The 57,671-nt window shown below is 44.3% G+C and carries 47 protein-coding genes (2 of these 47 cut by a window edge); 16 read left to right on the top strand and 31 right to left on the bottom strand.

Annotation, left to right across the window (positions count from 1 at the left end):
- Both R7O13_RS09900 and R7O13_RS09895 read right to left on the bottom strand, forming a co-directional pair.
- Positions 1–66 carry the 5' portion of an aspartate:alanine antiporter gene (locus tag R7O13_RS09900; RefSeq protein WP_005378028.1) on the bottom strand. The gene continues 1,617 nt to the left of window position 1, outside the view, so only the first 66 of its 1,683 coding nucleotides appear in the window; the start codon lies at positions 64–66; its stop codon lies beyond the left edge, outside the window.
- Between the two features lie 175 nt (positions 67–241).
- Positions 242–508: a GrxA family glutaredoxin gene (locus R7O13_RS09895; RefSeq protein WP_005378026.1), complete on the bottom strand. Its 267-nt coding sequence runs from the start codon at positions 506–508 to the stop codon at positions 242–244.
- Between the two features lie 377 nt (positions 509–885).
- Here R7O13_RS09895 and R7O13_RS09890 point away from each other — a divergent pair, with 377 nt between their 5' ends.
- A complete protein-coding gene (locus tag R7O13_RS09890) occupies positions 886–2,130 on the top strand; it encodes an iron-containing alcohol dehydrogenase (RefSeq protein WP_170890567.1) in 1,245 nt (414 codons plus the stop codon).
- 76 nt (positions 2,131–2,206) lie between these two features.
- Here R7O13_RS09890 and R7O13_RS09885 read toward each other — a convergent pair whose 3' ends face one another.
- From R7O13_RS09885 to R7O13_RS09865, 5 genes are all read right to left on the bottom strand, one after another.
- A complete protein-coding gene (locus R7O13_RS09885; protein WP_005378021.1) occupies positions 2,207–3,061 on the bottom strand; it encodes a MurR/RpiR family transcriptional regulator in 855 nt (284 codons plus the stop codon).
- Positions 3,062–3,372: 311 nt separating this feature from the next.
- Positions 3,373–5,019, bottom strand: coding sequence for a pyridoxal-dependent aspartate 1-decarboxylase PanP (gene panP / locus R7O13_RS09880; RefSeq protein WP_213876557.1), 1,647 nt, complete (start codon positions 5,017–5,019; stop codon positions 3,373–3,375).
- A 211-nt stretch (positions 5,020–5,230) separates the two neighbouring features.
- Positions 5,231–5,743, bottom strand: coding sequence for a hypothetical protein (locus R7O13_RS09875; RefSeq protein WP_025766848.1), 513 nt, complete (start codon positions 5,741–5,743; stop codon positions 5,231–5,233).
- A gap of 208 nt (positions 5,744–5,951) precedes the next feature.
- Entirely contained in the window at positions 5,952–6,857 is a 906-nt protein-coding gene (locus tag R7O13_RS09870) for a lysine exporter LysO family protein (RefSeq protein ID WP_005378011.1), read from the bottom strand.
- A gap of 146 nt (positions 6,858–7,003) precedes the next feature.
- Entirely contained in the window at positions 7,004–7,924 is a 921-nt protein-coding gene (locus R7O13_RS09865) for an HDOD domain-containing protein (protein WP_025766846.1), read from the bottom strand.
- Positions 7,925–8,293: 369 nt separating this feature from the next.
- Between R7O13_RS09865 and R7O13_RS09860 the strand changes: the two genes are divergently transcribed.
- On the top strand, positions 8,294–8,881 hold the full coding sequence (locus R7O13_RS09860; RefSeq protein ID WP_005378007.1) for a TfoX/Sxy family DNA transformation protein: 588 nt from the start codon (positions 8,294–8,296) through the stop codon (positions 8,879–8,881).
- A gap of 192 nt (positions 8,882–9,073) precedes the next feature.
- Here R7O13_RS09860 and R7O13_RS09855 read toward each other — a convergent pair whose 3' ends face one another.
- The 3 genes from R7O13_RS09855 to R7O13_RS09845 all read right to left on the bottom strand — a co-directional run bounded on the left by R7O13_RS09855 (position 9,074) and on the right by R7O13_RS09845 (position 12,348).
- On the bottom strand, positions 9,074–9,622 hold the full coding sequence (locus tag R7O13_RS09855; RefSeq protein ID WP_005378006.1) for a hypothetical protein: 549 nt from the start codon (positions 9,620–9,622) through the stop codon (positions 9,074–9,076).
- 291 nt (positions 9,623–9,913) lie between these two features.
- The gene (locus R7O13_RS09850; RefSeq protein ID WP_017820839.1) at positions 9,914–10,411 is read right to left on the bottom strand and encodes a response regulator; all 498 of its coding nucleotides are present in this window, start codon (positions 10,409–10,411) and stop codon (positions 9,914–9,916) included.
- Positions 10,408–12,348 (bottom strand): ATP-binding protein, encoded by a 1,941-nt coding sequence (locus tag R7O13_RS09845; RefSeq protein ID WP_318303729.1) that lies wholly within the window; start codon positions 12,346–12,348, stop codon positions 10,408–10,410. Before R7O13_RS09845 ends, R7O13_RS09850 begins: the two co-directional genes overlap by 4 nt.
- Before the next feature lie 186 nt (positions 12,349–12,534).
- Between R7O13_RS09845 and R7O13_RS09840 the strand changes: the two genes are divergently transcribed.
- The 3 genes from R7O13_RS09840 (at position 12,535) to R7O13_RS09830 (ending at position 16,457) form a co-directional block, all read left to right on the top strand.
- Positions 12,535–13,803: a DUF945 family protein gene (locus R7O13_RS09840; RefSeq protein WP_318303727.1), complete on the top strand. Its 1,269-nt coding sequence runs from the start codon at positions 12,535–12,537 to the stop codon at positions 13,801–13,803.
- Positions 13,804–13,940: 137 nt separating this feature from the next.
- Entirely contained in the window at positions 13,941–15,035 is a 1,095-nt protein-coding gene (gene serC, locus R7O13_RS09835) for a 3-phosphoserine/phosphohydroxythreonine transaminase (protein ID WP_005378000.1), read from the top strand.
- A gap of 90 nt (positions 15,036–15,125) precedes the next feature.
- Positions 15,126–16,457 carry a D-serine ammonia-lyase gene (locus R7O13_RS09830; RefSeq protein ID WP_318303724.1) on the top strand — a complete coding sequence of 444 codons (1,332 nt, stop codon included), beginning with the start codon at positions 15,126–15,128 and terminating at the stop codon, positions 16,455–16,457.
- A gap of 97 nt (positions 16,458–16,554) precedes the next feature.
- Here the strand turns inward: R7O13_RS09830 and cydC are convergent, their stop codons facing one another.
- From cydC to trxB, 3 genes are all read right to left on the bottom strand, one after another.
- The gene (gene cydC / locus R7O13_RS09825) at positions 16,555–18,276 is read right to left on the bottom strand and encodes a heme ABC transporter ATP-binding protein/permease CydC (protein WP_318303722.1); all 1,722 of its coding nucleotides are present in this window, start codon (positions 18,274–18,276) and stop codon (positions 16,555–16,557) included.
- Complete coding sequence (gene cydD / locus R7O13_RS09820) at positions 18,269–20,056, bottom strand: heme ABC transporter permease/ATP-binding protein CydD (RefSeq protein WP_318303720.1); 1,788 nt, start codon at positions 20,054–20,056, stop codon at positions 18,269–18,271. The genes cydC and cydD overlap by 8 nt, the downstream gene beginning before the upstream one ends.
- 103 nt (positions 20,057–20,159) lie before the next feature.
- A complete protein-coding gene (gene trxB, locus R7O13_RS09815) occupies positions 20,160–21,119 on the bottom strand; it encodes a thioredoxin-disulfide reductase (protein ID WP_005377991.1) in 960 nt (319 codons plus the stop codon).
- Positions 21,120–21,478: 359 nt separating this feature from the next.
- Between trxB and R7O13_RS09810 the strand changes: the two genes are divergently transcribed.
- Both R7O13_RS09810 and R7O13_RS09805 read left to right on the top strand, forming a co-directional pair.
- Positions 21,479–22,135 carry a 2OG-Fe dioxygenase family protein gene (locus R7O13_RS09810; RefSeq protein ID WP_005377989.1) on the top strand — a complete coding sequence of 219 codons (657 nt, stop codon included), beginning with the start codon at positions 21,479–21,481 and terminating at the stop codon, positions 22,133–22,135.
- Positions 22,119–23,354 carry a cysteine desulfurase-like protein gene (locus tag R7O13_RS09805; protein WP_005377986.1) on the top strand — a complete coding sequence of 412 codons (1,236 nt, stop codon included), beginning with the start codon at positions 22,119–22,121 and terminating at the stop codon, positions 23,352–23,354. Before R7O13_RS09810 ends, R7O13_RS09805 begins: the two co-directional genes overlap by 17 nt.
- A gap of 90 nt (positions 23,355–23,444) precedes the next feature.
- Here the strand turns inward: R7O13_RS09805 and R7O13_RS09800 are convergent, their stop codons facing one another.
- Entirely contained in the window at positions 23,445–24,269 is an 825-nt protein-coding gene (locus tag R7O13_RS09800) for a DUF2797 domain-containing protein (protein WP_005377984.1), read from the bottom strand.
- A 336-nt stretch (positions 24,270–24,605) separates the two neighbouring features.
- Here R7O13_RS09800 and R7O13_RS09795 point away from each other — a divergent pair, with 336 nt between their 5' ends.
- On the top strand, positions 24,606–25,943 hold the full coding sequence (locus R7O13_RS09795) for a GGDEF domain-containing protein (protein ID WP_318303719.1): 1,338 nt from the start codon (positions 24,606–24,608) through the stop codon (positions 25,941–25,943).
- Between the two features lie 143 nt (positions 25,944–26,086).
- Here the strand turns inward: R7O13_RS09795 and R7O13_RS09790 are convergent, their stop codons facing one another.
- The 3 genes from R7O13_RS09790 to R7O13_RS09780 all read right to left on the bottom strand — a co-directional run bounded on the left by R7O13_RS09790 (position 26,087) and on the right by R7O13_RS09780 (position 30,254).
- On the bottom strand, positions 26,087–27,457 hold the full coding sequence (locus tag R7O13_RS09790) for an SLC13 family permease (RefSeq protein ID WP_130546003.1): 1,371 nt from the start codon (positions 27,455–27,457) through the stop codon (positions 26,087–26,089).
- Positions 27,458–27,676: 219 nt separating this feature from the next.
- Complete coding sequence (locus tag R7O13_RS09785) at positions 27,677–28,411, bottom strand: vancomycin high temperature exclusion protein (RefSeq protein WP_137281882.1); 735 nt, start codon at positions 28,409–28,411, stop codon at positions 27,677–27,679.
- Between the two features lie 154 nt (positions 28,412–28,565).
- The gene (locus R7O13_RS09780) at positions 28,566–30,254 is read right to left on the bottom strand and encodes an NAD-dependent malic enzyme (RefSeq protein ID WP_318303717.1); all 1,689 of its coding nucleotides are present in this window, start codon (positions 30,252–30,254) and stop codon (positions 28,566–28,568) included.
- A gap of 213 nt (positions 30,255–30,467) precedes the next feature.
- On the opposite strand from R7O13_RS09780, the gene R7O13_RS09775 reads away from it, so the two are divergent.
- From R7O13_RS09775 to R7O13_RS09765, 3 genes are all read left to right on the top strand, one after another.
- Positions 30,468–32,822: a helicase-related protein gene (locus R7O13_RS09775; RefSeq protein WP_318303861.1), complete on the top strand. Its 2,355-nt coding sequence runs from the start codon at positions 30,468–30,470 to the stop codon at positions 32,820–32,822.
- Positions 32,823–33,110: 288 nt separating this feature from the next.
- Positions 33,111–33,488 (top strand): hypothetical protein, encoded by a 378-nt coding sequence (locus R7O13_RS09770; RefSeq protein WP_005377965.1) that lies wholly within the window; start codon positions 33,111–33,113, stop codon positions 33,486–33,488.
- A gap of 328 nt (positions 33,489–33,816) precedes the next feature.
- Entirely contained in the window at positions 33,817–35,490 is a 1,674-nt protein-coding gene (locus R7O13_RS09765; RefSeq protein ID WP_170890572.1) for an alkaline phosphatase D family protein, read from the top strand.
- 78 nt (positions 35,491–35,568) lie between these two features.
- On the opposite strand, the gene R7O13_RS09760 is transcribed toward R7O13_RS09765, so the two are convergent.
- From R7O13_RS09760 to R7O13_RS09730, 7 genes are all read right to left on the bottom strand, one after another.
- Positions 35,569–36,672: a phosphoribosylaminoimidazolesuccinocarboxamide synthase gene (locus R7O13_RS09760; protein ID WP_318303715.1), complete on the bottom strand. Its 1,104-nt coding sequence runs from the start codon at positions 36,670–36,672 to the stop codon at positions 35,569–35,571.
- Positions 36,673–36,876: 204 nt separating this feature from the next.
- Positions 36,877–37,269 (bottom strand): SulA-like leucine-rich domain-containing protein, encoded by a 393-nt coding sequence (locus R7O13_RS09755; RefSeq protein ID WP_130546007.1) that lies wholly within the window; start codon positions 37,267–37,269, stop codon positions 36,877–36,879.
- Between the two features lie 411 nt (positions 37,270–37,680).
- Positions 37,681–37,863, bottom strand: a complete 183-nt coding sequence (locus R7O13_RS09750; RefSeq protein WP_005377960.1) for a hypothetical protein — start codon at positions 37,861–37,863, stop codon at positions 37,681–37,683.
- 177 nt (positions 37,864–38,040) lie between these two features.
- Positions 38,041–39,015, bottom strand: coding sequence for a J domain-containing protein (locus R7O13_RS09745; protein WP_154204668.1), 975 nt, complete (start codon positions 39,013–39,015; stop codon positions 38,041–38,043).
- A gap of 76 nt (positions 39,016–39,091) precedes the next feature.
- Positions 39,092–39,751, bottom strand: a complete 660-nt coding sequence (locus R7O13_RS09740) for an OmpA family protein (RefSeq protein WP_005377956.1) — start codon at positions 39,749–39,751, stop codon at positions 39,092–39,094.
- 217 nt (positions 39,752–39,968) lie between these two features.
- Positions 39,969–40,664 (bottom strand): DUF2786 domain-containing protein, encoded by a 696-nt coding sequence (locus tag R7O13_RS09735; RefSeq protein WP_005377954.1) that lies wholly within the window; start codon positions 40,662–40,664, stop codon positions 39,969–39,971.
- A gap of 208 nt (positions 40,665–40,872) precedes the next feature.
- Positions 40,873–41,553: a DUF3334 family protein gene (locus tag R7O13_RS09730; RefSeq protein ID WP_005388843.1), complete on the bottom strand. Its 681-nt coding sequence runs from the start codon at positions 41,551–41,553 to the stop codon at positions 40,873–40,875.
- A gap of 263 nt (positions 41,554–41,816) precedes the next feature.
- On the opposite strand from R7O13_RS09730, the gene R7O13_RS09725 reads away from it, so the two are divergent.
- A complete protein-coding gene (locus tag R7O13_RS09725; RefSeq protein ID WP_318303713.1) occupies positions 41,817–44,852 on the top strand; it encodes an FAD-binding and (Fe-S)-binding domain-containing protein in 3,036 nt (1,011 codons plus the stop codon).
- Between the two features lie 73 nt (positions 44,853–44,925).
- On the top strand, positions 44,926–45,387 hold the full coding sequence (locus R7O13_RS09720; RefSeq protein WP_318303712.1) for an isoprenylcysteine carboxylmethyltransferase family protein: 462 nt from the start codon (positions 44,926–44,928) through the stop codon (positions 45,385–45,387).
- A 110-nt stretch (positions 45,388–45,497) separates the two neighbouring features.
- Here the strand turns inward: R7O13_RS09720 and R7O13_RS09715 are convergent, their stop codons facing one another.
- The 6 genes from R7O13_RS09715 to hutC all read right to left on the bottom strand — a co-directional run bounded on the left by R7O13_RS09715 (position 45,498) and on the right by hutC (position 52,976).
- Positions 45,498–46,223, bottom strand: coding sequence for a DUF3581 domain-containing protein (locus tag R7O13_RS09715; RefSeq protein ID WP_017821813.1), 726 nt, complete (start codon positions 46,221–46,223; stop codon positions 45,498–45,500).
- A gap of 335 nt (positions 46,224–46,558) precedes the next feature.
- A complete protein-coding gene (gene hutH, locus R7O13_RS09710; RefSeq protein ID WP_017821814.1) occupies positions 46,559–48,094 on the bottom strand; it encodes a histidine ammonia-lyase in 1,536 nt (511 codons plus the stop codon).
- 11 nt (positions 48,095–48,105) lie between these two features.
- Positions 48,106–49,803: a urocanate hydratase gene (gene hutU, locus R7O13_RS09705; protein WP_318303711.1), complete on the bottom strand. Its 1,698-nt coding sequence runs from the start codon at positions 49,801–49,803 to the stop codon at positions 48,106–48,108.
- A gap of 73 nt (positions 49,804–49,876) precedes the next feature.
- A complete protein-coding gene (hutG, locus tag R7O13_RS09700; protein WP_170897140.1) occupies positions 49,877–50,887 on the bottom strand; it encodes a formimidoylglutamase in 1,011 nt (336 codons plus the stop codon).
- Position 50,888: 1 nt separating this feature from the next.
- Positions 50,889–52,139 carry an imidazolonepropionase gene (gene hutI, locus R7O13_RS09695; protein ID WP_017634852.1) on the bottom strand — a complete coding sequence of 417 codons (1,251 nt, stop codon included), beginning with the start codon at positions 52,137–52,139 and terminating at the stop codon, positions 50,889–50,891.
- A gap of 129 nt (positions 52,140–52,268) precedes the next feature.
- Complete coding sequence (gene hutC, locus R7O13_RS09690) at positions 52,269–52,976, bottom strand: histidine utilization repressor (RefSeq protein ID WP_005385493.1); 708 nt, start codon at positions 52,974–52,976, stop codon at positions 52,269–52,271.
- A gap of 248 nt (positions 52,977–53,224) precedes the next feature.
- Between hutC and R7O13_RS09685 the strand changes: the two genes are divergently transcribed.
- Positions 53,225–53,968 carry a sporulation protein gene (locus tag R7O13_RS09685; protein WP_005385491.1) on the top strand — a complete coding sequence of 248 codons (744 nt, stop codon included), beginning with the start codon at positions 53,225–53,227 and terminating at the stop codon, positions 53,966–53,968.
- Positions 53,969–53,974: 6 nt separating this feature from the next.
- On the opposite strand, the gene R7O13_RS09680 is transcribed toward R7O13_RS09685, so the two are convergent.
- The gene (locus tag R7O13_RS09680; protein ID WP_005377942.1) at positions 53,975–54,952 is read right to left on the bottom strand and encodes a DUF3187 family protein; all 978 of its coding nucleotides are present in this window, start codon (positions 54,950–54,952) and stop codon (positions 53,975–53,977) included.
- Between the two features lie 403 nt (positions 54,953–55,355).
- Here R7O13_RS09680 and thrS point away from each other — a divergent pair, with 403 nt between their 5' ends.
- Together thrS and infC are read left to right on the top strand one after the other, a co-directional pair.
- Entirely contained in the window at positions 55,356–57,284 is a 1,929-nt protein-coding gene (gene thrS / locus R7O13_RS09675) for a threonine--tRNA ligase (protein ID WP_005395892.1), read from the top strand.
- A gap of 3 nt (positions 57,285–57,287) precedes the next feature.
- A protein-coding gene (gene infC, locus R7O13_RS09670; protein ID WP_080276913.1) for a translation initiation factor IF-3 crosses the window boundary here: on the top strand, positions 57,288–57,671 show its 5' portion. 168 nt of this gene lie beyond the right edge of the window; 384 of the gene's 552 nt are visible here — the first part of the coding sequence; the start codon lies at positions 57,288–57,290; the stop codon falls past the right edge of the window.

Below are 57,671 nucleotides of genomic sequence, written 5' to 3'. Positions count from 1 at the left end.
GGCTAATACGACGAAGATTAGAAGGATAGGGTTTTGCTCGAGAAGGTATACGACGTCTATGTTCACTGTGTGGCTCGGTAGAGTGTGTGCCAAAAAAGATTAAGAACTGTGAATTGTAACTAAATATAGCAAAAAGATAAGTGAATTTTTTTAGGTTTTACCATTAGTTGACTTAACGTAATAACCAGCTGAAAAATAATAAAAAAGCCGCATGAAGCGGCTTTTTTAAAAACAGTCTTTATTACTCGTCAAATAGACCTAGGTGCTCTTTCGCGTATGCTTCGAACTCGTCGCAGCCACCGATGTGCTCTTGGTCGATAAAGATCTGAGGAACGGTTTCAACTGGTTTACCAACTGTTTTCTCAAGATCTGCTTTAGAAATACCTTCAGCGTGAATATCAACGTAACGGTAGTTGAAGTCATCACGTTTTGCTTTTAGCGTTTCTGCGTGCTCTTTTGCACGAACACAGAAAGGACATGCAGGGCGACCAAAGATAACAACGAACATAATCTTATTTCTCCTAAATCTATTCTTTTTTGAAAGCGTACAAAACATAGCGGCTGAGTGCGCTTTCTTTTGTTGGAGTAACTATGCCCGATCCAGATACGGAAATAAAGCGGCAATTACCTCTTGGTTCTATAGGTGAAATCTATCGAATAAAAACTAAACGCGTGTTCTTATTTTACGGCTCTGAAGTATGTGAAGTGACGCATAAAAAGCATACATTCTAAAGGGTTAATGATGGCAAGGTGGAATTGGTCAATTTTTTTTGTTTAAAAAAATAGCAATCTATTTTGGCTATACGCAAATAACTTCAACTCTAACATAAGTGTTAAATCAGAGGGCGAGAGGTTATTTGGGTATATTCTTTTGGGAGGGTGTGTATGTTTCAGTTTATGACTGCAACAAGGATTATATTTGGTGAAGGTGCACTTCAATCTTCATTATCCGTTATTAACCAATTTGGCTACAGTGTTTTGCTGGTCACTGGGCAGGATACCCAACGAGCCGCCCCCATTATCCAATATCTTAAAGCTCAAAATATGCGTTACCAGCACGTAGCTATCGTTGGTGAACCATACATCACGATGGTAGAAGAGACCGCAGTGCTCGGTAGAAAATTCCAACCTGATATGGTGGTTGCGATAGGTGGTGGCAGCGTCATCGATATGGGCAAAGCCTTAGCTGCCATTATTCCCAATCAAGGCAATGTTTACGATTACGTAGAAGTGGTAGGAAGAAGCGTCCCTTTAAAAGCAAAGCCTCTTCATTTTATTGCGATTCCTACGACAGCAAGCACCGGTTCAGAAGTGACCAGAAATGCTGTGCTGAAATCTGGACAAGATAAAGTGAAAGTGAGTCTTCGAAGCCCTGATATGCTCGCAGACGTTGCCATTGTAGACCCGACACTTACTTACGGGACCGACCAATACACATCTGGACGTGGCGCAATGGATGCGTTCACTCATTTAATGGAAGCGTATGTGTGTGGTGAGCCAAACCCTCTTACTGATATGGTCTGCGAAGAGGGGCTACGCCGTTTAAGCCGTTCAGTGATTGCCGCTTGTAAGCAAGATAATCATAAGGCGCGCTCTGATTTATCGTTCGCTGCATTGCTTGGTGGTATGGCGATTACTAATGCCAAATTAGGTGCCGCTCATGGGTTAGCATCGGCGTTAGGAGGCAAGTTAGACGCCCCCCATAGCGTTATTACGGCTCGCTTAGCTCCGCACGTGATGCAGGAGAACATTAACGCCGCTAAACTCGCGGGTAGGAATGATGTGATAAGTCGTTATCGCAAGCTGGCCCAATTAGTCACCGAGCGAGTAAACGCTAACGAACACGATGGAATTCTTTGGGTCAATATGGTGCTAGATAAGTTAGCGTTACCGCTACTGGCTCAATTTGGAGTATGCGAAACCTCTTTTGAGCAAGTGGCGAACGATGCGCTTAAATCAATGGCAATCAAAGGGAATCCTTTACCCCTGAATCAGGAACGTTTGATTTACATATTGCAGCAAGTCTGTGATTGTAGCGGAGAGTGCGCAGCTGAGAGTGCACAACATGTCAGTTCTGTTGAAGTACTGGAATCAAGAACGGACTTATCGAGTGTCAACGACTTAGGGTGATTGCTCCCTTAGCAGCATTAAAACAAAAGGGGAGCCTTGAGCTCCCCTAGATAAAGTATTGACTAAGCTTTAGTGCTTAGTACTGGCTTAGTTTGTCATAGCGACTGTCTTTCAACGCATCTTTTACGCGTTTTAGGTTCTCACGGAAACCTGTACCACGGCGAAGAGTGAAGCCAGTTGCTAGCACATCAATCACTGTCATTTGTACAACTCGGCTTGCCATTGGCATGTAAACGTCGGTATCTTCTGGAATATCGAGCGTGATGGCCAGCGAGCTTGCCTTTTCTAGAGGAGAATCCTTCGCTGTAATCGCAATAACCGTTGCGCCATTTTCACGAGCAAGGTTCGCTATTTCTACCTGACTCTTTGTTCGACCGGTATGAGAAATAAGAACCACAACATCATTATCACTGCAGTTGATACAACTCATGCGCTGCATAACAATATCTTCAAAACAAGTAATTGGAATATTAAAGCGAATAAACTTGTTTTGTGCGTCTCGGGCAACAGAAGATGATGCACCAAGGCCAAAGAATGAAATGCGCTTCGCTTGCGTTAGCAAATCGACCGCACGGTTCACTTGCATTGGATCTAGGCTATTTTTCGCGACATCTAAACACGCCATCGTCGATTCGAAAATCTTATGGGTGTACGCGTCTGGGCCATCGTCTTCTTCCACATTACGGTTAACGTAAGGGGTGCCGTTGGCTAGGCTCTGTGCCAAGTGAAGCTTAAAATCTGGAAAGCCCTTGGTGTCCAGACGACGACAGAAGCGGTTTACAGTGGGCTCACTAACGTCGGCCATTTTAGCCAGCGTTGCAATGCTTGAATGAATTGCAGTTTGTGGAGACGCCATAATTACTTCCGCAACTTTGCGCTCTGACTTACTGAAATTCTCCAGGTTTTTTTGAATTTTTTCTAATGTATTCATAGTGTTCACGAGGGTATAGAGAACAACTCGCTGGCTCTGCTAACGAAAGGAAACACGAAGATTCCGGAGTAGAGTGGGGCGTTAACGAAAACAACCAGCGCCATAGAATCAGTATAAACCTGATCTTCAATCAGTCTAAACCAATAACGGGTACTATTTAGTGAGAATTTGACAGGCCTCAAACAAAATGTTGTAAAAACTACAGAATTGGATGTGTAAACGAAGTTTTGTTGCGCTAGTCGCACGATAATGATGTTTGAGTTACATCAAAACGAAAAAAAATTTCAAATTGATGTAACTCGATCTGGCCGTTAAGACGATTGAATATCAACAACCAGCTGTTGAATTCTTTTCATCAAATTTGGTGCTTGCTTGGCGATTTCGCGTTGTTCATCAAGCACTGAGCTCAAAATTTCTTTTGTGGTCAGTGGATTTGCCAAAACCACTCGAAACACTATCGTATTCATGCGTTGCCATTGGTCTGGGTTCAGTCTTGTACGTGAAACGAACGATTTGCCCGTTTCGCGCTGACGCTTTTGAATAAACTGTGTTAACTCATTGATCAGCTCATTCAGTTGTTCTTTTTGTGAGCCTTCTGCTTGTGCTAATGCTTCACGGATGAATGGCGGCAAATAACGGTATGTGAGCAGACAAAGCTCTGGTTCAGAAACTAACTCGAAATCATCTTGCTGTTTGATTAAATCCGCAAAGTATCGAGCTTTTTCAATGCTTTGGTCAATCAGAAGCTCGTAACCTGGGCGACTTATGATGTGCATTGCGGCGTAGACCAACATCGCCATGCCCGAACGTGAGCCTTCTAGTGTATGGCTGCCTAGGTCTTTTGAACCTTTGCGCAATATATATTGAGCGTGATGCTCTATGGATTTCATTGCGTCAGGGTCTTTGAACAGAACCATACCAGCGCCCATCGGGATGTAGAGCTGCTTGTGCGCATCAATAGTTACTGAGTCTGCCATTTCCACACCTTTAAGAAGGTGACGGTGATGGTTAGACATAAGTGTTGCGCCACCCCATGCGGCATCCACATGGAAGTGACAGCTGTGAGCTTGGCAGACTTCAGCGATTTCAGGCAATGGATCAACATTACCTGTCTCTGTTGTGCCAGCCACACCAATAACAGCAATAGGCTTGATGTTTTGTTTTTCGAGCTCAACAATTTTCGCTTTCAGGTCGTCGATAACAATGCGGTTGTTGGTATCGGTTTTAACCGCAACCAAACCCTCCTGGCCTAGCCCTAATACATCGGCTGCTTTCTTAAGGGAGTAGTGACCACGCTCAGACACTAGCACCGCTAAGCCATCATAGCCATAGTGCTTCATGGCTTTAAAAAGGCCTTCCTTTTCCACGCCTTTAAATGAGCCATTGGCTCTTAACGCTTTGTTACGTGCTACCCAAAGCGCAGTGATATTGGCAATGGTGCCGCCGGAACAAAATGCGCCTAATGAGTGGTTTGCACTGTGCATCCACTGATTGTAAAACGTATCATTCTGACCATATATCAAGCGATGCAGCATACCCAAAACTTGACGCTCAAGTGGCGTAAAGGCTTTGGAAGTCTCTATTTTTACCAGGTTTTGGTTTAAGGCGATCATGATCTTTGACAGTGGCATCAAGAAATAAGGCAGTGCCGATGTCATATGACCAATGAAGCTTGGTGAAGATGTGTGAACTGAGTGCGACACCAAAGTGTCGAGTAAGTGCTCTGTATGATCTGACACGAACTCTGGCTGCTCAGGAATCTGAGCAGAAGAAAAGTCTTTTTCGATTTCGCGTAAAGGCTTTTCTTCTGCCACGATGTGTTCACGAAGAAATTGATTTAGATTTCGCGAGAGGCTCTCGTCAATTTTAGTTAACGTTGAGTCCGGACCTTCTGGGACAGTGAAGATCTTTAGCAAGCTCTCAAAGCTAACATCAGCGGTTTTTTGTTCCTTAACCATAGCAAAGAATCTTTGTAGTTATTTTGGTAATGCGAGCGGCACAATCTAAACTAAAACGGGCGCAAAGTCCCGTTTTAATTGTTGAAACCCAAGTTGTAGAAATGAAAATTTTAGGTGAAGGTTACGATATTCACATTAAAAAATTCTAGATTGAGTACGTTAAAACATTCTAGTGTTTTCGAATGCTAATCAACGACTAATGCGAGCAATCTTAGTCACATTTCTGCTTTTCAATCTTTTCTATTGACTGATTGTACTTATTAAGTGCGGTATCAATTTGTTGGGGATGACTAAGCAGATCAGCGAATGCTGAACGAAGTTCGTAGTTTTTTGGGTGGTTAGTTGATTGACGGTCGCTAAATGTCTGTTTTGCAACTTCACCTAACTTATCGCTTCGGGTCGCTAACTGCTTAACGTCATGTTGCTCTAGTTTTAACCATGCTTCGATTGGCTGTTCCGTCGCAACGCGGCTAGGGTCGTTCTCTAGAAAGTAGTGAACCGCTTCGCGGTTTAATTCAAAGTGATGTTTACGTCCATCCAAGAACCATTGACTAACTTCTTTCAGATCTGGATATTGGGTAACCGTCAAATCAACAAGATCTTGATACCACTGTAGTGAGGCATCGACGTAGCCATCGTATTTGCTAGCAAGACATTGTTGATCTGCGGCAATCGTAAAAGTTGAGCTTGTAGCGAGGAGCGCTGCAACGACAAAGCGTTTCATTCTTCTTCCTTCTGGTTGTTATCCCTTTATTAACGCAATGCACATCAGTTGATGTTTATCCCTTCTTTCTATTTGGTCGTGACAAATCGTTGGGCTGAATGACGAAAAGAAAGAGGGGTCTTGCCAAAAAATATTGACCACTTTGACGTTAACTGGGTATTTAAATTTTTGCCGTATTGTAATGGATGTTAAAGCGAAAACCTGAGATCTAGCTAGCAAGTGATACAAAGAAAAGCATCATAACTGGTACCAATAAACTCAAAATAAAGCCGCTAACGATAGCAACAGGAACACAACGCACACCACCGGTGGTTTGAATAACGGGTAGGGTGAAGTCCATTGCTGTTGCACCGGCATAACCAATTGCGGTGCACGGATAGCTACGAATAAAGAGAGGAATGGCAACCAGTGCGACTAGCTCTCTCATCAATTCAATCAAGAACGACGCGCCACCAAATACCGGACCAAAAGCGTCACCCATTAAAATACCTGCGAGTGAATACCAGCCAAAACCTGAAGCCATTGCGAGTGCTTGATAAAGAGGAAGATCCAAAAGCACCGCTGCAAGAACGCCACCAAGCATACATGTTGCGATGACAACAGCCGCAATGGCCATTCCTTGTTTATTTAATAGGATTTGACGCAGAGTAAGTCCACTATTGCGCAGCTGAATACCAATAAAAAATAGAAGTAGAAAGAGTATCCATTCGCTTGCTGTATCTACCCAACTTAAATCAATGGGTAACAGCAGGCCAACCACTAACCCTCCGCCAACGACCACGATAAGCTTAACTGACTCTAAAGCCATCGAAGATAACGGTAGCTTCTTTTGATTCTGATTGGTCTGGAGTGGAATAATTTTATCAATAATAGGCAGAGCCAACAGGTTGCAGGCACTTAGACACAAAAAAAACGTACTCGCATAGAGGAGAATACTTTGTAAGTTGCTGCTTAAATTATCGAGCGCCGCCAAACTAAGACCCATCAACGACAAAATGACGTAAATAAGGTAGGACGTTGACTGATTGATCTTCTCCAATAACGAAGATCGAGATATAGGAATTAGATACCCCACCACAAGCGGAGCGAAAATAAATAGCATCCCTGAAAACATAAAGCTCAATGATTCCTTTTTGAGATAACATCAACACGCATAAATCAAATTATCTATCGGTTGAAATTAAAGACATTTCACCACACACAGCTCAGCCTTGAGCGAATCGTTTTATCACGGATAAGGTATTATCAGAAAGCGATAAATTACAAACCGCTAGCATTGAGTACAGCTCGGATTTGATCATTGAAGTCAGTATCACTCATGTTACTAAGTTCATACAAGACTTCTGCACCAGTTAAGTTGAATTCAACTTCATGTTCGTCAATGCGTTCATCGTGATTGCGGAACATCAATAAATGATGCGCAATTCTAGCGATGTCGAGATAACTCACTTCTGGTCGCGTTAATTCGTATTTTTCGTTTGAGGATACTTCTCTGAAGTCGTTGTCAAACCCCCAACGCTCAAGTACCAGTTTACTTGTGGCAGAACAACGTGTTTGGAAGATCTGCAATGCAATATCTGGGTCTAAGTAATTGCCCCTATCTAAGTACAAGTGGTACTCATTAATTAGGCAAAATAACCCAATATCGGCTAATAGACCGACCAATAACGCCTTTTCTTGCTCTAGATGGCCGTAAGTGCCTGGCTCGTGGCTACGAAACGATTGAACCAACATCACCATGACGGCACCGAGCTCACGCGATATCGCGGCACTCTTCACCAAGATAGCATTGCATTCTTTAGTGAGATTAACTGAGTGTTTAAGTTGCTCAATCGCTTGTGCGGTAACAATATCACGTACACGAAGTATTCCGAGACGAGATACCGCGGTAGTTAAGTCGTTGCAGGTGATATTTCTGCGATTGAAAATCACAGAGTTAGCGACTCGTAAAACGACCGCTGCTAATCCGGGATCTTCCAATAAACAGTTAGCAACATCGGCAATCGTGGTGTGTTCTTCGACACATAACTGCTGAATTTTAAGCACGACATCAGGAATAGGAGGTAACGAAATCTTACCCGTGGAGATGGACTGTTCTACCAGCTGAGCAAACTCGGATTCCAGTGCGTTTATAAGCTTATCTTTATTATTTGGCAGCCAAAAAAATGATAAATGTTCCATTGTGACGCTGTACTTGAGATCTTTCGTACAGTGTACCCTTACAGCGTATTCTTTATCAATTAAATGCGTATTATGTGCCCGTAATTGCCAGCGAGATCATAATGATGGCGCGTTTTAGGCATGCTATGCGTCAAAAAAATATCACCACACGAACAATAAGTGTGAAACTAATCACGTATGCAGAATTTATACTTTTTTATATGTGACCTATGTCCTAACTTATTTTTCAACGTTAAGTATGATTAAGCAAGTTGGTGAGCACAACTCACAAAAATATCGCCAACAAATCGACATTTATAATTCGCTATAAGCTGCTGTTTATCTGGTGACATCGCTAATCGGGGTAATTTATTCAGATTAAAGAGGTCAATGGACATGACAGACCAAGCTTTTTTTAAATATGTACGCACCTTCAGTGAGTACCAAAAACGTTCTATGTTCGGTGGTATTGGTTTATTCACCGATGATGCTATGTTTGCGCTTGTCAGCAATGATTGCTGCTACTTACGTGGTGGTAATGGGCTAGATGAAGTGTTTACTCAACTGAGCTGTGAGAAGTATAAGCACGTCAAAAAACAGACGACGGCAACCGTAAATTATTATGATGTAACCGATTTATTCGAATCCGGATATGTAGGGCTTGATGAACTGGTACAGAAATCAATTGAATACTCAATTAAGGAACGGAAATATCAAAAGTCCTCTGCCAGTAGACGCTTAAGAGACTTACCCAACATGCAACTAACCCTTGAACGTATGGTCAAGAAAGCCGGTGTTGATGACGTAGAAACCTTTTTAGAACTTGGACCTGTAAAAGTCTTCAACAAAGTTAAAACGGCTTACGGTAATGATGTTGATGTAAAGCTACTGTGGAAATTTGCTGGTGCAACTGATGGCGTACATTGGAAACTGATCCAAGAGCCGCGTAAAAAACAGTTATTGGCACTGTGTGACTAAGCGAAGCTGATCGCACAATGATTGACTCGTTTCGATGGAGTTAGCGGGTCGTAAAGGCAAGTGTGAAAAGCGGAAAAAGGACGTTGAAGTTTTTTACCACTTCATTGAGTTAGTCATTAAATTAGACAAAAAACCGAGGCAGAGACCTCGGTTTTTGTTTTTTTAATTTGCTCTTTTCTTACAGCACAAATCTTAAAACTTAAAACGCGTAGTGAACATTACCTGATCACCGTAAAAATCGTTGATACGTGCTTCAGCACCCAAAGAGAAAAGCTCTGTTGAGTGGAATCGAGCGTAGGCAGAGCCAGTCCAATCGTCATCGTTATCGATAGAAACGTAGCCGACTTTGCCGCCTACTTCTAATTGAGGGCCCAACCATTGGCGAACACCTAAGTTAAGCTCCATACCAACATCTGTGCTGCTCTCATTCGAAGGTTGCACAACGCGCATTAGCATTTCACCAGTAAGATCTGCCCAGTTGTTTAGCGGAGAATGGAAGCCAAAGCCTGCAGCTGAGTCAAAATCACTTTCAAACTCAGAGTCAATACGAGCAATAACATGCGCGTTCGGGTGAATTGATTTGCTGAATCCAGCACCAAATGTCACAGGACTTGCGCCAATACGTGCTTCGAAATAGTCGTAGCTAAAGTTGCTCATAGTTGCTGGCGCATTGCGATCGTTTGCAGCTAGGGCATGGCTTGATGCCACTAGTAAGGCAGCGGCTAATAGTGTTTTACGCATAACTAACGATAAACCTTGTTCATTATTTCCATGGATTCAAGCAACCACTTGAACCGTAATCTGATTTGTCCGACATCATAATAAAAAGGAAGGTCCACGACCAACAAAAATGTGTCGATGTTTTGTCAATTAACTTAATAGTTCCTTGGTTTAAGCAAAAACTACGCCATATACGTAGTGTCCGAGAATTTCACTCGGACAAGTAACGATGTTTTTCTAACCTCGTTCTACTATGCGAGGTAAGGTGGTTCAATGACCATCGTTGAGTTCAAGTTAGAATTAAACACTTTATTACTCGCCAAAGCTTGCTCTTCTATCTGCCATGGCGTTGAGGATTGCCTCAGAATCAAGGATTTGAGTCCAGGATAGCAGGTTATCATCATTCTCAATAACAAACGCGGTAAGCTGAGACACGATTGCTTTTCTCAATGCTTCACCTTTCCAAGGTTTGGCAATGTAATAATCGAGACTCGCGTTATTTACGGCTTCTACGGTGTCTTCCAAACCAGCTTGTCCTGTGAGTAAAACTTTGCGCGCTGCTTTTGTGTCACCATTTTGACTGAGTTCGATTAAGAAGCTGATCCCAGTTTGTTCCGGCATAATGTGGTCACATAAAATGAGCGCAAGCTGAACTTCTTCTTCCGCCATCTCCTCAATCACTTGCCGAGCTTCAGTCACCGATTCCGCTCCTTCGACGACAAAGTTCTCCTCGAAGGGAGCAAGATCTTGGAGCACGCTATCCAAGACTTCTCGTTCGTCATCGACACATAAAATTAGATACTTGGTCATGTTTCATCTCCTTCTTCGATGACTGGTAACCAGACGGTCATTCGTGTGAACTGGCCGATCTCTGATTCGACGTCAATCCACCCTCTGTGTGCTGTTACGATTTGCTGGCAGATGGACAGCCCGATGCCTAAGCCAAAGTTACCTTCTTTTTTTGTGGTGAAGTTTAGCTCGAAAATGGCGTCTCTTTGCGACTCAGGAATGCCACATCCATTATCTTCAAATGAGATAACGGCATAATTTGTGTGTTCTTTTTCTACAAGGCGTGTTTGTATGTTTAACACCCCTTTTTCTGGAAATGCGTCAATGGCGTTAGAGACCAAATTCGTCCACACCTGTTGGAGTGCGATCGGTTGACAAAGGATGGAAGGCAAGTTTGCATAGTCGGTTGAAACTTGGTGCATTTTTAATTTGTTCTCGAAAATCACCAAAGTGTCTTCAATACCCTCATGAATATCGGCATAGTGCAGGGTCTCATCATCTGACCGAGCATATCCTTTCAGGCTTTTTACCATATCAGCAATTCGTGCTGCACAGACATTAATTGAGCGAAGTGTAGAACCTGCTTTGTGGTATTGCTCTAGTGTATTGAGAGCATGATAAGACGCTTGCTGCTTTCTCGTTAGTTGGGTAAGTAGCTCTTGATCGGACTCTAATCCAAGGCTCACCACTTTTTTTGCCAATGCTCGGTCTGGAAGAGTATGGCTAAGCGCTTTTACGCGTGATCTGAGCTCGGCGGTTGAAGCGGGTTTTGAGGTTTGCGCTTTGTTCAGTAATTCAATGCCTTTGGTTTGTATATCGGAACTGGGCGCATCGTTAAGTAATCGTTCTAGTGTATGCGTTAAATTCTCTACGCCCCTTAATATCGCGGCTACTGGATTGTTTAGTTCGTGGGCCACTCCCGCAACCAATTGACCAAGCATCGCCATTTTTTCTCTTTCAATGAGCTGCTGGTGGGCTGATTCTAAAGATTCGAGCGTTTTTTGAAGTTGCAGTTTGGTGTTGATGCTTCTTTGCAATCGGCGGTTGAAGTGGCGTAAGAGCAAGTTTGTAAAAAGAGGCAGTAAGTTTGAGTCGTTTTGCATCACTTTATTGAATACGTTGCGATCGAGTTTGATAACTTCTGTTTTGGTTAGTGTTAGAGCTGTCGAGAAAGAACATTCCCCAGTAACAAACGACATGCCTCCGACAATATTCCCTTTGTTATGGCGTACAACCTCTCGCTGCATGCCTTGCTCATCGCGCTTGTACAGAGCCACTTCACCTTCGGTGATAAACCACAAAAAGCAATTTGGCTCGCCTTCCACGGTTAATAAGTGTTCAGGTGAGTATGTACGGCACGCTCTTGTTTCGTCATTATCTTTGAAAAATTGCTGGAGAGCGGAGATCACTTGCTCGGCTAACTCAGCATCAGACATCGAGTGGTAGTCGTGTAAGAATCCGGCTTGATAATGGCTCATCTGGTTATTGATGTGCGCTCGCAACAAGCTGTGATGATCCAATATCTGACTGTAACTTAGCAGGTCTTCTTTGCCATTTCGCAAGATAAATTGGGTCAGCTCTTTTTGCACTGTGTTAAATAAGACGTGATCTGGCAAAGGTTTAGTGAGGCAGTGGTCGAGCCTGCCCTCATTAACGGCAGTGAGAATTGCCTCTATATCAGACGAGCAGCTAATAAGAATTTTTCTTGCTTGCTCGGTATGTGGCATCCGGTCTAAACCAATAAGAAAATCCACGCCGTTAAAATGAGCGTGATGGCTCGCTATAACTAAAGCAACAGTCTGTTCTCTTTCTTCTAGATACTCTAAAGCGCTTTGAGCCTCTTCTATCGATTCGACAGAAAAAATATCAAACTTACTTGAGAAGGCAGACAGCTCCAATCGAAACTGTTCAGCACTGATTGGGTTGTTGTCGAGACACAACACAGCATAACGATTCACAGATGTTTTAGCTCCGGTTAAAACTTCGCCACGCAAACTTTAACAATAAAAGGAGATGATGAGTGGGAGCCAAGTATGATTCCTGATTAATGGACTAGAATAAGCATCAATAGTCTGATTTGTCTCAATGTTTTCTCCGCAGGTGGTTTGGGGTAGACTGACCGAAAATATCTAATAAGTGACGTTATGCAAAATCTTAAAAAAATCGGCGCCATTGGTGGTGCTATCTCATTAGCGCTGTGTTGGCCATTGGCTGTCGGACAAATTGGTCAGTCCATCATTGAAGATGGTATTACCAATATGAATGATGAAATGATTAAAGGCGAAGTGGTCGAGTATCAGCGTGGCTATTTGTCTTCAGTCGTGCTGACTCGTTATTCAGTTGTTGATCCTGAGCTTAAAACGCAGTTAGAGCGTGATGGTATGCCAACGACGTTTGACGTAACCAGTGATGTTAGCCACGGTCTAACAAGCCTAACAGCAGATTCAAAATTGGTGGACAATGACTTTTTGCCTCTCACGATGCATAGCCAGACTCAACTAAATGGCAATACAGCATTTATCCTCGACCTAGACAGTTGGCATTATCGTAACGAAGCGCAAGGTGTTTCTGTTTCTACAAGCCCTGCAAAAGTAACAGGTGATGTGACGGTATTGGGTGATCTCAATTACCAAGTTTCCGTTCCTTCTGTTCAAGTGGATTTTGAAAACGGTGAAGAGCTTCATCTGAATGCATTGACAGGGCAAGGTAAAGGAAAGCAAGCAAAAGGCTATTGGCTGGGTGAGCAATCTTTTTCTCTAGAGAAGCTGGATGTGGTTGATGCGAACTTGACGCCTGTCTTTTTGATTGAAAATGCGAGCTACCGTGGTAACACTACGATGAGTGAGTCTGGTGATAAGCTGAACAGTCAATTAAACCTAGATGCTAAGAAACTACGTTTAACTGATGGGACGGATGTCGATAACTTTAAGTTGGATTTCTCAATTGCAGATGTGGATAGCCAGTCTTTTGATCAAATTATGTCTATCTATCAAAGCTCTCCTATGCTAGATGAACAGGAAATTGCGAATTTATTGCCGCATGTCGATACGCTGTTTAGCAAAGGTTTTGATTTATCCGTGAACGAGCTTTCACTCGCGTTCGGTGACGGCAAGTTCCACAATGAGTGGCAACTATCCATCCCTGAAGGTACTGAGCATGTTTCTCAAGATCCAATGAAGTTGGTGACGGCCACTACTGGTGAACTTAGCACTTACTTCTCTGATGAATTAGTAACGCATTACCCATTTATTCAAGAAGGGATTGATGAGCTCCTTATTATGGAGTTGATCGAAAAAGTAGAGGGCGGTTATCAATTAAAAGCAGAAATTGGTGAAGGCAAATTGAAGTTCGAAAATGGGCATGAGTTCCCATTGGTGGCTCTACTTATGCCTGCTTTGATGCAACAACAGTAATTCGTGTTGTTGCGAATTTGTTCCAATTCAACGCTTAGTCTTTAAAAAGAGGTCGTAAGACCTCTTTTCTTGTTTTTATCACTGCGAAAACGTGATATTAATTTCGTAATATTTACATAGCAGGAGCAATGAGCATCATGGAACAAAATACGGACAACGTATTTAACTTCAGTGCAGGGCCAGCAGGTCTGCCTAAAGCAGTTATGCAGCAAGCACAACAGGAACTAATCGATTGGCAAGGCCTTGGTACTTCGGTCATGGAAATCAGCCACCGAAGCAAAGAGTTCATCAAAGTTGCAGAAGAAGCCGAGCAGGATTTACGTGATCTTCTGAATATTCCGGACAACTATAAAGTACTGTTCTGCCAAGGTGGTGCTCGTGCTCAGTTTGCTGCTGTTCCTCTAAACTTACTTGGTGATGCCGATACGGCAACTTACATCGATGGTGGTTATTGGGCTGAAAGCGCGGTAGCTGAAGCGAAAAAATACTGCGAACCAGACGTGTTTGATGCAAAAACAGAAATCAACGGGAAAGTCGCGGTTCTACCTGCAAGTGAATGGAAAATTGCTCCAGAAGCGGCTTACGTTCACTTCTGTCCAAATGAGACCATTGATGGTATTGAGATTAACGATCTTCCTATCACCGACAAACCGATTGTTGCTGACATGTCTTCGACAATTCTTTCTCGTGAAATTGATGTGTCGAAATACGGTGTGATTTACGCGGGCGCTCAGAAAAATATTGGTCCTTCCGGCATTGCTATTGCTATCGTGCGCGATGATTTATTAGGTATGGCGAAGCAGGTACTACCAAGTATTTTGGATTACACTGTTTTGGCAGAAAAAGAATCAATGTTCAACACGCCACCAACCTTTGCATGGTACCTGTCTGGTCTTGTTTTCAAATGGCTGAAGGCACAGGGCGGAGTAAAAGCGATTGAGCAAGTGAACCGCGCTAAAGCCGCGCTACTGTATGATTACATCGATCAGTCTGATTTCTACCGTAATGGCGTGCACTCAGCAAACCGTTCTTTGATGAACGTGCCATTTCAACTTGCTAAGCCTGAACTGGATGCAACCTTCCTTGAGCTAGCAGACTCTAAAGGGCTGAAAGCGCTAAAAGGTCACCGAGCAGTTGGTGGTATGCGAGCATCCATTTATAACGCAATGCCGCTTGAAGGCGTTCAAGCATTAGTAGACTTCATGCAAGAGTTTGAGAAAAACTACGCGTAAGCTCAAACTGATAACTGATATTTGTTCTCCAAAGCGTCGCTATTGCGGCGCTTTTGTTTATCTCAACTCACATCATTCCAGGAAGGTAAAATGACCAAGGCAAATATTGAAGCGCTGACTAAGCAGTTCCCACTCTTGGCAGCACTTATTGATCTTGAAGAGGTTTGTTGGTTTAACCCCCATATCACTTCCTTGGAGGAAGGCTTACCTCATGTCGGGTTAGATGAAAAAGATATTCAAGCGGCGAGTGAACGGCTAGCACGATTTGCGCCTTATTTGATGAAAGCGTTTCCCGAAACGGAAACGTCGCGTGGCGTTATTGAGTCCGCAGTGGTGGATATTCCCAATATGAAAGTGCGTTTGGAGCAGCAATACGACACACCAATATTGGGCCATTTAATGCTCAAAAAAGACAGTCATTTGCCAATTTCTGGTTCGATCAAAGCGAGAGGTGGTATTTATGAAGTGCTCACTCATGCAGAAAAGTTGGCGTTTGAAGCCGGCTTGCTCTGTGAAAGCGATGATTACAGCAAATTGTTCAGCAATGAGTTTCGGCAGTTTTTTAAGCAGTACAGTATTGCAGTTGGCTCAACCGGCAATCTTGGTATGTCCATCGGCATCATGAGTGCGAAGCTGGGTTTTTCAGTTTCAGTCCACATGTCTGCGGATGCGCGGGAATGGAAGAAAAATAAGCTCCGGTCACATGGTGTTAATGTCGTAGAGCACCAGGAAGATTATGGTATTGCTGTCGCGCAAGGTCGTAAAGAGGCAGAAAAAGATCCCAACTGTTTCTTTATCGATGATGAAAACTCACGGACGCTGTTTCTAGGTTACTCTGTTGCGGGTGAGCGTCTTAAGCAGCAATTTGATGACTTGGGAATCGTGGTTGATGAGCATCATCCATTGTTTGTTTATCTTCCTTGTGGTGTTGGCGGTGGACCTGGTGGGGTGGCATTTGGCTTGAAGGTAGCATTTGGCGAGCATGTCCACTGTATTTTCGCAGAGCCAACGCACTCACCGTGCATGCTGTTGGGCGTACATACAGGCTTGCATGACGATATTTCGGTACAAGATTTGGGTATCGATAACATCACCGCCGCTGATGGTTTGGCAGTCGGGCGTGCCTCTGGATTTGTCGGAAGAGCGATGGAAAGGCTACTTGATGGTTTTTACACCATTGATGACGCTCGTATGTATCACCACTTGGGTGAGTTAAGTGAACTGGAAGGTATTAATCTAGGGCCTTCTGCATTAGCCGGTATGATTGGTGCTGTGCACGTCTCGAATAACCATGCTTATCAGTCTCGAATGAAATTTGACGAAGAAAAACTCAAAAACGCAACACATCTTGTTTGGGCAACAGGTGGGGGCATGGTTCCGGAAGATGAAATGGCGGCTTATCTCAAAAAATCTGGTCGGTAAATCAGCACTGTATACGTGCTTAATTAGGTAACTAATAATACAGAAATAACAAAAGGGCTCATCGTTTGATGAGCCCTTTTCGTCACTGAAAATCGAATCATAGAGATTGTAATAGCTGGTAGTAACGACCTTTTTGAGCGAGTAGCGTTGGATGGTCGCCTTGTTCGATGATCTCACCTTGTTCCATCAAACAGATGCTATCCATGCTTTCTAGCTCTATCAGTCGGTGTGTAATGAATACTACTGTCTTATTAGCAAAGTGTTCATTGAAAAGCGCCATCACTGTTTGTTCCGTACGCTTATCGAGGCCTTCAGTCGGCTCATCTAAGAGTAGGATTGGGGCATCACGTAGCAATGCTCGAGCAATACCGATTCGGCGTTTCTCACCACCAGATAACTGACGGCCGCCGTCGCCTAACCAAGCGTCTAACCCCGGCTCTTCCAGAAGTCCGCCAAGCTCGACTTTTTGTAAAATAGTAGACAGTTGCTCATCACTTGCATCCGGAGCGGCCATGAGTAAGTTGTCACGTAGTGTCCCGTTTAGTACATCTACGCGTTGACTGACCACAGTCATTGCTGCTCGCAGGCCCGACTCGCTCCAATCTTGCAGTTTTGTACCACCGATTCGAACTTCACCTTGGTTAACATCCCAGTAGCGGCAAAGAAGCTGAATCAGTGTTGATTTACCTGAACCTGTTTGACCTACAATTGCAGTTTTAGTGCCCAACGGTAGTGAGAGTGACAAGTCTTTCAGTACCTTTTGCTGACCGTCAGGGTAAGTAAAATCTATGTTGTCGAATTCAATGTCTAACGTTGTGTCTTTATGTTTCGACTGCTCAGGGAAGACAACGTCAGGTTCAGCCAAAATTACTTCATTTAAACGACGAGCAGAGGTCAACGTTTGACCGAGATACTGGAATGCGCCCGCGATAGGCATCAGAATCTCAAAGCTCGCCATGGTTGCAAACGCAAACAGCGCAATCCAAGGATCAGGAGCACGACCACCTACGCCGTCTGCAGCAAACCAAAGCATCACAACCAGTGTAATGCCGTTCACCAGCATAAGCAGGCCTGAAGCCATGCCCGTTAAATTCGCGTTCACAAATTGGTTAGACAGCAGCTGCTTCTGCTTCTCTAGAATGAGATTACGATAACGTTCTTCTGCTCCAAAGATACTCAGTTCGCTGTAGCCTTGAAGCCAGTCCAGTGTCGCCACTCGCAATTGCGCTTTATGATGAGTGAGATTCTCGCCATTGTTTTTACCCAGTTTATAGAACAGCACTGGCCATACAAACAACATGACGGTAAGAATCGAGCCAAGCAGCAGGGCGAGATGCCAATCAAAGAAAGCCAGGACAGCCGTTAAACTCAATATGCCAAAAATACCAATCACGACAGGGCTGATAAGTCGAAGGTAAACGTGATCCATCGCATCTACGTCCGCTACTAGGCGGTTGAGCAGATCGGCATCACGCATCGTAGAAACACGACCCGGAATCAGTGGTGCAAGTTTCTTAAAGAAGAAGATACGTAGATCGGTAAGCAGCTTGAACGTTGCATTGTGGCTAACGACACGTTCTCCCCATCGACCTGCGGTTCGAGCCATTGCAGCGCCGCGTACCCCGGCACCTGGTAACATGTAGTTGAAGGTCTCACGAGCAACCGTCAAGCCTGCCACCGCTGCGGCTGAAATAAACCAACCTGATAGCGTTAATAAGCCAATAGACGCCGCTAAGGTCAGAAATGCCAGTAGCATACCTAGCGAAAGACCAAACCAGTGTTTCTTATAGAGTTTTAGATAAGGGAGTAAATCACGCATCTAAGTTCCCCTTGTCTGTTTCACGTTGTGCGAGGTTCGCTTCCAACATGTCTTTAAATAAGCCATCTTCTGTCGACAGTGTGGCGTAATCACCACGTTGAACAATCTGGCCGTCCTGCATAACAAGAATTTGCGATACGTTTTGTAAAGGTGCAAGTTGGTGAGTAATCATCAAATTTGTTGTGGCATGCGCATACTTGTTAATGCCTTCCATCACGAGTTTTTCACTGCGAGCATCTAAGCTTGCGGTTGGTTCATCTAATAACCAAAAACGACCATTTTGTAGCATGGCGCGAGCCAGTGCTAAACGCTGCGCTTGGCCGACAGATAAACCACCAGAACGATCAGATATCGGATAATCCAACCCATGCATTTCAACAAATTCAGCAGCGTGAGAGTCATTCAACACAGAATGTACGTCTGCATCCTGAATATTGTGCTTACCTAGTGTGATGTTATCTCGAATGCTACCGTGTAATAGCATCGGGTTTTGACCAATCCAGCTTACTGCCTCTCGCCATGTGGCTAGATCCAGTTGCGACAATTCACAACCATTAATCTTCAAGCTACCTTGATAAGGCATGAAACCGAGGATGGTGTTTACCAAGCTTGTTTTACCTGCGCCACTTGGTCCAACTAAAGCCGTACTTTTGTTGGCTTCAAGAGAGAAGGATAGGGGACCTGCGAGCTGCTTACCTTCCGGACTAAAAATGGTTAACTGGTTCGCTTCAATATGGATAGGGCTGTTTTTATCTAACGCTTGGGTACCATCTTTGATTTGATCGACTTCCAAATCCAGAAACTCGACAATGCTTTCTGCTGCCCCAACCGCTTGCTGTTTCGCATGATAGAACGTGCCCAAATCACGTAATGGCTGATAAAACTCTGGAGCAAGAATCAGAATGAACAAACCAGCAAAGAGCGTAACACCTGCGCCGTAGTAGCCGAAGTCCAGCTCCCCGATATAACTAAAGCCAAAGTAGACAGCGGTAATTGCGATAGAAATGGAAGTGAAAAACTCTAACACCGCAGAAGACAGAAACGCGATTTTCAGAACGTCCATGGTACGAGTACGAAAGACTTCTGAAGCACCCTTTAGCGTCTCAGTTTCAGATTTTGTTCTATCGAATAAGCGAATGGTTGTCATTGCTTGCAAGCGGTCATAAAAGTGACCCGACAAACGCTGCATCGCTTTAAAGTTTTTACGGTTTGCTTCTGCGGCTTTCATCCCAACCAGTGCCATGAAAATAGGCACTAGTGGTGCAGTGACCAGGAAGATCAAGCCTGCTGCCCAGTTTACTGGGAATACGACAACCAAAATGATGAAAGGCACTAGTACCGATAATGACATTTGAGGCAAGTAGCGTGAGAAGAAATCTTGCATATCTTCTACCTGCTCTAAGATGAGCGTTGCCCAAGTGCCAGCAGGTTTGCCTTTGATGTAAGCTGGCCCAAGTTTATGAACTTTATCTAAAATGAGTTGGCGAATATAAACTCGAATTTGCTCCCCGCAACGGTAACCGGCAAGCTCTCGACCCCAGGTACAAGCAGCTCGACCGATAACCGTGCCACCGAGCCCAACAAAATGCCAAATGAGCTCGGCTTTGTCGACTTGGTCAATGATTAACTGGTGCAGAATGGAGGCGAGCAGGGCTGCTTGAGCCAATAAAAACACGCTTGAAAGTACGCCTAGGCCTATCGCAATCATAAGCCAGCGCTTGGCTAACTTACTTTGTTGCTTCAGCCACTTATTCAAGCTGCTTTGCTTTTTCTTATCCATCGTGAAGGCTTAATGATAATTGTTTTAATGAGGCGGTAGTATACAAAAGAAAACCCAGCGGGAATACCGCTGGGCTTTAAGGATATGACACAAATGTGAAAAGTTATTTGTCACCAAGTGAGTCTAAGAAACGTTCAGCATCTAATGCAGCCATACAACCTGTACCTGCAGAGGTGATCGCTTGACGGTAGTTGTGGTCCATTACGTCGCCAGCTGCAAATACACCTTCGATACTAGTTTGTGTTGCGTTGCCTTCAAGACCTGATTGAACGATGATGTAGCCATCTTTCATGTCTACTTGGCCTTCAAAGATTTGTGTGTTTGGCTGGTGACCAATTGCGATGAATGCACCCATTACATCGATATCTTCTGTCGCACCGCTGTTCACGTCTTTAATGCGGACGCCCGTTACGCCCATATCGTCACCCAGTACTTCATCGAGAGTGCGATCGGTATGAAGAACGATATTACCGCTTTCAACTTTATCCATCAGACGTTTCACAAGGATCTTCTCTGCGCGGAATGAATCGCGGCGGTGGATCAGGTGAACTTCTGACGCAATGTTAGATAGGTATAGCGCTTCTTCAACAGCCGTGTTACCACCGCCCACAACTGCAACTTTCTGATTACGGTAGAAGAAACCGTCACAGGTTGCACAAGCAGAAACGCCGCGACCTTTAAATGCTTCTTCAGACTCAAGGCCAAGGTATTTTGCTGATGCGCCGGTAGATATGATTAAGGCATCACAAGTGTACTCACCTGAGTCGCCTTTTAAACGAAATGGGCGTTGTGATAGCTCTACTTCATTGATGTGATCAAATACGATTTCAGTTTCAAAACGCTCGGCGTGTTCTTTCATGCGATCCATCAATGCTGGACCTGTCAGTCCCTCAGCATCGCCTGGCCAGTTTTCAACTTCAGTTGTGGTGGTTAGCTGACCACCTTGTTGCATTCCCGTCACAAGCACAGGGTTTAAGTTTGCACGCGCTGCGTAGACGGCAGCTGTGTATCCTGCAGGACCAGAACCAAGAATTAATAATTTACAGTGTTTTACGTCGCTCATTATGGCTCCAAAAAGGGCGTAACATTTCCCTCGATTGTATGGAAATTCTTAGTGCTTTAAAAGCATAAACAACGATTGTGATCGAATAATTGGTTATAGATTAGAACCCACTAAATATTGATTGAGAACGTTGACTTCTAGCATAAAATTCTATTCGTAGTAGAGAAGTCTAGTTTCAAATATTGTCAAAGCGTAAAACTGAAACATGGCTCTGTTTTTGTGGTTTGGTTTGGTTTGTTATGTTGTTTTCGTCGTTTTGTTGAAGCTATCAACGTTAAAAGCTGGTAATTGCAGAATATTTGCGTAACCTAGTGTGTAAATTAAATGTTAATTAATGTGCCTCATTAAAGGAGCAAATGATGTTACATTCACGTGAGAATACTCTACATTTAACACAGCTCAGCATGGCAGCAATTGAGCAGCTTTCCCCATCGTTTGAAGAACTGCCTCGTACCGAACATGCAGATGGTCAGTATCGACTACGACGTTATTCTGTGGTTGGCTTTGATAACGGCAAAGTCATCGACTTAAATAAAAATAGCTTTGTTCAATCCTCTGATATCAACCGATTTCAAGGTGATGTAGTAAGACAATTCGAGCCAATTGAGAAGGATATTCTTACCAGCGATGGATTTCGAGAAATGTGTGAATTGTTTGTCAATGCGAATCATCTGCCAAACGGTCAAGAAATAGAAATTCACCAAATCCGTATCAGGGCACTGGAAGAAGAAACCCAAGTAGCACCTGAAGGTGTGCACCAAGACGGTTTTGATCATATTGCAATGGTTGGTGTGGGACGCCATAACATCATCGGTGGCGACATCATGCTGTACAGCAGCCATAACCAAGCCCCATTTTTCCGTAAAGTGCTAGAAACCGGAGAGGTCGCAATCTTGGCTGATAGCAAGCTGTGGCATAACGCGTGCCCAATCCGCTCTGTTATTGATGACGAAGCGGGCCATATGGATGTATTTGTACTTACTGCTACGGATAAGCGTAATGAACTTCAATCTTAATCAGATCAGAGAGCAATTTCCGGCGTTGGCTCAATACCACAACGACAAGCCCGTGACGTTTTTTGATGGTCCAGGTGGCTCACAAGTGCCTCAACCAGTACTAGACAGCATGGTTGGGTATTTAGGTCGTTTCAACGCTAACTTAGGCGGGCATTATTTTTCTAGCCAAGTGACCGTTGACGTAATGCAAAATGCGCGTGAGTCGGCTCAGGCTCTACTTAATGCCCCTTCATCTGGCAATATTGTCTTCGGTGCCAATATGACCTCACTAACCTTTCAGCTTAGTCGCGCGATTAGTCGAGATTGGCAAGCAGGAGATGAGATCATTGTCTCCGCTTTGGATCACTATTCAAATGTATCCAGCTGGCAGCAAGCGGCAGAAGATAAAGGCGTTACGGTTCATCAAGTTCGTATCAACGAAGAAGATTGTACGCTTGATATGGAGCATTTAAGCCGCCTTCTTTCTGATAAAACGCGCCTTGTCGCTGTGACTTATGCATCGAACACGACGGGTTCTATTGTGGATGTACAGCAAGTAGTCAGCATGGCGCACAATGTTGGGGCACAAGTTTATGTGGATGCCGTCCATTATGCGCCTCATCATTTGGTTGATGTTCAAGCGTTAGGTTGTGACTTTTTAGCTTGCTCAGCTTACAAGTTTTTCGGACCGCACGTTGGTATCGCTTACATAGCCGATCAGTGGCTCCACAGTATTCGCCCTTACAAAGTCGAGCCTGCCACTAATATAGGCCCTGGTCGATTTGAAACAGGAACGCAAAGTTTTGAAGGTCTTGCTGGTGTCGTTTCTGCGGTTGAGTACCTGGCTCAATTTGGTGAAGTCGGTTTACCTCTTCGCCAACGATTGGAGCAAAGCTACCAACTGTATGAACAACATGAGCAGCGCTTGAGTGAGCGTTTCTTACAGCGTTTGAATGCATTAGATGGTGTCAATCTATTCGGTATCGCAAAGGAAGATAGCCAACTCCGCACGCCAACTTTTGCGCTAACGTTTGACCGATATTCTCCAGAGTTCATCGCGAAAACACTGGGTGAACATAACATTTGTGTATGGAATGGTCACTTTTATGCGTTGGGCTTAGTTCGTCAACTTGGTTTAGAAGAATCGGGTGGTGTAGTGCGAATTGGTTGTATGCATTACAACACAATAGAAGAAGTCGATATGTTATTCGATGTGCTAGAAAGCATCCTTGACGCATAACTAACGATTTCTTCCTAATAGAAAAACAAAAGCTCGAGTCAAACTCGAGCTTTTTTCGTTTTTATTTGAATCAACGCGTTCTACAAGCGATTACTCACTAACTTCAACTTCATAGGAAGTGAATTTTCTTACATTAATAACGCCGGTATCAAAGATGAGGTATTGACCTTTAATGCCTTGCAAAGTGCCAGTAACAACCGGGTTTTTATCGAAGTTATGCGAAGTGATCTTCGTTGGGTGCTGTTGTACCGGGTAGCTAAGGTCGGTAATGCTTTCGTTCAGTACTTCAATGGCATCTTCGCCGAATTGCTGTTTTATCTCGGCAATTTTCTCTTCGACTAAAGGCAATAGCTCAGCAAAACGGTCCTGCAATGCCATAGGTTCACCGTCACCCTTAAGCAGTGTGCGCCAATTGGTCTTGTCTGCGATATGTTTCGCCAGTTCAACTTCAATTAAACCGGAGATATGGCGAGTTTTTACTTTAAAAATTGGCAAGCCCTGAGTCGCGCCTTGGTCAATCCAACGAGTCGGGATTTGAGTATGACGAGTGATACCAACTTTTAAGCTGGATGTGTTGGACAGGTAGACAAAGTGATCCACCATGCAATTCTCTTCACCCCATTGTGGTTCGCGACAAGTCCCTTGATCGTAGTGGCAGGTCTCTGGCTTCATGATACACATGTCGCAGCTTGCTAGCTTTTTCATGCATACAAAACAGTGGCCTTGCGAATAACTCTTTTTCGTTTTCTTTCCACATGAGCAACAAAAAATATTGCCAGTGTGAGTCAGTGTGAGCGTTTTACCCAGAAACGGAGTTAAGTCGATCTCTTCCTCACCGACAGGAAGACGGTAGTTGACGGCACCGTCCAGAGAAGCACGCATTTTGTTTAGCGTGCCAGTTGCAATTAATGACATGACATTACTCATTATTGTGTTTTTGCACAGTATATACTGAAGTGGAGAAGAGATGCAGGGTTGACAGGAGCTTTAAAGTAAATGTCTTGCACTAAATTATTATGCATCGTGTTTTATTTTCTAAAAATTATGGCTGTGAAATGCTTCGCAAATAGAAGTTGAGCTGCACTTTTTAGAAATTTTAAAACGTGATAACGGTTCAAAATCCGTTACTATGTGTCGAAACTAAGAATTGAATGAGAAAGTGATTTTATTTCTTGATAAATCACCTTGATTTCATTTTTTGAAATTATTGAACCTCACGTATTGCATATAATCTCAGCAGGTCACTTGCCCATGAAGTGGATCCATAACTTTATCTTTGCTCTTTCTATTTGCACTATCAGTTTGGTTGCCCTTTATAGTGTGCTTGGCGATACGCGAAAGCTGACCATTACACCTGAGCATTTCAATATCTATGCAACTAAAGATGCCAGTGAAGGAGGTGTGAGTGAGGCTGATATCACATACGATCGGCAAAGCCTAGTTCTTAGCTGTGAACTAAAGCAGAGCTCGTATGCTTGGCCTTACTGCGGAATCTCGGTTTATACCGATTCAGCAACGCCAACACAGGGTATTGACCTTTCCAACTACCATACGATTCGATTGAAGGTGCGATATGAAGAGGCAGGAATAGCGGCTAACCCTAGCCACGACCTACGTTTGTATCTTCGCAATTATAATTCTGAGTATTCCAAGCCGGACGACGAGTACACCATTAAATATAATGGCATGCAGTTTTCTCCGTCGGGTTCGAGCGATATTGTCGAAATTCCGATTAAAAATCTTCAGGTGATGACCTGGTGGTTAGCAGATAACGGAGTCGCGATTGAGCACTCTGCACCTGAATTTTCAAACATCACACGTATTGATATTGCAACTGGGTCTGGTGCGGCACTTGGTAAACATAGAATTGTGATTGATAAAATTGAGTTTGAAGGCGCTTACCTTGCGCAAGAAACATTGTTGTATGCATTATTACTCTCTTGGATGGCGCTTGGACTGGCTTTTTCACTGCATGAGTTACGAAAAAATAGAGTGGCTTATGAAAAAGCGCAAAAGCGTCACCGTCATTTGGAAAAGGTGAATGATACTTTGCGAGCTCAAAACTATGAGTTTGCAGAGCTAGCGCATCGAGATGCTTTGACGGGCGCGATGAACCGATATGCTGTGCAACACTGGCTGGAACAACAATCTCGTCAGGTTCGCTGGGGGCATAACACCTTCAGTATTCTCTATTTGGACTTGGATAAGTTTAAAAAGGTGAACGACAAATTTGGGCACCAAATGGGGGATGACATATTGCGCGAATTTGTCATGGTGGTAGCGACTTCTATTTACTCAGACGATCGACTCGTTCGTTGGGGCGGCGAAGAGTTTGTCGTATTTTGCCCTGATACCAATATTGAACAAGCGCTAGAGAAGGCAGAAATGATTCGCAAAAATGTGGAGGATCATTTGTGGGTGCACGGTGAATCATTAACTTGCAGTATTGGCGTTGCCCAAATGCAGAATGAACGCGTCTCAGAAACCATGGCGAGAGCTGACGAAGTGTTGTATCAGGCGAAGCGCAATGGTCGCAACCGAGTGGAAGCTCATTATGGTTTACTTGCTTGCGAAAAGAAGCAAGCCTGATAGTCGTTCACTAAAAGGAAAGAAAAAAGGTGGCCAACTGGCCACCAAGAGGGAAACTGCTGAACACCACTTAGGGGGGGAAGTTTGGGTTATCGATACGATTACCGTGAGCAGCAGTGTAGTGCTAATCGAACTTGCTATTTTTACCAGAACAACCAAGCGAAAAGCGTTAGTGCAGCAATACAGGCAATGTTTAATACGAAACCAATTCGCATCATTTCTTTTTGCTTGATATGACCCGTACCGAACACAATCGCGTTTGGAGGTGTTGCAACTGGTAACATAAATGCACAAGATGCAGCGACGGCAATCAGTGCAGAGAGAATAACCGGAGACATGCCTAAGGCTTCTGCAATGGTCGCAAATACAGGGACAAGTAGCGCAGCACTGGCGGTGTTACTCGCAAACTCAGTCAAGAAGACAACAAAAGCAACCACTGCAAGAATCGTTAAGAGAATACCGGCTTGCTCAAGGAAGCCTGACAAGCTATGAGCCAAAAATACGCTTGTTCCGGTTGTTTTTAGGACGTTACTCAGACAGATACCACCACCAAATAGGATTAACACACCCCAGTCGGTTGTTTTCTCAATATCTTTCCACTCGACGGCGCGAGAAGCACCAAGTAGAAGGATGGCGCCAATAGCTACAAGAGTATCGAACTTCGCGAAGCCACCCAGCATAGCGTTAATAGGCTTACTGAATATCCACAACGTCACGGTCAGTAAGAAAATCGCCAACGTAATCATTTTGCCGTTTGTCCATTCGACTGGTTGATGGTCAAGGTCAAACTTGTGGCTAAGGTCAGGCTTAGTCATCGTGTACAATACGAGGATAGCGATTGGCATTAATACTAGGGAAATAGGTACACCAAACTTCATCCATTCAGTGAAGCTTAGGCCAACTTCAGCGGCTGCAATTGCGTTTGGTGGGCTACCAACCAGTGTTGCAATACCACCAATTGAAGCACTGTAAGCGATACCGAGTAGAACAAACAAAAAGGTGTTGTGGTTTTTCTTGGCGTCTAGCTTTGTCATCACACCCAGCACAAGCGGTAACATCATCGCGGCGGTGGCGGTGTTTGAAATCCACATTGACAGGCCAGCACTCACACCAAATAGCATGAATACAGCGACAGACATTTTGCCTCTCGCCAGCAATAGTACTTTATCTGCAATAGCTTGATCTAACTTTTGTTTATGCAGAGCCGCAGCTAGTGCAAAACCACCCAAAAATAGAAAAATGATGGAGTTGGAAAAGTTATTCAGTGCGGCTTGAGTGTTGAACACACCCAAAAATACCGCAAGTAGTGGTATGAGCAGCGCGGTAATGCTGACGTGAATCGCTTCGGTTAGCCACAAAATAGCAACAAAAACTAAGATGCTCAGGCCGGTTACTACTTGTGGTTCAAAGGGTAAGGTATTAAACAAGATAATGAACAATAGGATATTCGCGTTCAAAATCATGCTGTTGCGAGTGAAGAACCAATTCTTCAATGTCACAGCGAGTGCGGTCATGGGTAGTGCTCCTTTTGCATTGCCTTTTGTCGGTTTTTTTATGGCAAAGTAACTGACTTGTAGTTATTTATTGATGAAATGTTACTTTGAATGCGAAAAAGAGTTTTGCCTGAATCGTAGAGCAAATTAGAAAGTGTGATGTTGAGAATTGGAAATGGGTAGAAAACTACCCATTTGTTTTATAGAAATGTTACTAGGCTTGTGAGCCACGTTATTCCTCTATTCGACGGGGACTTGAAGAGGCTCGTTAGCTGCTTTATTTGGCTCTTTTACTGCAACGATAGGTTCTTGAGGGCCAAGAAACTTAGGCTGCGTATTGATAATGTACAGGTCTAAAAACGCTTTCACACGGGCTAGCAGTTCTCGAACACGCATCGATGTTTTTTGCTTGTTGGCCGTCGGCCCTGCTACCGCGAGACACTGCGCATCAATGCTGTAAGCATCAGCGATGAACAGTGCGCGTTCACAGTGAAAGCGCTGAGTCACAATCAGAAATCGCTCCGAAGCAAAAATTTTTTTCGCTCGTACAATCGAATCTAAGGTACGAAAGCCAGCATAATCAAGGTGAATCACTTCTTCAGGCACGCCTGCTTTAAGTAAGTCGCGTTTCATTGTCCACGGTTCGTTGTATGAACGGTGGGCGTTATCACCACTCAATAAAAACTGTTTTACTTTGCCTTGGTTGTAAAGCTCAATCGCCGCATTAATGCGATGAGTGTAGTAAGTGTTGAGGATCTTTCCGATGTATTTACTGGTACCAAGAACTACGGCAACCTCATGTTGAGGGATTTGCTCGTATTCAGTGAAAATGCTCTGTTTGGCTTGTAAAACCACCCATCGGTCGATGGCAATAACAGAAACAAGCAGACTAAGTGCAGAGATCGACAAAATCAAAGCAAATCGCTTCCAGGAAAATTTCAGCTTCCACTTTGATCTTATGCGAGAAAACAACAAAACGTTTTATATCCTTAACTAAAAATGTAGTTCTCATCATATCTGATAGAAACAAAAAGAGAGAAGCCCATTTATGCCAAAATCTGGTTAGGATGATAAAAAAATAAAAGCCCCTACATGGTAGGGGCTAATTATTAAACGAATTGTCTCAAGCTTAGAACGCAGTGCGTTTGTAGCGGCGGTAAACAGGTTGCCAGAACGACTGTTCAATCGCCACGTTCAATGCTTCATCAGTAATTTCTAATGCGACACCTTGTTCAATTGCCTTTTTACCAACGGCAAATGCGATTTTTTTCGATACTAAGTGGATCTCTTCCAGTGGTGGAAGTAGTGCCCCACGACCGTTGATTGCTAGAGGAGAACATGTTGCGAGCGCGCGGCTTGATTCCATTAGCATCTCGTCAGTGACACGTTTTGCATTGACAGCAAGTACACCAAGGCCAATGCCTGGGAAGATGTAGCTGTTGTTACATTGTGCAATAGGGTAAGTGCGACCTTCATGAACCACTGGCTCAAATGGGCTACCTGTTGCAACCAGTGCTTCACCATTTGTCCAACGAATGATGTCGTTCGGTGTCGCTTCCACGCGGCTTGTTGGGTTCGACAGTGGGAAGACAATCGGACGCTTACAGTGTTTATGCATTTCTTCGATGACTTCTTGGCTAAATAGGCCAGGCGCACCAGAAACACCAATTAATACCGTTGGCTTGGCGTTACGCATAACATCGAGTAGTGAGAAGCCATTTCCTTCATTTTCCCACTCTCTCGTATTGGTATGCTTTTGCACCAAGCGTTGTTGGAAATCAAGAAGGTTAGGCATGCCTTCTTGTAACAGACCCCAACGGTCAACCATGTAAACTTGTGAGCGAGCTTGCTCGTCAGAAATTCCTTCCGATACCATTTGTGCGATGATCGCTTCTGCGATACCACAACCAGCAGACCCTGCGCCTAGGAAGGTAATACGTTGTTTAGAAAGCTGAGTTCCTGCTGCTTTACAAGCTGCAAGTAGAGAGCCAACAGTAACAGCAGCAGTACCCTGAATATCATCATTGAAGCAACACACGCGGTCTTTGTAACGCTCAAGAAGAGGCATCGCATTTTTCTGAGCAAAGTCTTCGAACTGGATCAAAGCATCAGGCCAACGGCGCTGTACCGCTTGGATAAACTCTTCTACAAATGCATCGTATTCTGCACCCGTAATACGAGGATGACGCCAACCCATGTACATCGGATCAGCTAAGCGTTGCGGGTTATTGGTACCCACATCAAGCACGATTGGTAGCGTGTAAGCAGGGCTGATACCACCACACGCGGTATATAGTGACAGTTTACCGATAGGAATACCCATGCCGCCGATACCTTGGTCACCCAAGCCAAGGATACGTTCGCCATCTGTCACAACAATCACTTTAACGTTGTGGTTTGCTGCGTTGTTCAGCAAGTCGTCAATACGGTCACGGTTTGGGTATGAAATGAACAGACCACGACCACGACGGTAAATGTTAGAGAAGTTTTCACATGCTGCGCCAACAGTCGGCGTGTAGATGATAGGCATCATCTCAGAAATGTGATTTTGCACTAGGCGGTAATACAATGTTTCGTTGGTGTCTTGGATATTACGCAGATAAATGTGTTTATCCATATCGCTTTCGAAACTTTTGTATTGCTGGTAGGCACGTTCCACCTGCTCTTGGATAGTTTCGGTCGACTCTGGAAGCAGACCTTCTAAGTTGAATGAACTACGTTCTTCAGCAGAGAATGCACTGCCTTTGTTCAAAAGAGGGGTTGCTAAAAGAGCCGGACCCGCATATGGAATATATAGTGGGCGTTTATCGTTGTTCATTGGGTGCCTTATGTAGGGTTGAAGGATGCGCACCAAATTTTAACGGGTTCACTATTTAGTTGTAAACATGCGTTGATGCACATCAATGTAATGTCGCAAAAAAATTCAGATACCGACGAAAATATCGGCAATATTGGTTGTTTAGAGATACCTAAAGCAGGATTTTTTTACTTGGGTATAATGTTTTGCATCATCAAATCAAATCCAATTTCTATGTTTCAACTACCTATCGACAGCCTGCAAGCTGAGTTTGACCATCATGTAAGCCTTAACCATCTTGTGGTGGAAGCCGAAACCGGGTCGGGTAAATCTACCCGCTTGCCCATGTGGGCGGCAAAACACGGACGCGTTCTGGTTATTGAACCACGTCGAATTGCTTGTACCTCGCTGGCTGAATTTCTTGCGGAGCAATCTGGAGAGCCAATAGGTCGCAAAGTCGGTTACGCGATCAAGCTTCATGCCTACTTTGATGAAAAAACCGAAGTTGTATTTGTGACTCCGGGGGTTGCACTGCGTTGGTTTTCGGAAAACAAGCTAGCAGACTTTGATGTCGTGATAGTGGACGAATTTCACGAGCGACGCTGGGATATTGATCTATTAACCGCCATTTTGAAGCAAGAAAATCAACATCGATTGATCGTCACTTCTGCTACCTTAGAAGGCGAAAAGCTTGCTCGTTACCTGAATGCTAAGCGTCTGCGTTCGGAGGGACGTTGCTTTCCAGTCACGGTGACACATCGTTCCACAGACAGCCGCTATTTACCGAACAAGAAGGGATGTGAACAGGAGGTTGTCGGATCGGTAAAAGAAGCACTGGAAGATGAAGATGGCGATATTCTTGTTTTTCTCCCAGGACGTAAAGAGATCGCCCAATGCGCGCAGATGCTACAAAGCAGCAGTGTTGTCATGGTGGTTAAACTTCATGCCTCGGTCAGTGATGAAGAACGACATCGTGCGCTGACGGTACAAAAGCAACGGAAAGTCGTATTGGCAACCAACGTCGCGGAAACCTCTCTGACCATTCCTAATATCCGTGTGGTAATCGATACTGGTTTAGAGCGCAGAACTGTACAACGAAATGGACGTACAGCACTGACATTAACCAACATTTCTAAGGCCAGTGCCGCGCAGCGAATGGGGCGAGCAGGTCGCGTTACCGAAGGGGCTTGTATTCGTCTATATGGTGAGCACGCGCCTTTAGAGTTGGTGACACCTCCAGAATTACACAGAGAAGAGCTCGTCGAACCCATGCTGGCAGCGGCTTGTTGTGGGTACCGTCTCTCAACACTCGATTTTCTCGACTCAATTCCCCCAAAGTCGCTAGAGGCATCTCATTCGACGTTGTTATCCATGGAAGCGATTGATGAGGATGGCAATGTCACGCAGCACGGGAGAAAAGTATATCCACTACCTATTGATGCACTGTTTGCCGATCTCGTTACCAGAATTCAAGCGAAGCCAGAGAAGGAAGCAATGATTGATTTGGCTGCCGCCTTATCTGTGCCTGCGCAGCTCTATCAGCGACAAAGTGGTGAAGTTGCTGAGCTTCTATCTCAAGAGGAGCCATACGGATGTGATGCCTCTTTACTGATCCGTTTGGTTCGAGGGGAGCAACTCTCAGGCATTATCATTGACGCTAGCGCGCTCGAAGAGGCACAAGGTTTAGCGAAACAAATGCGAGAAGTGTTTGAATTGCCGGAGCTTGACGTTGCCTCTCGATATAAACGTGAAGCGCTCTTTTTCTCCATCGCCTCATTGCACCCTGAGCTTGTGTTTGTCCGACGAGCTCGTCGAAGGGATGCTCTAGGAAATGGCGTAGTCGAGATGCTGGTTGGGCGTAACAGCCGCTTTCCTGATAAAGAAGAAGCGGCCATCGTGCTAGATAGCCATAGCGTGCCAGGACGAGGTGTTAAGCAAACACTAAACCTCGCATCGGTTATGATGCCTATCCCGCTGACGTTATTACGCGAACTTGAGCTAGGGGAGTGGCAACAAGGTGAGACGAATTATGAAGAAGAGACGCCAAGGGCAACAATGCATTTGGTCTACGCCGGGCGAACAGTCTGTTCTGAACACCAAGCGTTACAAGGTGATGTTGCTGTTCAGTCTATTGTCGAAATGATAGAAGACGAGACACTGTTACCAGGTTTTGCTTCTCAAAGAAAACAACAAATCCAACACTGGAAACTCTACAACGCATTGGGCCTTAATGTCGAAGGAGAAGAGGTTAACGACTTGGCCTCCTTGACATTTTCTAGCTGGTTAAAGGATCAGTTGGAAACATTAGGCGTTGAAAATGTCGATGATATGGCGTTATTTGAACCGGAAGATTTAACATTTAACGGTGTTCCAGAATGGGAATACGACGATTTCACGGAGCAGTACCCTTTAGAACTTTCGCTGCCAGAACTCCAACTGGATGTTGAGTATTACGCGTCTCGCAAGCTGGTACAGGTCGTTTATCGAGAGGGAAACCGTAAGGGGGACCCGAAGCGTTGGGAGCTGCCACGTTGGGCTGGTTGGAAGATACAGTATAAAAAGGCCAGTCGAGTGATTGATGTAAAGTAGGTCGGCGGATGACGTTGTGACAAGAATTGATATTTTCTTGGTGAATCTATAATGATTTCATATTGATAGCGTTACTTGCGTGTTGTTTTTAGTTTCTTAATTGAAATATTAATCAATTGAATGCTTATATATGGCGAAGCTGTACATCAGTTGTTACAAAGCTGGTTTTAATATTTCCTTTTGTATGTAAATTAGGGCATAAAAGACGAATGTTTTATATCCCATTGCTATATCAAAACAGTTGAACGATATTTGGTATATCTCATTTTCGAGTGTCGGGGGCATAGAATGGATCAACAAGGAAAGACGTGCATTGAATTCGACTACACTAGCTTTTTAGGAGCGACAGGTAGTAAAAAATGGACCTTTTTAGAGGCATTTGCCACCATAGCGCCTATTTTCGGTTTGATGTGGAAACAGAACATTGCGGAATTGAGCAAGCCTGAAGATCGGTTGTGGGATGCCGCATTAAAATCGATGTCTTCTCGTAAAAGTGATGAATCCAATTTGGTCCGCTTAACTCAGCTAGCTAAACATGAAGGGATCAATGAATTGCGAGTCGTTATGCCATATTCGCTCGATGTTCAGCAAATCGAGTATATAGAATCTCGCAGTCAGTTGAAGGTGGATACGTCAGAACAAGATGTCCTTAACATCAAGTTTTAGGCTGAGCATTTCCACTTCATCGATGTACCACTTAACAATAGTGCAATGAAAAGCGACCTCAAAGTAGGTCGCTTTTTTATTTTGAGGTTTTTGTCACAGGTCTTGGAAGTGTGATGAATATAGAGTATTTGCACTTAAATTAACAAAAATGTAACGTTTGGAAATGCAATTGTCATAACTAGCTTCTAACTTTGTGTTTTTAGGACAAATTACCGACTAAGTGGTTGGTCTGTAAGTTCGAATTAACGTCCCTTATTGGCACACAAGGATGATTGAGTCACCACGTCATTTGGGCATAAAAACAAACACAATAAGAAAGGAAGTCAATATGTCTTTGTCTCGTCGAGACTTTATGAAAGCTGCCTCTTCAACGGCGATTGTTACCGGGCTGGTGGGCTGTGGTAGCGATGCTAGTGAATCTGTTGCGGTTACCTTTGAGCACGGAGTGGCGAGTGGAGATCCTACTCAAACACAAGTAATCATTTGGACTCGTGTTACAACCTCAGCGAGCTACGCAGATGTAAGCTGGCAAGTTTCATCTAACGAAAATTTTACTGATATCGTGCAAAGTGGCACTTTTGCCACAGACACGAGCCGAGATTTCACGGTAAAAGTCGATGTTCAAAACCTCAACGCAAATTCTCGCTACTACTATCGATTCATGGTTGGAGATGTCACTAGCGAAGTCGGGCAAACTCAAACATTACCAGAGGGTGGTGTAGAAAAGGCATCCATGGCCGTTGTTTCTTGCGCAAACTATCCTGCTGGTTATTTCCATGTGTATCGAGAGATCTTAAATCAACATGAGCAAGAACCGTTTGATGTGGTACTTCATCTCGGTGATTACATTTATGAGTATGGGGCTGGTGGCTACGCTAGTGAAGATGCTGAGGCACTAGGGCGAGAGCCAAGCAAAGGCACTGAATGCATTACCTTAGATGATTACCGAAAACGGTATGCGCAATATCGCCAAGATGCTGATCTGCAAGCGTTACATGCGAGCCTACCAATGATTGCAGTCTGGGATGACCATGAGCTTGCAAATGATAGTTGGAAAAATGGTGCGGAAAACCATCAAGAAGAGGAAGGCCGCTTTAATGATCGTCGTGCAGCTGCGGCTGCCGCGTGGACAGAATGGTTGCCCGTTCGTGAAAACACTTTCTCAAACATGCTGATTTACCGTCAGTTTTCGTTTGGAAGTTTAGTCAATTTGATGATGCTCGACACGCGACTTGTGGGGCGTGATAAACCGTTGGATTATTTCTCGCTCAGCTCACCAACGATGGAAGCTATTGGCGGTTTAGTTGCCCAGTCGCGCAGTCAAGACCGAGAGCTGTTAGGCGGTGACCAACTCGCTTGGCTGATGGATGCGTTCAGTACGCACGACGCAACTTGGAATGTGCTAGGGCAACAAGTGTTAATGTCTCGTATGGAGTTGCCAAGTTCGGTTATGACCGCGATGTTTCAATTGTTTACTGCCACTGAAGAACAAAAAACAGAGGCGTTATTAGCGGTAAACTCTGCGATTACGGGTTATCTCTCTGACCCAAGTTTAGATACCATTGCTTTGCCATATAACCTAGATGCATGGGATGGTTACTACGTTGAGCGAGAGAAAGTTTATCAACTGGCCAAAGCCAGCAGTGGTAACTTTGTCTGCTTGGCAGGAGATACGCACAACGCATGGGCAAGTGAGCTTAAAGACATATCTAAGCATCCTATCGGGGTAGAGTTTGCGACTAGCTCTGTGAGTTCCCCTGGGTTAGAGGCCTACCTCGCGTTAGACCCTGTTGCGATCGCTCAAATGGAATACACGCTGCCGCACTTAGTGTCAGAATTACAGTGGGCAGACATCAAACAGCGTGGCTTTATGCGCGTTACTTTTACGCCCGACAAGGCAGAGTCGACCTGGTATTTCGTATCAACGATTAAAGACAAAACATATCAGGTGACGACCAAGTCAGCCTCTACAACAGATGGCACTACGTTAAATATCGGCTAAACTGAGCCTAATACGAAAAAAGTCCGCAAGCTAGTGCGGACTTTTTATTGGAAAGCATTTAGCAATCTAGCGACAGTGCTAGTCAATCAATCCGTATTCTTTGCTCAGAACCTCGATGATTTCCGCTTTCGGATTCTCACTCAAATGAATCGGCTTGCCTGTAATCTTCTCGGCAATACCAATGTAGGTGCTCGAAATCGCCATCAAAGATTCGACGGGTAAAGCATTATCACGAGCGAGTGCTTCACGCTCTGGCATACGTTCTTTATTTAGCAAGATATCTGGGTCAGGGAAGTGGTTAAGTAGGAACTGGCGGAAACCTTCTTTTGAGTTCTCTACGATGTGACCTGCTTGGTACTCTTTAGCATCCCATATACGAGATGAGTCTGGTGTACCCACTTCATCCATGTAAATCAGCTTTTCATTGCCAGCAGCATCATGAACATAACCAAATTCGAATTTGGTATCGACAAAGATTTGGTCAATTGCTTCTAATGCTTGGCTGATAACGTTAAAGCCGTCTTTCAGCAGTTTTTCGTAGAGTGCGATATCGTCAGCGCGTGAGAAGTTAAATGCTTCGTAGTTGTCTACGATGTTTTGACGAGTAATATTCACGTCATCCGCTTCTGGCACACCGGGAATGCCTTTTAGAATACCTTTTGTGGATGGGGTCATTAGCAACTCTGGCAGTGCTTTGTCTTTTCCTAACCCTTCAGGAAGTTGGATTCCACAAAACTCCCGCTCGCCATTTGCGTAAGCGCGCCACATCGAACCCGTGATGTATTTGCGGCAGATGGCTTCGATTTTTACCGGTTTGGCTTTTTGTACAATCCAAACAAATGGGTGAGGAATGTCTAGAATATGGCTATCTGCTAAGCCATTTTCTTTGAACAGTTTGAACCAGTGATTAGAAATCGCATTAAGCGCAGCCCCTTTACCCGGAACACCATTAAGACCATCTTCAGCATGCCAAATACAATCGAATGCAGAGATTCGGTCGCTAATCACCATGATAGCCAAAGGCGCATCTGGAGCGACATTGTATCCTTTTTCTTTGATCAGTCGGGCGCTGTCTTCTTCAGTTAACCAGTAAACTGAACGAACTTTTCCACTATGAACGGGTTTATGGGTGCGAATTGGCAGGTCGTCATTGACGGCAAGTACTTGATTAGCAAGGCTCATTGCGACATTCCTATCATCTTAATCAAACGTCAGAAAGAGAAGATATTCAGCAAAATGTGGGCGCTGAATAAATCGAATGTGGGCATCATACCAGAACTATTTTAACTCGCCAGAGAAAAAGCAAACGTTTGCCTGTTTTCTTTAATACAAAAAAATGCCCCCTTAAAAAGGAGGCGAGATGCAGGATGGATAACGTCGATCTTGTTAGTGGTACTTATTAACTCTGCCTTCGACGAAAAAGACTTCACACTGATAACGTTGAGCAATATCGCGAAGCATTGATTGATTCATTAGGGCAATCTTGTTCGATGCGACGACAGCGCTAGCGTTACCAGACTGAATAGCTTTAATCACGATTTCCACTTCAGAAAGCTGTTGAGACGGCTTCATCTGAATGATGTTTTTACAGCAAATATTAGAAGCAGTGAGTTGTTCAAAGTCTGGACGAGGGCAGTCTGCTGTAAACAAAATCCATTGTTTCTGCTGCGATAAAACAGCCAGCTTAGATAGAAGCTGATCCGAAACGGCCATGGGCTTAGTTGCTTGTGCCAATACGTTGTAACGAGAGTATGTATGAGATTGACTTTGTAACTGCATCTTACTGTTCCTTTATACATGCTGTATGTGTATACAGTAGTTTGTTTTGGTGACCTGATCAACCAGTTTCTCAAAAGTTATTTGCGGTTTTTTGAGAAGGAAATAAAAGGATTTGATTCTAAGTAATTGAATTTATGTGGTTGTTTTTCATTTTTGATATGTCTAACATCAATTTAAAAATGTGAGGTGAGTAGAAAACTGGACGAGATACATACAGGGGTTTACTACTGTATATACAGGTGTTGTTTCATGGACAGTGGTTTGTATACAGTAAGAGAGGGCTGATAACCGATGCGACGTGCTATGTAGGATAGGAGGGAATACGAGATAGAAATTGGAAATAGGCTTGGCCGATCAAAAAAGCGCCTTAAAAGGCGCCTTTGAAAATCAGTTCCATTGATTCCGTCTTGCTTAGCTCGCTCGTTGCAAGCGTTCGCGCATTTGCAATTCGCCTTGATTAAATAGGCGCACGTCGATTTTTGCCATGTCGTAACAAGCTTTACATGAGTAATGGTGCTTGCCATCTAAATAATCGTGACGAGTTACAAGACTAGGTTTTTTACACCAATCACAGGTGCCTTCTTCAGTGAACATTGATTTTCTCCCCACCTAGATTAATTTGAGTCGTTAGGTGTTATTTTGCGCCGGGCATTATGGCATAAAAGCGAGACTTAAGTTAAATGTCTGTTAATTTCTTTGAGAGGGAGATCGATTGCGGTGTTTGATTATATGGGAATAAAAGCATGGCAGCCAAAGTATCCTGACCTATTTTTACTGTTTTGTAACATTTTGTGAAACGAGCTTAAAGGCATGATTGAGTCGCTTCATTTCTTCTTCACTGCCCCTTGTGTCAGGATGATAAAGCTTTGATAACTGTCTATAGCGTAGCTTGATTGCCTGTAAATCAGGGATGGTTTGTGGTGTGTAGCCAAACATAGCACACGCGACGCTTAGCTTGTGGTTTTCTGTCTGAGTTTTGGATTTCTTAAATTCTCTGAATACTTTCTCTAACTGACGCTTCAGTTGCTTGTTCGTAAACTCTAGCTCTTTTATTTTTTCCGCCATTCGTTGATTTTGGCTTTCCTCTTTGACTTCACACGCTTTTCTATTCTGCTTAAGTTTCTTGATTACGAGAAAACTTAAGCCGCTGATGATGAGTATCGCCGCTAGCCAAATCAGCCATAGAAACGGCGAGTGTTCTACTTTGGGGGTTGCAACTGTGCTTTTCTCTTCTTGTGTTTGCTCCGCCTTTTTATCGAGCGACTTTATTTGCGAGACTTGTTTAGCTCGCAGTTGGTTGAAGCGCAGCTCTAGCAGTTGATTATAAGCTTGTTCTGCTGCTGGATTATGCTGAGAAGCCATTTGATACAAGGCTTCAGTCAATTGAGCAGTTGTGACCTTATCTGGATTGCGCTGAATAAAATCGGCGAGAAGAAAGCCACGATCGGTTGGGTCATTGAGTGCGATAGAGGTTAGCCAATATAACGCTTGTGTTTCATTTTTTTCGCCATTTATCCCTTTAGCAAAGTCGTTCGCGAGCTGTTTTTGTGCAGGGAGGTAGCCTTGGTTGGCGGATTGCTCTAGCCAGTAGCGCGTTTCTGGTGAGGCTTCAGCTTCGTTTGATGCCAATAATTGTTGTGCGTACTCGTATTGTTCGATGGGGTCATTTGGAGCTTGAGAGGCAAGTGAGTAGCCAGAAAAGCTGAGGCTAAATAAGCAGAGTAGGGCAGACGTTTTGACAGACATTAATATGTCAGGCCTAACGATAATGGTTAGGCCTGCTCCGGTAATTTTTTATTATTACCGTTATGGTGCAACCAAATTACTTCAGTGGCAAGATCTGGATTTCAACACGACGGTTGCACGCACGACCTTCAGAAGTTTGGTTTGAGCAAATTGGGTTACGTTCGCCGTAGCCGCGTGCAATTGCACGACCAGGTGCAACGTTTTGAGATACTAGGAATTGACGTACGGACTCTGCACGGCGCTCTGACAACGTTTGGTTGTATGACTCACTGCCTGTGCTATCCGTGTAACCATCAATAACGAGACTGGTATCTGGGTACTCAACTAGGATGCGAGCAACACCGCGTAGAGTATTATGGATACTAGCATCAAGTTGGTAAGAGCTTGAAGAGAAGCCGATACCGTTTTCCATACGCAGTAAAAGCTGATTTTCACCAACACGCTGAACTTGTACGCCAGAGTTTAGCAACGCGCGACGTAATTCCGCTTCTTGTTGGTCAAAGTAGTAACCAACGCCAGCGCCAGTCGCTCCGCCTGCGGCTGCACCAATGAGTGCATGCTGACGACGTTCTTTAGCATCATCACCCGTTGCTAGGCCGATTGCTGCGCCAGCGATCGCACCAATAAGCGCGCCTTGCGTGGTTGAGTTAGTTTCGTATTCACCCGTTGTTGCATTTTGGCGTTGAGTGGCTTGACAGCCAGTAAGAGCTAGCACTAGAGCTAGTGCAATAGGCATCTTTTTCAAGGGAAAATCTCCGTATAAAACTGAGGCGAAACCATGCCTCATAATGGGATGCGAATTATGAATAAACAAGCATTAATATTTGTTATGAGAAAGTAAGATTGATAAGAGTTTCTGTAAGAAAATTCCTATCAATACTGCCAAAGCTCTCAAAGTAAGCCCTATAGACATCGAAGTCATGGGTGCTTATGTGAATCCTTTACTATTCTGGCTATTTCGATGAATCGCCCAACATTTTGCGTGCTTGTTCGCCGCCCACTCCACGGTTAACTGAAACCTTTCTACCTTTCTTTAAGCCCACTTCGTAGTCTTCAGTTAGGTTTTTCATCGCTTCTTTCAATTGCTTCTTGAACGTTTCGCGGTCAATGTTTTGGAATTCTTTATCAATATAGTCATTAATTTTATTGGCCGACTCTTCATCTGGAGAAATAATTGGCAATTTTTCAATCGCGCCTTCCACCCAGCCAGATACAAATGAGTTCACACGGCGAGTCACTTCCTGAGAAGAGGTGCCGGTGCCAGCAAAGCTGTTTCGGAATTGTCCGGTACTTTCGTTCATCTCGCGATAAACAATATCGAAAGCAAATGCAGCAAAAATAGCGCGATCTGCTTCACCGATAAATTCGACACGTTTGAGCCCTTTGTGATTCAACAATACTGCTTCGACACCGAATTTTGTGTTAATGCCGCGAATCACTCGCAATATGGTAGAACTGATGTTCGCTGGTAGCAAATGAGAAGATTGTGTTTTTCCCATTCTGATGAACTCAATATCGTCTTTATCGAGACCATATTTAAGCATGAGGCGATGTGCCATTTTGATAGCATTGGCAGCCTCATTAACATTAGCGGAATTGCCCAGTTCTAAGCACTTGGCGATTTTTTTCAGAGCTTTTTGTTTATCCATCGACAACCAGTAACGAAAGCAGAAAATTTATGAAGTCAGACATATTACCTTTTTTGACATAAAAACGAAATACAAGGTGGGACTGAAGATAATTTCAGCACATAAAAAGAAGCCTCGCATTAAGCGAGGCTGGCGTTTTAGTTCGTCGTAATCAGTATGAAGTCGTACTTGTGTCTAAGAAGCCATTCTTCATTAAGATTCGTTAGAATTACAACCCGAGCTGGTTGAGCAAGTCATCGGCATCATCGTTTGATCCCGACGATTTAGATTCTTTCTCAGCCAACTGTTTACGTGTTGCCTCTAAAATGTCGTCTGGGTTTTCGTCTTCAGCAACTTCAAACTCTTCCAGTTGGATGAACTCAGTTTTATCCATTGCTAGTTCGAGATAGAAAATATTGTTGTTTTCGGTGGAGAACGTCACTCTGCGAGCTTGAGGGCGGTCAAGGTTGGTATCAACTTGTAAGATAACTTGCTTATTCAGCGCCAGCATTTTTGGTTGGTTTTGTGTGATGTTCGTTTGCAGGTCTTTACGAATTTTATTAGTGAAGTCTCCGACCAGTTGATTCATGAGTTCACCCAGAACATCGCCTACCTCGTCAGAAGTATGAGATATTGCCAGTTCTTCTTCTGGCATGCCCATATTACGCATGTAGTTGGTGTAGATCTCCAGTGCGGCTTTTGCCGTAAAATTAATCACAACTAGCCCGGTAAATCCGCCATCAAACAGAACAAAACAGCCAAAATCTGGTTTGAGGCTAGTCTTGTGGATTTTTTGCACCATTGCTGAATAATTTACTTGAGAAGATGTCGCCGAAGTAAGTACGCCAGAAACAGACTGGCAAAGTTTGAGAAGGATATCTTCAGTGGTCACAATTTTATTTTTTTTCATTCTGAAAACTCATCTAGAAACGCGATTCGTTCCCCAATGTAAGGCATCAAGCGTGAAAAAATAAAGCATAAGTTTAATTATTGTATCGAGATTCTGATTTGCTCGTCTTTTTAAATGTTGTAAAGTGACGAAATTCAAAGAATATTACTTCACTAACTCTTTTGTGGTGTTTTTTTTCGCTTAGCGCCAATTTGTATGAGAAGTGAGCAAATAATTACACAACCCGCAGCTGATCGGATCAGCGTCGTAGGGGCAGGAAGCAAATGTTACCAAGATTACACTCGCAAACTGATGTCGATCCTCTTGTTCTTAGTTTTCTGAAAGAGCTTGAGCACGCCGGATTCACTGGTGATATCGAAAGCCAATATTCAAGCCGACTAGCGGTTGCCACTGACAACAGTGTTTACCAGCAACTTCCTCAGTCTGTCGTTCATCCCAAAACGACAGAAGATGTTTCTCTCCTCGGGAAACTGAGCAATAAAGAAAAGTACGAACGAATTACCTTTTCACCTCGTGGTGGTGGCACAGGGACCAATGGTCAGTCGCTAACCAAAGGTATTGTGGTGGATATGTCTCGCCACATGAACAAAGTGCTTGAGATTAATGAGAAAGAAGGCTGGGTTCGTGTACAAACTGGTGTAGTGAAAGACCAGTTAAATGACGCTGTTCGCCCTTATGGCTACTTCTTCTCTCCAGACTTATCTACCAGTAACCGTGCAACGATTGGCGGCATGGTCAACACCGATGCTTCTGGTCAAGGTTCTCTGAAATACGGAAAAACATCCGATCATGTTTTGTCGCTACAAGCGGTGTTTGCTGATGGCTCAGTTTTAGAATCAGACCTGTCCAACGGCTACCCAAAAGAAGACGAGTTTGCTGCCAAGGCGCTACGTGTAACGGAATCCGTATGTCGTGAAAAACGCCAGCAGATCGTAGATAAGTTTCCTCCTCTTAACCGCTTTTTAACGGGCTACGATTTAAAAAATGCCTTGAATGAAGACGGTGACCGTTTCGATATCACACGAGTACTGTGCGGCGCTGAAGGTTCATTGGCATTTATTACCGAAGCAAAGCTTAACCTGACGCCAATTCCGAAAGCGCGCACTTTGGTTAACGTTAAATACAACAGCTTTGACTCTGCGCTGCGTAATGCACCGTTGATGGTCGAAGCGAAAGCGCTATCTGTAGAAACCGTTGACTCGAAAGTGCTTAATCTCGCGAAGCAAGATATCGTTTGGCACACCGTGGGCGATTTACTTACCGATGTTCCAAATAAAGAGATGCTTGGCATCAATATGGTGGAATACGCAGGTCAGGACGAAGAGGAAGTTGCTGCTCAGGTTGCAGCATTGACCGCCAAGCTCGATACCATGTTGGAAACAGAAGAAGCGGGCATTATCGGCTACCAAGTTTGTAACGATGTAGCTAGCATTGGGCGTATTTACAACATGCGTAAAAAAGCGGTGGGTTTGTTAGGCGCAGCAAAAGGTCGTGCTAAACCGGTCGCATTCGCTGAAGATACCTGTGTGCCACCAGAAAACCTGGCGGACTTCATTGTAGAGTTTCGAGAACTGTTAGACAGCAAGTCTCTGAATTACGGCATGTTTGGTCACGTCGATGCTGGGGTGCTTCACGTACGTCCTGCGTTGGATTTGTGTGACCCGCACCAAGAAGCATTGATGCACGAAGTTTCTGATGAAGTGGTCAAGCTGGTGGCGAAATACGGCGGTTTGATGTGGGGTGAACACGGCAAAGGTTTCCGTTCAGAATATGGCCCTGAGTTTTTCGGCGACGAGTTGTTTACTGAACTGAGACGTGTGAAAGCGGCATTCGATCCACACAACAAAATGAACCCGGGCAAAATCTGTACACCGCTGGATAGTGATGCAGAGCTTGTCAAAGTTACCGATACCAAACGTGGTTACTATGACCGTCAGATTGACGTTCAAGTACGTGACAGCTTTAAACAAGCGATGGAATGTAACGGTAACGGTTTGTGTTTTAACTATGATACCAGCTCGCCAATGTGTCCATCGATGAAAGTAACAGCCGATCGTCGTCATTCACCGAAAGGTCGTGCGGGTTTGGTTCGCGAGTGGTTGCGTCAGCTTACTGAGCAAGGCATTGATATTCTTGACTTAGAAAAGCAAACACTAGAAAACAAAACATCAATCAAAACCATGATTGACCGCGTACGTCATGCTATCAATCGTCGTCACGAGTATGACTTCTCTCACGAAGTGTATGAAGCGATGAATGGTTGTTTGGCGTGTAAAGCGTGTGCGAGTCAGTGTCCGATTAAAGTCGATGTTCCGAGCTTTCGCTCACGCTTTTTAAACATCTATCACTCTCGTTATCAACGTCCTGCAAAAGACTATCTGGTTGCGAACATTGAGACTATGCTGCCGATGATGGCAAAAGCGCCAGGTGTCGTAAATGGTGTTTTGAAGCAGTCGTGGGTGAAAAGTTTAACGGCATCTACGGTCGGGTATGTCGATGCGCCGTTGTTATCAGTACCCACCTTGAAACAACGAGTAGAGTCGCTGACAACGCCTTATGATCTGCAAGCGCTCAGTGGTTTGTCTTCGTCTGAAAAGAGCAAGCATGTTTTAATTGTTCAAGACCCATTCACTAGCTACTACGACGCTGATGTCGTTGAAGACTTCGTTAAGTTATTGAAAAAGCTGGGTATGCATCCGGTACTTCTGCCGTTTAAGCCGAATGGTAAAGCACAACACATTAAAGGTTTTTTACGTCAGTTTAAGGACACAGCAGCCGACACAGCGAAGTTCTTGGCGATGGTAGCGGATTTGGATATCCCATTAGTTGGCGTCGATCCTGCTTTGGTGCTGTGTTATCGAGATGAATACGCTGAAGTGCTTGGCAGTAAGCGAGGTAATTTCGATGTACTAACAGCCCACGAATGGCTTTACCCAAGACTAGAAGCGTTTGAAAGCGGAGAGCATAAGGCGCAGGAACCTTGGTATCTGTTTGCGCACTGTACTGAAAAAACCAAAATGCCAAATGCGGAAAAAGAGTGGGGCGCTATTTTTGCTCACTTTGGTGCAGTTTTGAATACGGTACCTGTTGGTTGTTGTGGTATGGCGGGTACGTTTGGTCATGAGGTTGATAAGTTGTCGATGTCGAAAGACATTTACAATTTAAGCTGGAAGCCAAGCTTAGATAAGTTGGATAGCGAGAGATGTTTGATTACAGGCTATTCTTGCCGCAGCCAAGTGAAACGCTTTGAAGGAACGAAGCCCAAGCATCCCGTTCAGGCATTGTTAACTTTGTTGTAATCGGACTAAATCAAGCCCAGTTTTACTGGGCTTTTTAGAAACCGTACTTAGACCCTTTCAAAGGATATGAATCTTGAGAAAACTTGAACTCAAAGTCCCACCTGTTGCGGTGTTTTTGTTAGTCATACTTTTGATGTACGGACTTAAAGTTTTGACGCCGAGCATGAACATTCGAGTACCCTTTGTTGAATTTGTAGTAGGTGTATTAACTTTGTTGTCTGGTTACATGGGCATTGCTGGTGTGTATGAATTTCGCAAAGTAAAAACCACAGTGAACCCAGTAAAACCTGAAGCGGCATCTTCTGTTGTAATAACTGGTGTGTTTGCCTTTTCACGCAACCCTATGTACACGGCATTATTGCTTCTAATCATAGCAACTGGTTTGTGGTGGCAGCACTTGAGTGTGGTGCTTTGTGGCGTGATATTTGTCAGTTATATGAATCGGTTTCAAATCAAGCCTGAGGAACGCGTTTTAGAGCGATTGTTTGGTGAAGAGTATGTGGATTATAAAAACCATGTTCGTCGTTGGCTCTAAGCATTGCGTTTAGTTTTGTTTGGATGAGACATAAAAAGAAAGCCCAACGGTCGACGTTGGGCTTTCTTTTAGTAAACACGTTTTTTGTGCGCTTCTGATAGGGCAGTCGACTAGGCTGCCTTAACGAACTTTGCTAGGAATGCATCCTTACGTTCATTAAAGCGGCGTACAAGGTCGTCAACCGCTTCTTGGTCATATGGCTTCAAGCCACTTGCAACCATGCGCTTAATACCTTTACCAACGACTTCACCGTCTTCTTTGAACGCAAAGTTTAAGGTGACTACACCTCGTTTTCCTTCTACGTCGAATGTTGCGCCAGTGAAATCAACCTCTGGATGCGTAAGGTCTAAGCGTGAAAATTCGACTTCCATGCTTTCATAAATAACTAATGGACGCTGGCAGTTGATCATCATTTGCTTCTCTTCCATAAGAGGAACCATGATGTGAGGGAAGTTCATACCAGAAAATTGCACGTAATTTGTCACTACATGCTCAATAAATGCCGGATCGTGGTTAGTTTCACCTTCACGGGACATGTGTAAGTATTCTTTACCTGCCTCGTCAACAACAGCGCTTTCTTTGTCACACTTATTTTCAATATGAAGTGCTACACCATCGTTTACCATGCCAGAGAAGTTAAAACGCATCTTTTGGCTAACGCCTTCTTTACTAAGAAGCACAGCGAAAAGTAAATCTCCAGGGACACAAAAGCGTTTGTTGTCTTCATCATGAATTGGGTTGTAGTCACCTGCGACACGTTTTGCAAAGTGGCTTGCTTGTTCGCGAGTGAACTGAAACTGGTGATTAGTGTTTGAAAAATAAGGTGTTAGAAACATAATTTTTACGTAGTAACCAAAACTGTGTGGGATTATATGCGAATATCTGCGTAGCAATGGTCCATCCAGTGAAAACTTCACCGTATCCTAACAATAAGACACTATTTCGGCGGATAAACCGTTAAAAACGCATACTTTAGCAACGCTTTTATTTGTGAAAACAATAAACAACGACCTTTTCGCTCGCCTATCTTTTAAAGTATAGCCATCAAAGTAGACAGGCGTTCATAAATAGTGCCATCAACATGTTTAATCGTATGTAAAAAGGCTCCACGCTGAACGTAGAGCCTTCAAGTCATTATCTGTTTATTCGATGAAATGCCAGTTATGCTTGGTTATTGAACACTTGGTAACAAGCTCTCTGGCATGAGCGTGTTGTGAATAGCCAGCTTAAGCAGAGTATTTGCCTGTTCAATGTCTGGAGCAAAGTAGCGATCTTTATCGTAGAACGATACTTTTTCACGCAACATTTGTTTCGCAATCTCAATACGCTCAGAGGACTTGTTTGGCGCTCTAAAGTCTAGGCCTTGTGCTGCTGAGAGGTATTCGACAGCCAGAATACCGCGAGTGTTTTCGCCCATTTCTTTCAATCTGCGAGCCGCGAATGTTGCCATTGACACGTGATCTTCTTGGTTTGCAGATGTTGGCAAGCTGTCTACTGACGCTGGGTGAGCGAGTGTTTTGTTTTCACTTGCTAACGCAGCAGAGGTAACCTGTGCAATCATGAAACCAGAGTTCACACCACCATTGTCGACTAAGAACGGTGGCAGTTTTGATAGCGCGCTATCGATAAGTAATGCCATACGACGTTCAGACAAGCTGCCGATCTCGGCAATCGCAAGTGCTAGGTTGTCGGCTGCCATTGCAACCGGCTCCGCGTGGAAGTTACCGCCAGAGATGATGTCACCATCTTCAGCAAACACCAACGGATTATCTGATACGGAGTTCGCTTCTACTTGTAATACTTCCGCCGCATTGCGGATTTGCTGTAAACACGCACCCATCACTTGAGGCTGACAGCGCAAAGAATACGGGTCTTGTACTTTTTCACAATTAGTGTGCGAATCACCTATTTCACTCGATGTGTCTAACAAATGACGGTATGCGAGTGCTGCGTCCATTTGGCTGCGATGACCACGTACACGGTGAATGCGCGGATCGAATGGACGTCGGCTGCCGAGAGCGGCTTCAACAGACATTGCACCACAAACGGTTGCTGACGCGAAAAGGTCTTCCGCGATAAACAGGCCTTCCAATGCGAACGCTGTGGATGCCTGAGTCCCATTTAGTAGCGCTAAGCCTTCTTTTGGCGCCAGAGTGATAGGCTCTAGACCTGCGATTTTTAATGCTTCTTGCCCGGAAATGATTTTACCGTTGTGGCGAGCTTGTCCTTCTCCCAGTAATACAGTGCTCATATGGGCTAGAGGAGCTAAGTCACCTGATGCGCCAACAGAGCCCTTTTTAGGTACGCAAGGGTAAACTTGTGCGTTGACTAGGTCGGTCAGCATATTAATGACTTTTAGGCGAATCCCAGAAAAGCCACGAGACAGACTATTGATTTTTAATACCATCATCAGACGAACCGTTTCATCTGACATAAACTCACCGATACCTGCCGCATGAGAAAGAACGATACTGCGTTGCAGTGTTTCTAAATCTTCTGGTGCTATTCGTGTGTTAGCCAATAGCCCAAAACCAGTGTTAATTCCGTAAACCGTTCTATCTTCCGCGATGACTCGGTCTACGACCTGTGTGCTTTCTTCAATGGCCGGAATGGCTTCAGGATCCAAAGTAAGGTTGACTGGTGAACGGCTCACTTGGCGTAGTTCGTTTAAGCTAATATGACCTGGCTTTAGCGTTAAATTTAACATCTCTTTCATCCTTACTTGAGCTTCTTCAGTTCTTCGTTGAGCATTGGCAAATCTAGCCCTTGCTCTGCTGCACATTGTTTAGCGATATCGTATCCCGCATCAGCATGACGCATCACGCCTGTTGCTGGGTCGTTATGCAGCACGCGGGCAATACGTTCTGAGGCATCTTCACTGCCGTCACAGCAGATAACCATACCTGAGTGTTGCGAGAAGCCCATACCTACGCCACCACCGTGGTGTAATGAAACCCAAGTTGCGCCGCCCGCCGTGTTGAGTAGCGCGTTTAATAATGGCCAGTCTGATACGGCGTCAGAACCGTCCATCATACCTTCGGTTTCACGGTTAGGGCTTGCTACAGAGCCAGAATCTAAGTGATCTCGACCAATGACAACGGGCGCTTTAAGTTCGCCATTTTTCACCATTTCGTTGAATGCTTGACCAAGACGCTCACGATCTTTAAGACCAACCCAGCAAATACGCGCAGGTAAACCTTGGAACTGGATGCGTTCGCGAGCCATATCTAGCCAGTTATGTAAGTGCGGATTATCTGGAATTAGCTCTTTTACTTTTTGGTCGGTTTTATAAATGTCCTCAGGATCGCCAGAGAGAGCAGCCCAACGGAAAGGACCGATACCTTCACAGAATAGAGGACGAATGTAGGCTGGAACGAAGCCAGGAAAATCGAATGCGTTTTCTACGCCTTCTTCCAAGGCCATCTGGCGGATGTTGTTACCGTAGTCGAGTGTTGCGGCGCCGCGATTTTGCAGCTCTAACATCGCTTGAACTTGCACAGCCATGGATTTTTTCGCTGCTTTTACGACCATTGCTTCATCTTGCAAACGCATTTCTGCTGCGTGAGACATGCTCCAGCCTTGTGGTAAATAGCCATTGAGCGGGTCGTGTGCAGACGTTTGGTCTGTTACGACATCAGGCGTGATATTACGTTCTACCAGCTCAGAGAAAACGTCTGCTGCATTACCTAGTAGACCAACCGATACTGGTGTGTCTGACTCTTTAATGATAGCTAGCGCTTCATCTAAAGAAGTCGCTTTCTTATCGACATAGCCTGTACGTAGGCGGTAATCGATACGTGATTCATCACACTCTACTGCAATCATGGAGAAGCCCGCCATTGTACCAGCGAGAGGTTGAGCACCACCCATGCCACCAAGACCACCTGTTAGAATCCAACGGCCCTTTGCTTCGCCGCCAAAGTGTTTTTTTGCAACAGATACGAACGTTTCGTATGTGCCTTGTACGATACCTTGCGAGCCAATGTATATCCAGCTGCCAGCGGTCATTTGGCCGTACATCATCAAGCCTTGTTTATCGAGCTCGTTGAAGTGTTCCCAGTTTGCCCAATGCGGAACAAGGTTTGAGTTTGCGATAAGCACGCGTGGAGCATTTTTATGAGTAGGGAAAACACCAACAGGCTTGCCTGATTGAACTAAAAGCGTTTGGTCATCTTCGAGTCTTTCAAGTACTTCAACAATCTTGTCGTAACATTCCCAGTTTCGCGCTGCTCGGCCAATGCCGCCATATACAACCAGTGAATGTGGATGTTCTGCAACATCAGGATCAAGGTTGTTCATCAGCATACGAAGAGGGGCTTCGGTTAGCCAAGATTTTGCGCGCAGTTTATCTCCGTGAGGTGCACGAATTGTTCTGCTTGTATCAAGTCGTGGATCTTGTCCCTGGCGCTGTTTCATTTCAGACTCCTTTAGTTTCTCGTGATGACCAAGTACTTGCTTGGTCGTAATAATCAGTGGCATCTGGGATGCATTATGGTTTGTGCTGTTTTTCCGCCATTGCGTTGGCGATATCCCAACACAAACGGGCAGCTAATCGTGCTGTTTGACTATCGACGTCATAATTTGGGTTGTATTCGGCGATATCAGCCAGCATTAACTTATTTTTGTAATGAAGAATTCGATCTAAAAAGGGGGCAATTGTGTCGTAACTCACTCCCCGAGCTGCTGGTGCGCTGACTCCAGGTGCGGTTGCGGCAGGAAATACATCCAGATCAATGGTCAAATAGAGGTGGTCACAGTCGTCAATAAAATGCTGAAGCTGAGTTAAGTGATAACTGTGGTTTAAGTAGCAGAGCTGATTGTCCTCTACATACCAAACATTTAACGCATCTGCTTTTTCAAATAGCGCTTTAGTGTTGCTACTGCGGCTTACACCAATACAAGCGTAATGAAAGTCCCAATCGTTACGTTGACAAAAATGATGAATTTGGTTGAAGGGTGTACCAGAGCTCGGTCTTATGTCGGCGAGGTTACTCTCGAATGCGCGCAAATCGAAATGCGCATCGAAATTGATAATGCCGATTTTAGGCTTCTTCTCTGGATGGTGCGCTTTAAAATATTCCGCTAAGCCGGAAAACGAGGCCCACGCAATCTCATGCCCACCACCCAGCACGATGACTGGCGTATGGGGCAGTGCGCTTGAAATGGTTGCTGCACATAGAGCTTGGCTCTCTTCCAGTAAGTCGTCTTCACACACCACAGTACCTAAGTCATATAGTGGGGCGTCTTGGTGCCATGCTAAATTAGCGAGTGCTCGTCGGATTAAGTCTGGCGCTTTTTTCGCGCCAATGCGTCCTTTGTTTCTCGCAACGCCAGCGTCGGTAGCAAAACCGAGTAATGAGACGCCATGCGCAACGGCACTCAACTCATCTGCTTTTTGGCGTTGAACAACGTGATGAATTCGCTGACCAAGCTTGCCGTCCTCGGCATCATGACGGCCTTGCCAATGAAATAGGGGAGAATGTAGGTCGAATTGAGACATATTATTGGCCTCCGTGTGAAATGTATTCACCATTTACTATACGACCTACCAGACGTTTTGCTCCGACTTGATAGCTTAAATCCGCAGGGCTTTCGATATCCCATATAGAGAAGTCCGCATCAAACCCTACTTTGATTTCGCCACGTGAGTTTTGATAACCCAGAGCTTTGGCTGCATGTTGCGTTACACCACGCAGTGCTTCTTGCGGTGTAAGGCGAAATAGCGTGCACGCCATATTCAGCATGAGTGTGAGATCAGAAAATGGTGATGTACCTGGGTTGACGTCCGTAGCAATTGCCATCGGCACGTTATGCTCTCTCAACAACTCAATCGGTGGTAACTGAGTTTCTCTTAGAAAATAAAAAGCGCCAGGCAATAGAGTGGCGACGGTGTTTGATCGAGCAAGTGCTTTAACACCTTGCTCATCTAAAAACTCGATGTGATCCGCTGACAGACCGTTGTATTGCGCAGTGAGGGCTGTACCACCGAGATTAGAAAGTTGCTCAGTATGCCCTTTAACCTTTAAGCCGTGGCGTTTTGCAGCTACAAACACTTTTTCTGTTTGTTCAAGATTGAAACCAATCGATTCACAAAAAACATCGACACTCGTAGCTAATTCTTCCTTTGCGACAACAGGGATTATGTCCTGACAAATGTGCTCAATATAATCATCTGCACGACCTTGGAACTCTGGCGGAATGGCGTGAGCGGCGAGAAGTGTAGTCGTGATTTTAACTTTGCGCTCTTGCTCCAGCATTTTGGCGGCACGGAGCATTTTTATTTCATCATTCAGTGTCAATCCATAGCCAGATTTCACCTCGACAGAAGTGACGCCACTCGCGAGTAACCCATCTAAACGTGGTAACGCTAACTCAACTAGTTGTGCTTCGGTTGCAGAGCGTGTCGCATGCACCGTTGAGAGAATCCCGCCGCCTTGTTTGGAAATTTCTTGATATGGCACGCCGTTTAAGCGCATTTCAAATTCGTTGGCACGATTGCCCGCGTAAATAAGATGAGTGTGACAGTCGATCAGGCCCGGCAGAACTAACTGGCCTTGAAGATCGATACTCTGAGGGTAATGTTGGGCAGACAACAGAGACTCGGTTTGCGGTGCGTCTTCACCAATGGCACAGGTACTGATCGCAACGATTTTTCCAGATTGAATACCAATGCGCGCTGGAGGCGTTGGAAGGTATCCGCACTCTCCCGATTGCATGGTAACTAGACGTGCGTTTTCAATCAGCAAATCCATGTTTGTGTCCCTGTGTTTATTTGTATCATTAAATGTATATACAAATAAATAGAGCAAAATAAGAACACTGACAAGATTGATGTTGCTAAAATGTGATCAAAACGTAGATCTAGAGGACAAATCTTGTCCTTAAATGAGCACTTTTGAACTCAGCTTATATTTGTTACCAGGGTGATAAAGTAGGGCGGTACTGACTAACTTATCTTGGCTCCACGTTCTGCGATTCAAGAGAAGGCAAGGTTCATTGGCTTGCATTTTTAAGTCTTGCTTAATACGGCTTTCAGGCACAATTGCCTCTACAGTATGTTCTATCGCGCTGAGTGGGCAATTATCTGACAGGTATTGATTTGGAGTGATTTGTGTGAAGTCTTGATTTAAATAACTCGGGGCATATTGGCTATTCACCCAGCGGAGCTCCAATTGAATCGGCGTTTGGTCTTCATAGTGAATAATTTCACTGTAAAACACTGTCGTGCCTAACATAACGCCGAGTTTTGTCGCAATGTTGTCATCTGCTTTTATGGCAATCTGTTTGAGCACTTTACTGCCATACTTTCGCCCTCTATCGCTGACTTCTTCGGCAATGTTTCGAATGTCTAGCAGGGGAGATTCTGACTTTTCACCAGGATCACACACGAACGTGCCTAAGCGTGGGCGACGTTGTAATCGGCCCTCATTTACTAAATCCCGAATTGCTTTGTTCACTGTCATTCTACTGACACCAAATTGCTCGGTAAGCTCAATCTCGGTGGCGATGCGATGACCAACTACCCACTCTCCAGCATCAATTTTATCCAGGATAAATTGTTTAATTTGAATGTAGAGTGGTGCAGACATAATGATCTCCCTTTATTTGACTATACAAATACTGCTTAATTTAGGTACAAATTGCAAACATTTCTCGACGAATGTACCGCTTAGTGACCGAGCAATCCTATTGAAGAGCTGAATGACTCTTGCTGCTGAGCATTATTTGGATTGATGATTGAATTCAAACATTTTCTTGTGGTCTATTGCTTGCACAGCAGAAAACAATTGTGTAAACAAACGATTATTAGAAGAAAAATCGCTAAAAAAGGAAAAGTATGTTTAAAAAATTGAAAGCATCACTGGGGATCGGGTCTGCAAAAGTAGATACCATTTTGGACGAAATGAGCGTGTTTCAAGGAGCGACGCTGAAAGGGCATGTTCATATCAAAGGCGGAGACGTCGAACAACAAATTGATGCTATTACGATTAAATTGAACACGGAAATGAAAGTCGAAGTGGATGATAGCGTAAGTTACCAAACCTTCACTATTGATCAATTGAAAGCAGTTGACCCTTTTGTGATTCAACCTAATGAAGAAAAGCAGGTTCCGTTTGAGCTAAAACTGCATGATGAAACGCCAATTACTGCGGTTAGCGCACTTAAGAATCAATGTCATGTTTGGGTCGAGACGACGTTAGATATTGATTTTGCGATTGACCCGCGTGACCGTGACTATATTGAAGTGAAACCACTACCAGTAGCATCTCGGGTTATTCAAGCGATCGAGCAAGCTGGCTTCACTATGGTTAAAGCCGATGTTGAAAAAGGCTTTTTGCGCGGTGGCTCGTTTGCCTCTCGCTCTGGTATTTATCAAGAGCTAGAGTTCCGTAACAACGGCTTTATCTCATCAAAAGAAATTGAGCTTTCTTTTATTCTGGAAGGACAGGTCATGCATTGTTTGGCAGAGATTGACCGTTCGCTCAGTTTGGCTGGTGACCAATATCGCTCGTTTACGTTGCCGATCAATGCAACCGATGCTCAAGTCGCAGCCGCAGTTGCACCAACGCTAAATCTATAGCTCTCATCAACTTGATGAAAATATGTACCGATATCCTATTGTGAAAGCGATATCGGTACTGTTATCCATGTTTCTTGCGTTCTCTACGGCTAAAAACTCAAGCGCTGAATTTTCCATTAGATATCGATAGCCCAATACCAGTTCATTAGAGGCATCAGCAAACTCTGTGGGTCCTTCTGTTGAGCCTTGATACCAATGATATTCCAACATCAGGTGATGGTTATCTTCTAAGGCATAACGGTACCCACCTGCAATGGCAATCGTATTATGTCGATAAGGCAGATCGAGCAAGGCACGGTCATCCGAACGAAAAGTCATGCCAATCATCGAATAAAATGCATGAGCATCACTTAAGTAGCTGTAGTTTAATTGGAAGCCTTGCTCGAAACTGCTGCCTTGAAAAGTGCCGTGAGCCACATCGTTAAAATACAAACTGCCGCCAATCGATAGGCCGTGATGTTCATTTTGGAACACTTGATACTGTAAGTAAGTAGATAGGTTATTGGCCAGTGTTTGTCCTTCGAAATCATCTTCAAGCACATCATATTGCGGCATTGAAATGTAAAAACGATCTCTGTCTACTTTATCCCGCCCATTTTGTCCGATACCGAAAAGTTTATGGAAGCTTTTCGTCAGTCCATCTAAATGGTTGTCAGCGGCAAAGACCCATCGATAGTTGAGCTCCCACTGCCAACGGTTGCTGACTTGCCATTTGCTGCCTAATTCGATTTGATTGTGGTAATAATCCAGTGCGTATTCATCAGTATGAGCCCAAACACTTGCCACGGTTCCCGAACCATAGGCTTCGACAAAACCAGAGGGCAGACTGTGTCCTGAACGTAGTATGTTGGTGTGACTAACCACTTGCATTGGGGATTGTGCGTAAGAACGCAGCGGGCCATATAAGTCATTTGATGCGAAGGCTTGCAAAGAACATATCGAGGTGCTTAGAAGCACCATAAAGCGCGATTTGAAATAGACCATGATGAATACCTACATACAAACTACTCTATAAAACAACTATATACCTAAATCGTACGTTGAGCTCTCGCCCAGCGTGTTAGGCTTTGTATCGGTTCACACGTAATAGGGGATATTGTAATTTGTTGTGTAAGTTCATTGAGGGGCAATTCCATTCATCAGCTATGCGGTCTCTTAAAAAAGCATGATCAGATTGTCGTGACGGGTCTGCGGTTAAGTTCTTATGACAAAACAAAATCGCGCTTTGCATTCTAAATGTGAGCTAGGTACAATCCCATTTTCGATAACGGTCCGGTATTCGTGTTACCGAGAGGCCTTTATTGACTCTCAACTATTTTCAACAAATAGCTTCTAATTTGAATAACATGTGTTGCTTGGTGTGCAACACCACTGTAAAGGACATAGCATGCCTATTATTACTCTTCCTGACGGCAGTCAGCGTCAATTTGACAACCCCGTTTCTACTATGGAAGTTGCGCAATCGATCGGTCCTGGTCTTGCAAAAGCAACTATCGCTGGTCGTGTAAACGGTAACCGCGTTGATGCGTGTGATCTAATTGAAGAAGACGCAAGCCTTGAAATCATCACAGTTAAAGATGAAGTAGACGGTCTAGAAATCGTTCGTCACTCTTGTGCTCACCTTCTTGGTCACGCTCTTAAGCAGCTTTACCCTCAAGCTAAAATGGCGATCGGTCCAACCATCGACAATGGCTTCTACTACGATATCGACTTAGACGAATCTCTAACGCAAGAAGATCTTGAAAAGATTGAAAAGCGTATGAAAGAGCTAGCGAAAACCAAGTACGAAGTGGTTAAGAAAAAAGTAAGCTGGCAGGAAGCGCGTGATACGTTTGAATCACGTGGCGAACCATACAAAGTGGAAATCCTAGACGAAAACGTATCTCGTGATGATCGTCCAGGCCTTTACCACCATGAAGAATACATCGACATGTGTCGTGGTCCTCACGTTCCTAACATGAGCTTCTGTCAACACTTCACTTTGCTGAATGTTGCAGGTGCTTACTGGCGTGGTAACAGCGACAACAAAATGCTTCAACGTATCTACGGTACGGCTTTCCACGACAAGAAAGCACTGAAAGCGCACCTAACTCGCCTAGAAGAAGCGGCGAAGCGTGATCACCGTAAGATTGGTAAGCAACTAGACCTATTCCACATGCAGCAAGAAGCACCGGGTATGGTGTTCTGGCATCACAATGGTTGGTCTATCTTCCGTGATCTAGAAGTATTCATCCGCGCTAAGCTAGATGAGTACGGTTACCAAGAAGTGAAAGGTCCACTTATGATGGACCGTGTTCTTTGGGAACGCTCTGGGCACTGGGACAAATACGCTGATGCAATGTTCACAACTTCTTCTGAGAACCGTGAATACGCGATTAAGCCAATGAACTGTCCAGGTCACGTACAGATCTTCAACCAAGGTCTAAAATCGTACCGCGACCTACCGCTACGTATGGCTGAGTTTGGCTCATGTCACCGTAACGAACCATCTGGTGCACTACACGGTATTATGCGTGTACGTGGCTTTACTCAGGATGACGCTCACATTTTCTGTACTGAGAGCCAAATTCAAGAAGAAGTAACAAACTGTATCAAGATGGTGTACGATACGTACCAAACATTTGGTTTCGACAACATCGTAGTGAAACTGTCTACTCGTCCAGAGAAACGTGTAGGTTCAGATGAAATCTGGGATCAATCTGAAGAAGCATTGAAGCAGTCTCTTGAATCGATGGATATCCCATACGAAATTCAAGAAGGCGAGGGTGCGTTCTACGGTCCTAAGATTGAATTCACACTATACGATTGTCTAGACCGTGCGTGGCAGTGTGGTACTGTCCAGCTAGACTTCAACCTACCAGGTCGCTTAGGTGCAACTTATGTAGGTGAAAACAATGAACGTCTTGTACCGGTAATGATTCACCGTGCGATTCTAGGTTCACTAGAGCGCTTCATCGGTATCCTTATCGAAGAATATGCTGGTTTCTTCCCAACTTGGTTGGCGCCAGAACAAGCAGTTCTTATGAACATTACTGATAAACAGTCAGGTTATGTTCAAGAAATAGTACAAAAACTACAAAAAAGTGGAATTAGAGCTAAAGCGGACTTGAGAAATGAGAAGATTGGCTTTAAAATCCGCGAACATACTTTGAAGCGTGTACCGTATATGCTTGTTGTTGGTGACCAAGAAATGGAAGCTGGCGAAATTGCAGTGCGTACTCGTAAAGGTAAAGATCTTGGTAAATTTAAAGTGGATGATTTTATTGCATACATCCAAGACGAGATCTCTAGCCGTAAGCTCAATCTGGAGGAATAAGCTATTAAAGGCGGAAGACGTGGCCAACAGCCGGTAAAACAAAACCCGCACCGTATCAACGGTGAAATTCGTGGTATTCGTGAAGTTCGACTAACAGGCGCTGACGGTGAATCAGTTGGTGTTGTATCGATTCAAGAAGCCATTGCAGCTGCTGAAGAAGCTGGTATGGATCTCGTTGAGATCAGTCCTAACGCCGAGCCACCTGTTTGTCGTGTGATGGACTATGGTAAGTTCCTCTTCGAGAAGAGCAAAACTGCTAAAGAGCAGAAGAAGAAGCAAAAGCAGGTCCAGATCAAGGAAGTAAAATTCCGTCCTGGAACTGATATTGGAGACTATCAGGTAAAACTACGCAACCTGACGCGTTTCCTTGAAGAAGGCAACAAAGTG

It is taken from the genome of Vibrio sp. Y176 (genome assembly GCF_033438945.1).
This window is presented reverse-complemented; position numbering and strand designations above follow the sequence as displayed.

Coding starts and splice junctions, on each gene's coding strand:
- R7O13_RS09895 (WP_005378026.1), bottom strand. CDS start 508: ATGTTCGTTGTTATCTTTGGTCGCCCTGCATGTCCTTTCTGTGTTCGT.
- R7O13_RS09890 (WP_170890567.1), top strand. CDS start 886: ATGTTTCAGTTTATGACTGCAACAAGGATTATATTTGGTGAAGGTGCA.
- R7O13_RS09885 (WP_005378021.1), bottom strand. CDS start 3,061: ATGAATACATTAGAAAAAATTCAAAAAAACCTGGAGAATTTCAGTAAG.
- panP (WP_213876557.1), bottom strand. CDS start 5,019: ATGGTTAAGGAACAAAAAACCGCTGATGTTAGCTTTGAGAGCTTGCTA.
- R7O13_RS09875 (WP_025766848.1), bottom strand. CDS start 5,743: ATGAAACGCTTTGTCGTTGCAGCGCTCCTCGCTACAAGCTCAACTTTT.
- R7O13_RS09870 (WP_005378011.1), bottom strand. CDS start 6,857: ATGTTTTCAGGGATGCTATTTATTTTCGCTCCGCTTGTGGTGGGGTAT.
- R7O13_RS09865 (WP_025766846.1), bottom strand. CDS start 7,924: ATGGAACATTTATCATTTTTTTGGCTGCCAAATAATAAAGATAAGCTT.
- R7O13_RS09860 (WP_005378007.1), top strand. CDS start 8,294: ATGGACATGACAGACCAAGCTTTTTTTAAATATGTACGCACCTTCAGT.
- R7O13_RS09855 (WP_005378006.1), bottom strand. CDS start 9,622: ATGCGTAAAACACTATTAGCCGCTGCCTTACTAGTGGCATCAAGCCAT.
- R7O13_RS09850 (WP_017820839.1), bottom strand. CDS start 10,411: ATGACCAAGTATCTAATTTTATGTGTCGATGACGAACGAGAAGTCTTG.
- R7O13_RS09840 (WP_318303727.1), top strand. CDS start 12,535: ATGCAAAATCTTAAAAAAATCGGCGCCATTGGTGGTGCTATCTCATTA.
- serC (WP_005378000.1), top strand. CDS start 13,941: ATGGAACAAAATACGGACAACGTATTTAACTTCAGTGCAGGGCCAGCA.
- R7O13_RS09830 (WP_318303724.1), top strand. CDS start 15,126: ATGACCAAGGCAAATATTGAAGCGCTGACTAAGCAGTTCCCACTCTTG.
- cydC (WP_318303722.1), bottom strand. CDS start 18,276: ATGCGTGATTTACTCCCTTATCTAAAACTCTATAAGAAACACTGGTTT.
- cydD (WP_318303720.1), bottom strand. CDS start 20,056: ATGGATAAGAAAAAGCAAAGCAGCTTGAATAAGTGGCTGAAGCAACAA.
- trxB (WP_005377991.1), bottom strand. CDS start 21,119: ATGAGCGACGTAAAACACTGTAAATTATTAATTCTTGGTTCTGGTCCT.
- R7O13_RS09810 (WP_005377989.1), top strand. CDS start 21,479: ATGTTACATTCACGTGAGAATACTCTACATTTAACACAGCTCAGCATG.
- R7O13_RS09805 (WP_005377986.1), top strand. CDS start 22,119: ATGAACTTCAATCTTAATCAGATCAGAGAGCAATTTCCGGCGTTGGCT.
- R7O13_RS09800 (WP_005377984.1), bottom strand. CDS start 24,269: ATGTCATTAATTGCAACTGGCACGCTAAACAAAATGCGTGCTTCTCTG.
- R7O13_RS09795 (WP_318303719.1), top strand. CDS start 24,606: ATGAAGTGGATCCATAACTTTATCTTTGCTCTTTCTATTTGCACTATC.
- R7O13_RS09790 (WP_130546003.1), bottom strand. CDS start 27,457: ATGACCGCACTCGCTGTGACATTGAAGAATTGGTTCTTCACTCGCAAC.
- R7O13_RS09780 (WP_318303717.1), bottom strand. CDS start 30,254: ATGAACAACGATAAACGCCCACTATATATTCCATATGCGGGTCCGGCT.
- R7O13_RS09775 (WP_318303861.1), top strand. CDS start 30,468: ATGTTTCAACTACCTATCGACAGCCTGCAAGCTGAGTTTGACCATCAT.
- R7O13_RS09770 (WP_005377965.1), top strand. CDS start 33,111: ATGGATCAACAAGGAAAGACGTGCATTGAATTCGACTACACTAGCTTT.
- R7O13_RS09765 (WP_170890572.1), top strand. CDS start 33,817: ATGTCTTTGTCTCGTCGAGACTTTATGAAAGCTGCCTCTTCAACGGCG.
- R7O13_RS09760 (WP_318303715.1), bottom strand. CDS start 36,672: ATGAGCCTTGCTAATCAAGTACTTGCCGTCAATGACGACCTGCCAATT.
- R7O13_RS09755 (WP_130546007.1), bottom strand. CDS start 37,269: ATGCAGTTACAAAGTCAATCTCATACATACTCTCGTTACAACGTATTG.
- R7O13_RS09750 (WP_005377960.1), bottom strand. CDS start 37,863: ATGTTCACTGAAGAAGGCACCTGTGATTGGTGTAAAAAACCTAGTCTT.
- R7O13_RS09745 (WP_154204668.1), bottom strand. CDS start 39,015: ATGTCTGTCAAAACGTCTGCCCTACTCTGCTTATTTAGCCTCAGCTTT.
- R7O13_RS09740 (WP_005377956.1), bottom strand. CDS start 39,751: ATGCCTATTGCACTAGCTCTAGTGCTAGCTCTTACTGGCTGTCAAGCC.
- R7O13_RS09735 (WP_005377954.1), bottom strand. CDS start 40,664: ATGGATAAACAAAAAGCTCTGAAAAAAATCGCCAAGTGCTTAGAACTG.
- R7O13_RS09730 (WP_005388843.1), bottom strand. CDS start 41,553: ATGAAAAAAAATAAAATTGTGACCACTGAAGATATCCTTCTCAAACTT.
- R7O13_RS09725 (WP_318303713.1), top strand. CDS start 41,817: ATGTTACCAAGATTACACTCGCAAACTGATGTCGATCCTCTTGTTCTT.
- R7O13_RS09715 (WP_017821813.1), bottom strand. CDS start 46,223: ATGTTTCTAACACCTTATTTTTCAAACACTAATCACCAGTTTCAGTTC.
- hutH (WP_017821814.1), bottom strand. CDS start 48,094: ATGTTAAATTTAACGCTAAAGCCAGGTCATATTAGCTTAAACGAACTA.
- hutU (WP_318303711.1), bottom strand. CDS start 49,803: ATGAAACAGCGCCAGGGACAAGATCCACGACTTGATACAAGCAGAACA.
- hutG (WP_170897140.1), bottom strand. CDS start 50,887: ATGTCTCAATTCGACCTACATTCTCCCCTATTTCATTGGCAAGGCCGT.
- hutI (WP_017634852.1), bottom strand. CDS start 52,139: ATGGATTTGCTGATTGAAAACGCACGTCTAGTTACCATGCAATCGGGA.
- hutC (WP_005385493.1), bottom strand. CDS start 52,976: ATGTCTGCACCACTCTACATTCAAATTAAACAATTTATCCTGGATAAA.
- R7O13_RS09685 (WP_005385491.1), top strand. CDS start 53,225: ATGTTTAAAAAATTGAAAGCATCACTGGGGATCGGGTCTGCAAAAGTA.
- R7O13_RS09680 (WP_005377942.1), bottom strand. CDS start 54,952: ATGGTCTATTTCAAATCGCGCTTTATGGTGCTTCTAAGCACCTCGATA.
- thrS (WP_005395892.1), top strand. CDS start 55,356: ATGCCTATTATTACTCTTCCTGACGGCAGTCAGCGTCAATTTGACAAC.